Annotated in this window: 53 protein-coding genes (2 of these 53 only partly in view); 26 read left to right on the top strand and 27 right to left on the bottom strand. The window is 68.4% G+C overall.

All coding sequences use genetic code 11. The features are described 5' to 3' along the window. Positions 1-282 carry the 3' portion of a VOC family protein gene (locus tag E2493_RS10775; RefSeq protein ID WP_135086586.1) on the top strand. The gene continues 141 nt to the left of window position 1, outside the view, so only the last 282 of its 423 coding nucleotides appear in the window; its start codon lies off the left edge, out of view; its stop codon occupies positions 280-282. A gap of 68 nt (positions 283-350) precedes the next feature. On the opposite strand, the gene E2493_RS10770 is transcribed toward E2493_RS10775, so the two are convergent. The 7 genes from E2493_RS10770 to E2493_RS10740 form a co-directional block, all read right to left on the bottom strand. Next, positions 351-1,373, bottom strand: a complete 1,023-nt coding sequence (locus E2493_RS10770; RefSeq protein ID WP_404828313.1) for a UDP-glucuronic acid decarboxylase family protein — start codon at positions 1,371-1,373, stop codon at positions 351-353. 109 nt (positions 1,374-1,482) lie between these two features. Then, positions 1,483-2,574: a CgeB family protein gene (locus E2493_RS10765; RefSeq protein WP_135086581.1), complete on the bottom strand. Its 1,092-nt coding sequence runs from the start codon at positions 2,572-2,574 to the stop codon at positions 1,483-1,485. Beyond that, positions 2,574-3,662 carry a CgeB family protein gene (locus E2493_RS10760; RefSeq protein WP_135086579.1) on the bottom strand — a complete coding sequence of 363 codons (1,089 nt, stop codon included), beginning with the start codon at positions 3,660-3,662 and terminating at the stop codon, positions 2,574-2,576. The genes E2493_RS10765 and E2493_RS10760 overlap by 1 nt, the downstream gene beginning before the upstream one ends. Further along, complete coding sequence (locus tag E2493_RS10755) at positions 3,659-4,783, bottom strand: CgeB family protein (protein ID WP_135086577.1); 1,125 nt, start codon at positions 4,781-4,783, stop codon at positions 3,659-3,661. The genes E2493_RS10760 and E2493_RS10755 overlap by 4 nt, the downstream gene beginning before the upstream one ends. Continuing rightward, complete coding sequence (locus E2493_RS10750) at positions 4,780-5,901, bottom strand: glycosyltransferase family 4 protein (RefSeq protein WP_225421380.1); 1,122 nt, start codon at positions 5,899-5,901, stop codon at positions 4,780-4,782. The genes E2493_RS10755 and E2493_RS10750 overlap by 4 nt, the downstream gene beginning before the upstream one ends. Further along, positions 5,898-7,007 carry an SDR family NAD(P)-dependent oxidoreductase gene (locus E2493_RS10745; protein ID WP_225421378.1) on the bottom strand — a complete coding sequence of 370 codons (1,110 nt, stop codon included), beginning with the start codon at positions 7,005-7,007 and terminating at the stop codon, positions 5,898-5,900. Before E2493_RS10745 ends, E2493_RS10750 begins: the two co-directional genes overlap by 4 nt. Continuing rightward, positions 7,004-8,119: an NAD-dependent epimerase/dehydratase family protein gene (locus tag E2493_RS10740; protein WP_135086572.1), complete on the bottom strand. Its 1,116-nt coding sequence runs from the start codon at positions 8,117-8,119 to the stop codon at positions 7,004-7,006. The genes E2493_RS10745 and E2493_RS10740 overlap by 4 nt, the downstream gene beginning before the upstream one ends. Positions 8,120-8,421: 302 nt before the next feature. Between E2493_RS10740 and E2493_RS10735 the strand changes: the two genes are divergently transcribed. The 4 genes from E2493_RS10735 to E2493_RS10720 are packed head-to-tail and all read left to right on the top strand — an operon-like array spanning position 8,422 to position 11,827. After that, positions 8,422-9,021: a histidine phosphatase family protein gene (locus tag E2493_RS10735; protein ID WP_135086570.1), complete on the top strand. Its 600-nt coding sequence runs from the start codon at positions 8,422-8,424 to the stop codon at positions 9,019-9,021. Next, positions 9,018-9,800, top strand: a complete 783-nt coding sequence (locus tag E2493_RS10730) for a TIGR04290 family methyltransferase (protein WP_135086566.1) — start codon at positions 9,018-9,020, stop codon at positions 9,798-9,800. The genes E2493_RS10735 and E2493_RS10730 overlap by 4 nt, the downstream gene beginning before the upstream one ends. A 3-nt stretch (positions 9,801-9,803) precedes the next feature. Continuing rightward, positions 9,804-10,721 (top strand): beta-xylosidase, encoded by a 918-nt coding sequence (locus E2493_RS10725; protein WP_225421376.1) that lies wholly within the window; start codon positions 9,804-9,806, stop codon positions 10,719-10,721. Then, on the top strand, positions 10,721-11,827 hold the full coding sequence (locus E2493_RS10720; RefSeq protein WP_135086563.1) for an inositol-3-phosphate synthase: 1,107 nt from the start codon (positions 10,721-10,723) through the stop codon (positions 11,825-11,827). The genes E2493_RS10725 and E2493_RS10720 overlap by 1 nt, the downstream gene beginning before the upstream one ends. A 137-nt stretch (positions 11,828-11,964) precedes the next feature. On the opposite strand, the gene E2493_RS10715 is transcribed toward E2493_RS10720, so the two are convergent. Further along, positions 11,965-12,480, bottom strand: coding sequence for a hypothetical protein (locus E2493_RS10715; RefSeq protein WP_135086560.1), 516 nt, complete (start codon positions 12,478-12,480; stop codon positions 11,965-11,967). 278 nt (positions 12,481-12,758) lie between these two features. Between E2493_RS10715 and E2493_RS10710 the strand changes: the two genes are divergently transcribed. Both E2493_RS10710 and E2493_RS10705 read left to right on the top strand, forming a co-directional pair. Further along, positions 12,759-13,916: a S41 family peptidase gene (locus E2493_RS10710; RefSeq protein WP_135086558.1), complete on the top strand. Its 1,158-nt coding sequence runs from the start codon at positions 12,759-12,761 to the stop codon at positions 13,914-13,916. A gap of 135 nt (positions 13,917-14,051) precedes the next feature. Beyond that, on the top strand, positions 14,052-14,372 hold the full coding sequence (locus E2493_RS10705) for a hypothetical protein (protein WP_135086555.1): 321 nt from the start codon (positions 14,052-14,054) through the stop codon (positions 14,370-14,372). A gap of 56 nt (positions 14,373-14,428) precedes the next feature. Here the strand turns inward: E2493_RS10705 and E2493_RS10700 are convergent, their stop codons facing one another. Together E2493_RS10700 and E2493_RS10695 are read right to left on the bottom strand one after the other, a co-directional pair. Then, positions 14,429-16,333 carry a transglycosylase domain-containing protein gene (locus E2493_RS10700; protein ID WP_135086553.1) on the bottom strand — a complete coding sequence of 635 codons (1,905 nt, stop codon included), beginning with the start codon at positions 16,331-16,333 and terminating at the stop codon, positions 14,429-14,431. 217 nt (positions 16,334-16,550) lie between these two features. Next, complete coding sequence (locus E2493_RS10695; RefSeq protein ID WP_135086550.1) at positions 16,551-18,173, bottom strand: lysine--tRNA ligase; 1,623 nt, start codon at positions 18,171-18,173, stop codon at positions 16,551-16,553. 152 nt (positions 18,174-18,325) lie between these two features. Here E2493_RS10695 and E2493_RS10690 point away from each other — a divergent pair, with 152 nt between their 5' ends. Together E2493_RS10690 and E2493_RS10685 are read left to right on the top strand one after the other, a co-directional pair. Next, positions 18,326-21,040, top strand: coding sequence for an ATP-dependent DNA helicase (locus tag E2493_RS10690; RefSeq protein WP_135086548.1), 2,715 nt, complete (start codon positions 18,326-18,328; stop codon positions 21,038-21,040). Then, positions 21,037-21,570, top strand: coding sequence for a SixA phosphatase family protein (locus tag E2493_RS10685; protein ID WP_135086546.1), 534 nt, complete (start codon positions 21,037-21,039; stop codon positions 21,568-21,570). The genes E2493_RS10690 and E2493_RS10685 overlap by 4 nt, the downstream gene beginning before the upstream one ends. A gap of 168 nt (positions 21,571-21,738) precedes the next feature. Here the strand turns inward: E2493_RS10685 and E2493_RS10680 are convergent, their stop codons facing one another. The 5 genes from E2493_RS10680 to rpmF form a co-directional block, all read right to left on the bottom strand. Continuing rightward, positions 21,739-22,119, bottom strand: coding sequence for a MerR family transcriptional regulator (locus E2493_RS10680; RefSeq protein ID WP_135086543.1), 381 nt, complete (start codon positions 22,117-22,119; stop codon positions 21,739-21,741). 5 nt (positions 22,120-22,124) lie between these two features. After that, positions 22,125-22,448, bottom strand: coding sequence for an integration host factor subunit alpha (locus E2493_RS10675; RefSeq protein ID WP_135086541.1), 324 nt, complete (start codon positions 22,446-22,448; stop codon positions 22,125-22,127). An 88-nt stretch (positions 22,449-22,536) separates the two neighbouring features. After that, a complete protein-coding gene (locus E2493_RS10670) occupies positions 22,537-23,499 on the bottom strand; it encodes a beta-ketoacyl-ACP synthase III (RefSeq protein ID WP_135086539.1) in 963 nt (320 codons plus the stop codon). Then, positions 23,496-24,545: a phosphate acyltransferase PlsX gene (gene plsX / locus E2493_RS10665; RefSeq protein ID WP_135086536.1), complete on the bottom strand. Its 1,050-nt coding sequence runs from the start codon at positions 24,543-24,545 to the stop codon at positions 23,496-23,498. The genes E2493_RS10670 and plsX overlap by 4 nt, the downstream gene beginning before the upstream one ends. 34 nt (positions 24,546-24,579) lie before the next feature. Next, positions 24,580-24,759, bottom strand: coding sequence for a 50S ribosomal protein L32 (gene rpmF / locus E2493_RS10660; RefSeq protein WP_135086535.1), 180 nt, complete (start codon positions 24,757-24,759; stop codon positions 24,580-24,582). 193 nt (positions 24,760-24,952) lie between these two features. On the opposite strand from rpmF, the gene E2493_RS10655 reads away from it, so the two are divergent. Next, a complete protein-coding gene (locus E2493_RS10655; RefSeq protein WP_191992989.1) occupies positions 24,953-25,393 on the top strand; it encodes an MAPEG family protein in 441 nt (146 codons plus the stop codon). A gap of 16 nt (positions 25,394-25,409) precedes the next feature. Here E2493_RS10655 and E2493_RS10650 read toward each other — a convergent pair whose 3' ends face one another. Continuing rightward, positions 25,410-26,072: an MBL fold metallo-hydrolase gene (locus E2493_RS10650; protein WP_135086533.1), complete on the bottom strand. Its 663-nt coding sequence runs from the start codon at positions 26,070-26,072 to the stop codon at positions 25,410-25,412. Between the two features lie 67 nt (positions 26,073-26,139). Here E2493_RS10650 and cysD point away from each other — a divergent pair, with 67 nt between their 5' ends. Further along, positions 26,140-27,039: a sulfate adenylyltransferase subunit CysD gene (cysD, locus tag E2493_RS21570; protein ID WP_191992988.1), complete on the top strand. Its 900-nt coding sequence runs from the start codon at positions 26,140-26,142 to the stop codon at positions 27,037-27,039. Then, positions 27,040-28,821 carry an adenylyl-sulfate kinase gene (gene cysC, locus E2493_RS10645; RefSeq protein ID WP_191992987.1) on the top strand — a complete coding sequence of 594 codons (1,782 nt, stop codon included), beginning with the start codon at positions 27,040-27,042 and terminating at the stop codon, positions 28,819-28,821. 7 nt (positions 28,822-28,828) lie between these two features. Here the strand turns inward: cysC and E2493_RS10640 are convergent, their stop codons facing one another. After that, positions 28,829-30,634 carry an NUDIX hydrolase gene (locus tag E2493_RS10640; protein WP_135086531.1) on the bottom strand — a complete coding sequence of 602 codons (1,806 nt, stop codon included), beginning with the start codon at positions 30,632-30,634 and terminating at the stop codon, positions 28,829-28,831. Positions 30,635-30,745: 111 nt separating this feature from the next. On the opposite strand from E2493_RS10640, the gene E2493_RS10635 reads away from it, so the two are divergent. Then, entirely contained in the window at positions 30,746-31,969 is a 1,224-nt protein-coding gene (locus E2493_RS10635) for a serine hydrolase domain-containing protein (RefSeq protein WP_225421368.1), read from the top strand. A 244-nt stretch (positions 31,970-32,213) separates the two neighbouring features. Here the strand turns inward: E2493_RS10635 and E2493_RS10630 are convergent, their stop codons facing one another. Both E2493_RS10630 and E2493_RS10625 read right to left on the bottom strand, forming a co-directional pair. Beyond that, the gene (locus E2493_RS10630; protein WP_135086529.1) at positions 32,214-33,134 is read right to left on the bottom strand and encodes a cation diffusion facilitator family transporter; all 921 of its coding nucleotides are present in this window, start codon (positions 33,132-33,134) and stop codon (positions 32,214-32,216) included. A gap of 69 nt (positions 33,135-33,203) precedes the next feature. Next, positions 33,204-34,583 carry an L-serine ammonia-lyase gene (locus tag E2493_RS10625; protein ID WP_135086527.1) on the bottom strand — a complete coding sequence of 460 codons (1,380 nt, stop codon included), beginning with the start codon at positions 34,581-34,583 and terminating at the stop codon, positions 33,204-33,206. A gap of 55 nt (positions 34,584-34,638) precedes the next feature. On the opposite strand from E2493_RS10625, the gene pabB reads away from it, so the two are divergent. Next, positions 34,639-36,348, top strand: a complete 1,710-nt coding sequence (gene pabB, locus E2493_RS10620; RefSeq protein WP_135086697.1) for an aminodeoxychorismate synthase component I — start codon at positions 34,639-34,641, stop codon at positions 36,346-36,348. Next, entirely contained in the window at positions 36,345-36,839 is a 495-nt protein-coding gene (msrB, locus tag E2493_RS10615) for a peptide-methionine (R)-S-oxide reductase MsrB (RefSeq protein ID WP_135086525.1), read from the top strand. Before pabB ends, msrB begins: the two co-directional genes overlap by 4 nt. Positions 36,840-36,846: 7 nt before the next feature. On the opposite strand, the gene pdeM is transcribed toward msrB, so the two are convergent. The 4 genes from pdeM to E2493_RS10600 all read right to left on the bottom strand — a co-directional run bounded on the left by pdeM (position 36,847) and on the right by E2493_RS10600 (position 39,650). Then, complete coding sequence (gene pdeM / locus E2493_RS10610; RefSeq protein ID WP_135086523.1) at positions 36,847-37,509, bottom strand: ligase-associated DNA damage response endonuclease PdeM; 663 nt, start codon at positions 37,507-37,509, stop codon at positions 36,847-36,849. Positions 37,510-37,541: 32 nt separating this feature from the next. Next, positions 37,542-37,703 (bottom strand): hypothetical protein, encoded by a 162-nt coding sequence (locus E2493_RS21210; RefSeq protein WP_167737482.1) that lies wholly within the window; start codon positions 37,701-37,703, stop codon positions 37,542-37,544. A 157-nt stretch (positions 37,704-37,860) separates the two neighbouring features. Next, positions 37,861-38,343, bottom strand: a complete 483-nt coding sequence (locus tag E2493_RS10605) for an MgtC/SapB family protein (protein ID WP_135086521.1) — start codon at positions 38,341-38,343, stop codon at positions 37,861-37,863. Between the two features lie 101 nt (positions 38,344-38,444). Beyond that, positions 38,445-39,650 (bottom strand): dipeptidase, encoded by a 1,206-nt coding sequence (locus E2493_RS10600; RefSeq protein WP_135086519.1) that lies wholly within the window; start codon positions 39,648-39,650, stop codon positions 38,445-38,447. A 197-nt stretch (positions 39,651-39,847) separates the two neighbouring features. On the opposite strand from E2493_RS10600, the gene E2493_RS10595 reads away from it, so the two are divergent. From E2493_RS10595 to E2493_RS10580, 4 genes are all read left to right on the top strand, one after another. After that, positions 39,848-40,327, top strand: a complete 480-nt coding sequence (locus tag E2493_RS10595) for an Hsp20 family protein (RefSeq protein WP_135086517.1) — start codon at positions 39,848-39,850, stop codon at positions 40,325-40,327. Positions 40,328-40,436: 109 nt separating this feature from the next. After that, on the top strand, positions 40,437-41,339 hold the full coding sequence (locus E2493_RS10590) for a DMT family transporter (RefSeq protein WP_135086515.1): 903 nt from the start codon (positions 40,437-40,439) through the stop codon (positions 41,337-41,339). Continuing rightward, positions 41,336-41,665 carry a DMT family transporter gene (locus E2493_RS10585; protein ID WP_135086513.1) on the top strand — a complete coding sequence of 110 codons (330 nt, stop codon included), beginning with the start codon at positions 41,336-41,338 and terminating at the stop codon, positions 41,663-41,665. Before E2493_RS10590 ends, E2493_RS10585 begins: the two co-directional genes overlap by 4 nt. Beyond that, positions 41,662-42,030 carry a TfoX/Sxy family protein gene (locus E2493_RS10580; protein ID WP_135086511.1) on the top strand — a complete coding sequence of 123 codons (369 nt, stop codon included), beginning with the start codon at positions 41,662-41,664 and terminating at the stop codon, positions 42,028-42,030. The genes E2493_RS10585 and E2493_RS10580 overlap by 4 nt, the downstream gene beginning before the upstream one ends. Here the strand turns inward: E2493_RS10580 and E2493_RS10575 are convergent. From E2493_RS10575 to ppa, 4 genes are all read right to left on the bottom strand, one after another. Beyond that, positions 42,027-43,484 carry a B12-binding domain-containing radical SAM protein gene (locus E2493_RS10575; protein ID WP_135086509.1) on the bottom strand — a complete coding sequence of 486 codons (1,458 nt, stop codon included), beginning with the start codon at positions 43,482-43,484 and terminating at the stop codon, positions 42,027-42,029. The two genes, E2493_RS10580 and E2493_RS10575, sit on opposite strands and share 4 nt — an antisense overlap. Positions 43,485-43,592: 108 nt before the next feature. Continuing rightward, complete coding sequence (locus tag E2493_RS10570; protein ID WP_135086507.1) at positions 43,593-45,131, bottom strand: amidase; 1,539 nt, start codon at positions 45,129-45,131, stop codon at positions 43,593-43,595. A 17-nt stretch (positions 45,132-45,148) separates the two neighbouring features. Next, the gene (locus E2493_RS10565; RefSeq protein ID WP_135086505.1) at positions 45,149-47,080 is read right to left on the bottom strand and encodes a M61 family metallopeptidase; all 1,932 of its coding nucleotides are present in this window, start codon (positions 47,078-47,080) and stop codon (positions 45,149-45,151) included. Between the two features lie 59 nt (positions 47,081-47,139). Next, complete coding sequence (gene ppa, locus E2493_RS10560; RefSeq protein WP_135086503.1) at positions 47,140-47,691, bottom strand: inorganic diphosphatase; 552 nt, start codon at positions 47,689-47,691, stop codon at positions 47,140-47,142. 79 nt (positions 47,692-47,770) lie between these two features. Between ppa and hisS the strand changes: the two genes are divergently transcribed. The 7 genes from hisS to E2493_RS10525 all read left to right on the top strand — a co-directional run. Beyond that, a complete protein-coding gene (gene hisS, locus E2493_RS10555) occupies positions 47,771-49,015 on the top strand; it encodes a histidine--tRNA ligase (RefSeq protein WP_135086502.1) in 1,245 nt (414 codons plus the stop codon). Next, complete coding sequence (prfA, locus tag E2493_RS10550) at positions 49,012-50,085, top strand: peptide chain release factor 1 (RefSeq protein WP_135086500.1); 1,074 nt, start codon at positions 49,012-49,014, stop codon at positions 50,083-50,085. The genes hisS and prfA overlap by 4 nt, the downstream gene beginning before the upstream one ends. Then, entirely contained in the window at positions 50,075-50,905 is an 831-nt protein-coding gene (gene prmC, locus E2493_RS10545) for a peptide chain release factor N(5)-glutamine methyltransferase (protein ID WP_135086498.1), read from the top strand. Before prfA ends, prmC begins: the two co-directional genes overlap by 11 nt. 266 nt (positions 50,906-51,171) lie before the next feature. Further along, the gene (locus E2493_RS10540) at positions 51,172-51,903 is read left to right on the top strand and encodes a DUF4167 domain-containing protein (protein WP_225421367.1); all 732 of its coding nucleotides are present in this window, start codon (positions 51,172-51,174) and stop codon (positions 51,901-51,903) included. Positions 51,904-52,039: 136 nt separating this feature from the next. Then, positions 52,040-53,404 carry a DUF4139 domain-containing protein gene (locus E2493_RS10535; RefSeq protein WP_135086496.1) on the top strand — a complete coding sequence of 455 codons (1,365 nt, stop codon included), beginning with the start codon at positions 52,040-52,042 and terminating at the stop codon, positions 53,402-53,404. 8 nt (positions 53,405-53,412) lie between these two features. Continuing rightward, on the top strand, positions 53,413-54,960 hold the full coding sequence (locus E2493_RS10530; protein WP_135086494.1) for a DUF4139 domain-containing protein: 1,548 nt from the start codon (positions 53,413-53,415) through the stop codon (positions 54,958-54,960). Then, positions 54,957-56,186: the 5' portion of a DUF4139 domain-containing protein gene (locus tag E2493_RS10525; RefSeq protein ID WP_135086492.1), read on the top strand. Its footprint extends 324 nt past the window's final position; only the first 1,230 of its 1,554 coding nucleotides appear in the window; its start codon is at positions 54,957-54,959; its stop codon lies beyond the right edge, outside the window. The genes E2493_RS10530 and E2493_RS10525 overlap by 4 nt, the downstream gene beginning before the upstream one ends.

The raw sequence follows: 56,186 nt of genomic DNA, 5'->3' as shown, positions 1-56,186 counted from the left end.
ATCGTCGCCCACCTCTCGCCGGACGCACGGCCCCACGCCCACCACAATCCGGTCGACGGCCACGACGTGCCGGTGCCGCATTTCGGCGCGGTGCTGTCGATGGCGGACTGGCAGGCGCTCGCCGACCGTCTGACCGAGGCAGACATCGCCTTCGTCATCGCGCCCGCGATCCGCTTCCGCGGCCAGCCGGGCGAGCAGGCGACGATGTTCTTCCACGATCCGTCGGGCAACGCGCTCGAGTTCAAGGCGATGGCGAACCCAGGCAATCTGTTCGCGAAATAACGATCCGGGTCGACCGAAGCCGCCCCTCCCCGAGGGAAGGGGAGCCGGGCGTGGCCGGGCCCCAGCGCTTATTCCGCGGCGACCTCGACCATCAGCTCCTCGCGGGCCTCGCGCTCGGCGGGGCGGGCCTCGGCCTGCTCTTCGGCGAACCAGGCGGCGGTCGCCTCCAGTCCCTGCTGCAGCGCCACTCGCGGCTCCCAGCCGAGCAGCGCCTTGGCCCGCTCGATGTTCGGCTTGCGGCGGCGCGGGTCGTCGACGGGCAGCGGCCGGTTGACGATGCGCGAGGTCGATCCGGTCATCCGCACCACCCGCTCGACCAGATCGGAGACGGTGAGCTCGACCGGGTTGCCGAGATTGACCGGGCCGTCGGTCACGTCGCTGTCCATCAGCCGCATCAGCCCTGCGACGAGGTCGGAGACGTAGCAGAAGCTGCGGGTCTGCGATCCGTCGCCATAGACGGTGATGTCGTCGCCGGCGAGCGCCTGGCAGATCACGTTGGAAACGACGCGGCCGTCGTCGGGGCGCATCCGCGGTCCGTAGGTGTTGAAGATCCGCGCCACCCGCACGTCGGCGCGTCGCATGCGCTGATAGTCGAAGGTCAAAGTCTCGGCGGCGCGCTTGCCCTCGTCGTAACAGGCCCGCGGGCCGGTGCAGCTCACCCAGCCGCGGTAGCTCTCCGGCTGGGGATGGACCTCGGGATCGCCATAGACCTCGCTTGTCGAGGTCAGCAGGAAGCGCGCCTTCTTCTCCTCGGCCAGGCGCAGCAGGTTGCGGGTGCCGACGACATTGGTCAGCATCGTATGCTCGGGATCGGCCTGGTAATGCGGCGGCGAGGCCGCGCAGGCGAGATTGTAGACATGGGTGAAGGCGGTCCGCGCCACCGTTCGCGGCAGCGCGTCGATGATGTCCGCCTGAATCAAGTCGAACCGCGCCTCGCGCTGCAGATGGCGCAGATTCTTCTCGCGGCCGGTCAGCAGACTGTCGAGGCAGACCACGGTCGCGCCTTCCGCCAACAATGAATCGATCAAATGGGAGCCGATGAAGCCTGCGCCGCCGGTTACCAAAGCAGTCTTCTTGTTTGCAATTTTCACGAGGCTGCTCCCTTGTTCCATGGGTCGTTTTTCCGAAGCCGACAACAACTTACCTAAACACCGCGCCCCCCGGCTTGGTTCACCTCCCCAACGAAAGATTACGTCTTCATCAGCACGCCGCCTCCAGTCGGGGGCGCGGCCGCGCCGCCGCCGCCTCCTCGAGATGGGACTCGAGCTCCGCGGCGCGGTCGGCCGCGCGATGGCCGTGCATCACCCTCTCGCGCGCCGCCCGTCCGATGCCGGCGGCGGTCGCCGCGTCGCCCTGCTGGAGCCGGCGGACGACCTCGTCCGGTCCGTCGGCAAGGACGATCTCGCGTCCCGGCGCGAACAGGCTGTCGAGACCTTGCCAGCGATCGGAGATGACCGGCACCGCCGAGGCCGCCGCCTCGAACAGCCGCACCGAGGGCGACCAGCCGGCGGCGATCATGTCGGCGCGTGTTACGTTCAGCGTGAACAGGGAGGCCGAGTAGAAAGCGGGGTGGTCGGCGGGCGGCAGATGCTCGATCCGCTCGACATTCGCCGGCCAGTCGATGTCGGCCGGATATTGCGGGCCGGCGACGACGAAGCGGCGCTCCGGCATGCGCCGCGCCGGCTCGATCAGCAGCCGCTCGAGCGTCGGCTGGCGATCGGGGCTGTAGGTCCCGAGATAGGAGAGGTCCCAGCGCTTCTCGACGTCGAGCGGCGGATAGGCCTCCGGATCGACCGAGCAGTAGAGCGCCCGCGCCGCCGGCGATCCGTAGTGCCGCTCGATGTGGCGCAGGGTCGGCCCGCCGGTGAAGGAAAGATAGACGTCGTAGCCGGGGATCACCTCCGGCGAGAGATACTCGAAATCGCCCCTCTCCAGCTTGGCGAGCGTCACAGGCGTGTCGATGTCGTAGAAGGCGGTGACGCCCCGCGCATGGGCCTGGACGAACCGTGCGACGGCAACGCCTTCCGGAACGTAGGAGCCGACGATCACCGCATCGGCGCCGGCGATCTCGTCCCGCCACGCCTCGAGCCGCTCGAGGTCGGCATAATATTCGAGACGACAATAGTCCGGATCGGTGACGTCGCGGTTCGCCGCATACCAGGGGACCTCCCGCTCCAGGAACAGGATGTCATGACCGCGCGCCGCGAACGCCTTGAGCAGCGCGCGAAAGGTCGTGGCGTGGCCATTCCCCCAGCTCGAGGAGAGGCTGAGGCCGAGGACGACCAGCCGCATCAGGCCGCGCTCCGTTCCGGCTGCAGCGATTCCCGCCACAGGGCGTCCACCTGCTCGCCGCGATGGGTGTAGGTGTGCTCGGCCAGGATCCGCTCCAGCGCCCGGGCACCGATCGCCCGCGCCCGCTCCGGCGTCAGCGCGGCGACATGATCGGCGACGTCCTGCCCGTCGCGGGCGACGAGCACCTCCTCGTCGGGGGTGAGGAACATCTCGATCCCCTCCCAGGCGTCGGTGATCAGGCAGGCTGCGGCGCCAGCCGCCTCGAACACCCGGGTCGCCGGCGAGAAGCCGACGTCGGCCATCGAATCGCGGGCGACGTTGAGCACGGCCAGCGGCGTGCAATTGAAGGCATTGTGCTGATGGGTGTAGACGTGGCCGAGGTGGCGCACGTTGTCCGGCATCCCCTTCGTCTCCCAGCCGTTGCCGCCGATCAGGAAGCGCCGCTCGGGGAGCGCGGCCGCCGCCTTCCGGAAGAATTCCTCGACCCGCGCCTCACGGTCGGGGAGCCGGTTGCCGAGGAAGGCGAGGTCGGCGGAAAAGGCGGGGTCCGGCGCCACCGGATGGTGGGTGCTGGCGTCGAGCGCATTGTAGATCGGCACGCAGCGCCGCGCGCCGAAGCCGGAATAGGCGTCGACCACCGGCGGACCGCCGCCATAGGTCAGCACCATGTCGAGCCTGGGCAGAGTGCGGCGTACGACATGGCTCTCGTCGGCGCGCATTTCGTCGAGGGTCGCTGCGGCGTCGACGTCCCAGAAGATCCGGAGCGCGTCCTCCCGGCTGTGGGCGACGATGCCCTCGAGAAGCTCGGTGTCGAACACGCCGACGCCGTTCGCCTTGACGACGATGTCGGCCGCCTTGGCCTCGTCGAGCACGGCGCGCAGCCCCTCGGGCGTCGCCGCATAGACCACCGACCGGGCCCATTCGGGCGGATCGATGTCCTTGTGCTTCTGCCGGTCGAAAGCGTCGGGCTCGTAGAAGGTGATCTGGTAGCCGCGTGCGGCGAGGTCGCGCAGCAGCCCCCGATAATAGGTCGCGGCGCCGTTCCAGTAGGAAGAGAGCAGGCTGGAGCCGTAGAAGGCGATCTTCATGCGGTGAGTCTCACGTCGAGCGGCGCCGCGGCGCGCGTGTTGAGGGTGGCGAGGATGGCGAGCAGCTCGTCGGCGCGGTGGCCGCAGGTGTGGCGGGCGCGGATCGTCTCGAGCCCGCTGGCGACGAGCGAGGCGCGCAGCGCCGCATCCTCGCGCAGCGCCACGAGCGTCCGCGTCATTTCCGCCCCGGAGCGCGCGAACAGAAAGTCCTGCCCCGGCCGGAACAGCCCTTCGCTGTCGTCCCACGGGGCGGAGGCGAGCGGGATGCCGCAGGCGAGCGCCTCGAATACCCTTATGGTCGGGATGCCCGGCAGGATCGTGGTGTAGAAGCGCCGCGGCACGTGCACCGTCGCCAGATGGCGCGCGAACACCTGCGGGGCCCGCGCGTTGGCCAGCCAACCTCGATAATTGACGCCGTAGCGCTCGAGAAGGCTCTTCGCCTCGGCTGGGTAACGCACACCGTATATGTCCAGTGGCAGCCGCGCGGTGCGGGCGGGGGCAAGGAGGAAATCCTCGATCTCCCGGGTGCGCTCGCCGTCGCCCCAATTACCGATCCAGACCAGGCCCTCTCGCGGTCCCTCCTCCTCGGGCGGGTGGAACAAACGGAGGTCGGCGGCCTCGTGCCAGACGAACTCCCGGCCGCCCCATCCCCAGCCGCGATAGACCTCCGCCAGTGTCTCGCCGAAGGCGAGCACGCCGTCATAGCCGGAGAGGTCGAAGGCTTGGATCGCGTCGGGCTCGGAGACGGCGCGGTGGTGCGTGTCGTGGAACAGCAGGGTGAAGCGCCCCCCGGCGGCGCGCAGACGGCCGATTTGGGCCACCAGTGCGGGATCGTTCCACTCGTGGACGATCACCACGTCGGCCCCGTCGACCAGCTCCGCCGGATCCGTCTCGGCCGCGAAGGTTCGGGAGGAGAGCTCGGGATAAGCTTCCCGATAAGCGGCGAGCCCCGCCTCGCCATGGTCGGCGAGCAGATTCTCGAGGCTCCACGCGCCCTCCGGCTCCCACGCCGTTACCTCGTGCCCGCGGGCGATCAGCTCGCGCAGCACGCCGCGCAGAAAATGGGCGTTGCCGTGATTCCAGCAGGAAGCCAGTGAATGGGTGAAATAGGTGATCCTCACGCCGCCGCCCTCGACGCGAGCACCGGCCGGTTCACCGCCGGCAGCAGGCTGCGGTAGATCGAGGCCATTTGCGCGGCCATAGCCTCCGGGGTGAAGCGCGCGGCGCGGTCGCGGGCCGCCTTGCCCATGACCGCGCGCTCGAAATCGTCGCCGACCAGCTCGGCGATCGCGCGGGTGAATCCCGCTTCGTCGCGCGGGGCGACGAACCTGGCGACGCCGTCCCACAGCTCACGGAAGGTCGGTATGTCGGAGAGGATCAGCGGGCAGCCGGCGGCTGCTGCCTCGAGCACCGCCAGGCCGAACGGCTCGTAGAGCGCGGCGGAGACGAACACCGGTCGGGCGGTGAGCCAGCGGCCGAGCTCGCTCTCGTCGAGCGCGCCGAGGCAATGGATGTTGTCGAACACCACCTCCTCGCCGTGGGGCCCGCGCACCGGCCCCGCGGCATGCACAGGGACGCCGAGCCGCGCGGCGGCGGCGTCGATCGTGCCCAGGTTCTTGCCGCGGTCCCACAGCCGCCCGGCGGTGAAGACGAAATCGTGCGGCGCGCCGCGATCGATCCGCAGCGGCGTGCGGCCGTTGTGGACGGTGCGCGGCGCCTCCGGCAGGTCGTAGCGGCGCTGGACCGCGGCGCCGAACGCCGCTGTTGGCGTGACCACCGCATCGGCGGCGTGGAGACCCGTGCGGACCAGCTTCGTGCGCCAGGTGAAGTCCTGCGGCAGCGGCGTGCCCTGCACCGCCTCCCACCAGGTCGCCACGCAGCTGTGCTGAACGGCGACCACCGGCCGGTCGAACCGCACCGCGCCGGCCAGCGCCGGCGTGTTGAGCTGGATCACGTCGACCTCATGGTCCTCGGCAAGCTCGCGGATCGCCGAGCCGGCGCGGCGCAGGGCCGAGCGGTTCTCGGCCAGCCAGTCGAGCGCGAGGCCGGTATCGACCAGGGTGAGTCCCGGGATTCGCATCGCCGCATTGCGCTGCGCTTCGGATGGCGAGGGTCCCATGACCGCCAGCACCGTCTCGATGCCGAGCTGGGCCAGGCCGGCGGCGAGCTCGGTGCTGTATTGCCAGACCCCGCCGACTGCGTCGGCGGTGATCAGGATGCGGAGGTGGCCGCCGCTCACGAGGCCGCTCCCGCCGGCACGACGCCGGTCGTCGCGGCGATGAACTCGGCGCTCGGCGCGCGGCTTTCGCGCAGCCACTCGGCGAGGCGTGCGACCCCCTCCTTCCACGGCACCGCCGGCGAAAGGCCGAGCGCGCTGCGGATTCGGCGTGTGTCGGCGACGAAATAGCGCTGGTCGCCCGCGCGCCAGTCGGAGAATTCGACGTCCACCTCGCGGCCGGTCAGCTGGCCGATATGGGAGAGGAGCTCGCGCAGCGAGACCGAATTCTCCGGCCCGCCGCCGAGATTGAAGGCATGGCCCTGGATCGCATCGATCCGCTCCCACGCCTTGAGATAGGCCTCGACGGCATTCGAGACGTCGAGGATGTCGCGAACCTGACAGCCGTCGCCGTAAAGGGTGATCGTCTTGCCTTCGAGCGCGCGGATCAGGAAATGCGCGACCCAGCCCTGGTCCTCCGTGCCCATCTGCCGCATGCCGTAGATGCAGCTCATCCGCACCACGGCGGTGGCGAGGCCGAAGCTGCGGGCGTAATCGAGAACATATTGGTCGGCCGCGCCCTTGGAGCAGCCGTAGGGCGTGTGGAAATCGAGCGGGCGCTGCTCGCCGATACCGCGCGCCGCGATCTCGCCGTCCATCGGCACGTATTTGTCGCCGTCCAGACGAAAGTCGAGATCGCCGAGATCGCCGTAGACCTTGTTGGTCGAGGCGAAGATGACCGGTGTCCGGTCGCCTTTCAGTCGCACTGCGTCGAGCAGGTTCAGCGTGCCGCGGATGTTGATCTCGAAATCCTCGCGCGGGTCGATCATCGACGTGGTCACAGCAACCTGCGCGGCCATGTGGAACACCGCCTTGGCCTCGCGGGCGGCGCGGGCGAGCTCGTCCTCGTCGCGGATGTCGGCGATGATCGCCTGCACCTGCTCGCCGTGCCGCTCCTTCAGCCAGGCGAGATTGCGCTCCACGCCGGGGCGGGTGAGCGCGTCATAGACCAGCACCTCGTGGCCGAGCTCGGCCAGGCGGTTGGCGATGTTGCAGCCGATGAAGCCCGCCCCCCCGGTGACCAGGACGGGGCCGGTGTCGGCCTCGCTCCTCTCGTCGCCGCGGCTCACGCGACGAGTCCTCGCGCCTCGAGCTCGGCCCGCGCCTGCTCGACCCTGTCGTCGGCGGTCTGCACCGCCACCCATTCGGCGAGCTCGCCGAGGCCTTCCTGGAAGTCCTTCTGCGCGCGGAAGCCGAGCACGTCGGCGCTTTTGCTGCCGTCGCAGAAGCAATGGCGGATGTCGCCGATGCGGGTCTTGCCGGCGATCTGAGGCGAAATGTCGTTCTTGCCCATCGCGCGGGCGAGCTCCTGCGCCACCTCGGTGACCGAGCGGTCATGGCCGGAGCCGATGTTGAACGTCTGGCCCACCGCCTGGGGCAGTTCCAGCGCATCGGCGAAGGCCCGGGCCACGTCGCCGACATAGACGAAGTCGCGGCGTTGCTCGCCGTCCTCGAAAATCATCGGCTGCTGCCCGTTGAGCAGGCGCGAGGCGAAGATCGCGAGCACCCCGGTGTAAGGGTTGGAGAGCGCCTGGCCGGGGCCGTAGACGTTGAACAGCCTCAGGCACGCGCCCTCGATGCCGTAGGCCTCGGACATGATCAGGGTGGTGCGCTCCTGGACGTATTTGTTGAGCGCGTAGATCGAGGCGAGATCGGGGCGCTTCCACTCGGGGGTGGCGATCGGCTTTAGCGGTCGGCCCTGCGCATCGATGGGATCCCAGCTCTGCGCCTCGCTGGTGCGCACCTGGCGCTTCGCTTCCTGAACCTGATTACCGTCTCCGTCCACGTAGAGGCCTTCGCCGTAGATGCTCATCGACGAGGCGGTCACGACCCGGCGGACCGGATTGTCGATCAGCTTCTCGAAAAGCACCGCCGTGCCGACGTCGTTGACCGAGGTGTAGCGCTCGACCGCATACATCGACTGACCGACGCCGACCTCGGCGGCGAGGTGGATGACGCTGTCGATGCCCTTCAGTGCCTTGGTGACCGCATCGCCGTTGCGCACGTCGGCGCGGATCAGTTCGACGTCGTCGGAAAGGTCCTCCGGCCGCTCGCGGTCGCCGTGCACCTGCTCTATCAGGCTGTCGAGGATGCGGACTTCGTGTCCGCGCTGCTGAAGTTCCTTGGTGACCGCGCGCCCGATAAAGCCGGCGCCGCCGGTGATGAGGATCCGTTCCGGCAATTGTACCCCCGTTTCTTGTCGAGGTTTCCCTGGCGCGAAGCCCGGTTTTCCTCTTCGTTGCTGCTTCTTCTTCTTCCCCAAACACAGGACTCGGCAGCTTTGTTCCGTGCGCGCAAAGACTCGGCTCGAATCACAAGTCCCGCGGCGAAATCGAGGCAATTTCCGGCACTTGAGCTTAACTTGGATCAGTGCGGCGCGATGCCTGCCCGTGCCATGCCTGCGCTGGCTTCAGGCTGGCGGAACCCCGCACGCGGCGGTCGGTTTGCGCGGTACGAAGGGTTTCAGGACGGCATCGATCGAGCGTGACGGCGACCATCTTTTTGATCCGGCATGCCGCGCACGTCGAGCTCGGCCGAGTCCTCTCCGGCCGGCGCCGCGACGTCGCGCTGAGCCGCGAAGGGCTCGATCAGGCGCAGATCGTCGGCGATCTCCTCGGCGTCGAGCCGCTCGCCGCCGTCTACGCTTCGCCTCGCGAGCGAGCCTATTACACCGCACGCGCGATCGCCGAGCCGCACGAGCTGAAGGTGGTCGTCGATGATCGCCTCGACGAGCTCGATTTCGGCGACTGGACCGGCCGCGGCTTCAGCGAGCTCGAGGGCGATCCGCTCTGGACCGAGTGGAACGAGCGGCGCGGCAGCGCCCGCCCGCCGAACGGCGAGGGCATGGCCGAGGCGGTCGATCGGGTCACCGCCGCGCTCGCTGAGCTCGCCGTCGAGCACGAGGGTGCAACGATCGCCTGCGTCAGCCATTGCGACATCATCCGCGGCGTCATCGCGCATTATCTCGGCCTGCCGCTCGAGAACATGCTGCGCTTCGACGTCGATCCGGCTTCCGTGTCCCGCCTCGCACTGGGCGATTGGGGGGCGCGCATCATGACCGTCAACGAAAGGCTCTACCAATGAACGTTGCCGCACGAAGCATCGAGCCGGAAGCCAAGGAGCTTCGCGAGCGCATCGACGCGCTCGGCCCCTGGTTCCACAACATCGATCTCGGCGGAGTGTGGACCGCGCCCGATCATTTCCTCGGCGATTATCCCGGTTCGAAGTTCAAGCGCTTCGCGCCGCACCTTCCGAAGGATCTCAGCGGCAAGAGCGTCCTCGACATCGGCTGCAACGCCGGCTTCTACTCGATGGAAATGAAGCGGCGCGGCGCCGAGCGGGTCGTCGGCATCGACAGCGACGATCGTTATCTCGAGCAGGCGCGCTTCGCCGCGACCACGCTGGGCTACGACAATATCGAGTTCCGCAATCTCTCGGTCTACGACGTCGCGGCCCTGGGCGAGCGGTTCGACGTCGTGATCTTCATGGGCGTGCTCTATCACCTGCGCCACCCGCTGCTCGCACTCGATCTCATCCACGAGCACGTCGCCGGCGATCTCCTGATTTTCCAGTCGATGCAGCGCGGCTCCGGCTCGGTCCTCCCGCTCGAGGAGGACTATCCGTTCGAGGAGACCGGCATCTTCCACGAGAGCGGCTATCCCAGGCTCCATTTCGTCGAGCGCGAATATGCTCATGACTGGACGAATTGGTGGGTGCCGAACCGCGCCTGCGCCGAAGCGATGCTGCGCGCTTCCGGCTTCGCGATAGAAACGCGCGCCGAGGACGAGGTCTACATTTGCCGTCGCGCGGAAATGCCTTATGCAGCGTGGGGAACCGGGGCGGTCTACCCAAAGAAGAGGTGAAATTTGTCCATCGAAGCGGCCATGATCTGGAACGAGCCCAACAACAAGTCGCATTGGGACCCGGAGATTGACCCAGATTGGAGCCTGTTCGGGACGACCGTGATCGAGGCCGCCAAGGCCATCCAGGCGGTCAACCCGGACGTGAAGCGCGTGCTTGGCGGCATCTCGCCGATCGATCCGTTCTTCATCGAAAAGCTGCGCGGCCACGGTGTCCTCGATCATGTTGACGTGATTGCCGTTCACGGCTTCCCGCTCGACTGGAACCTCTGGCCGATCCAGGAATGGCCGCAGAAGATCGCCGAGATCGAGGCGGTTGCTCCCGATCACGAGATCTGGGCGACCGAAGTCGGCGTCGGCAGCTTCGGCGCCGAGGAGGTCCAGGTCTTCGGAGTCGACCGTACGGCCGAGCTGCTGGTCGGCCGCGTGCCCCGCATCTTCTGGTATTCGCTCTACGATCTTCCCCAGGCCTGGGGCGCCACGACCCGGCACAAGGAAGCCGAGGGGTCGAGCTATTATCGCCATTTCTACATGGGCTTAATCCGTGAGGACGGTACGCCCAAGCTTGCGCTCGATCACTTTCGGGCGCACACCCCGCACATGGGCATCATGCAGTGGTTCCACTTCGAGGATCCGCGGCTGGACGACGCTGTCGCCTGGCTGAAACGGCTTGGTGTCACGCATTTGCGGACCGGGCTCAGCTGGGCGGATAGCTACCGCCCCGGCTGGGAAGCCTGGTTCGATCGTCAGATGGAGGCGCTCGAGGAATTCGAGACCACCGTCACCTTCTGCTTCACGCCCGAGTCCGAGGGCATTCAGCCCCACCACACCAGCCCACCGAAGGATCCGATGTATTTCGCTGATTTCTGCGCCCGCATGATCGAGCGCTACGCCCCCGCCCAGCAGCGCAAGGCGGTCGCCTGATGAGCCTCCACGATCCCAAGGCGATCAACATCGCCATCGTCGGCGTGGGCAACTGCGCAAGCTCGCTCGTCCAGGGCATCGCTCATTATCAGAATGGCGGCGCCAACGAGCAGATCGGTCTCATGCACTGGGACATGGGCGGCTATCGTCCGAAGGACATCACTGTCGTCGCCGCCTGGGACATCGATCGGCGCAAGGTCGGCCGCGACGTCGCCGAGGCGATCTTCGAGAAGCCGAACTGCACCGCCGTGTTCTGCGATCACGTGCCGGCGTCCGGCGTGACGGTCGAAATGGGCCGGGTGCTCGACGGCTATTCGGACCACATGGCGGAGGCTCCGGCCGATCGCACCTTCCTGGTCGCCGACATTGCCCAGCCCGAGAAAGCCGACGTCGTCCGCCGCCTGAAGGAGACCGGCACCGACGTGCTGATGAACTACCTTCCGGTAGGCAGCCAGGAAGCGACGGAGTTCTACGCCGAGTGCGCACTCGAGGCGGGTGTCGCCTTCGTCAACAACATCCCGGTCTTCATCGCTTCGAACGAGGCTTGGGCGAAGCGCTTCCAGGATGCCGGCGTGCCGATCATCGGCGATGACATCAAGGCCCAGCTCGGCGCCACCATCGTCCACCGTGTTTTGACCGATCTGTTCCACAAGCGCGGTGTGAAGCTCGATCGGACCTACCAGCTCAACACCGGCGGCAACACCGACTTCCTCAACATGTCGAACCGCAAGCGGCTCGCGTCCAAGAAGGTTTCGAAGACCGAGGCGGTTCAGTCGGTCGCCGAGCACCGGCTCGACGACGAGAACATCCACGTCGGCCCGAGCGACTATGTCGCCTGGCAGAACGACAACAAGGTCTGCTTCCTGCGCATGGAAGGCCAGCTGTTCGGCGGCGTGCCGATGAACATCGAGCTTCGCCTCAGCGTCGAGGACAGCCCGAACTCGGCCGGCGTCGCGATCGACATGATTCGCTGCGCCAAGATCGCCAAGGACCGCGGGCTCGCCGGCCCGATCCACCCGGCGGCGGCCTATTTCTGCAAGCACCCCCCGATCCAGACCACCGACGACGAGGCCCACGCGGCGCTCGAGTCCTTCATCAAGGGCTGATCGCGGGCTCCTCTTCTCTCCCCTTCCTCCACCGAGCGGTGGTGGAAGGGGTTAAGAGACCGGAAGCAGGGCAGAAGGACGCGACGCAATCTGCGGAAGCTTGCCCCTCCGCGCCCGTCGATCCCTATTCACCTGCCTTAGTTCAGCGACACGCCGAGGCGCTGCGCCTCCTCGGCATAATAATGTTCGATGATCCGCCAGCCGTCGTCGGCGGCAGCCGCGCTCCGATCGACTTGGCCGAGCATGTCCAGCATCACGCGGCAGCTCAGCGCCTCGTCTTTCGGCGCGGCCGCCAGCGTGTCGACCGATCGCATCATCGCGTCGAGGATCGATGTCACTTCGGCGAGATGGGCCTTGAACTCGGGTCGTCCCAACATCGCCAGGCTGAACCGGGCGCGGTCCGTCTCGGTCCAGACGCCGCGCGCGATCAGCTGATCGCCGACGGCATGGGCCCGCGCTTCCATCCGGCGGGTGGCGTCCTCCATCAGCGGTTTGGCGGCTTCGAGGGCCGCTTCGCCCTCGCGAAGGAGCCGCTTGCGCTCGTCGGCGACCGCGCAGTTCGTCGCCCGCAACTCAGGGCCGATCGCCGGCCGGGGCAAGGAAGCCGCCGCGTCCGGCGACAGCGCCGCCAGCATCAGGATCGCGTTCATCATCTCCTGTCGTCTCCCCCTGCGCCGCCCCCTCGCGACTGCTCGCCGGTGCTTCCAGCCCGACGTGGGTGCCGTCCGATGATTGATATTTCGTGGCCGACACGCCTGCCGCCTCAAAACGGGGACACATATTTGGCGCGGCTGTCGCGGCGAGCGTATCGTCCGCCCCGCTGCCGTCCCCGCCGTTCGTCGAGCCCATCGCCGGCTTCGTAGATCCCCGCTCCACCTGCGGCCTCGATGCTGCCACCCCGTCCGCATTCGCCAATTGCGGGAGTGAGAGCATGAGATTCGCAGTCGGGGCGCTGGTCGGGGCAGCCCTTTCGGTCACCGCCCTCGCCCAAAGCGGGGCCCCCGCCCCGGCCGCCCCCGCGCCCGCCTCCGACGATCCCGCCTCCCCGATTGCCGCGGAGGAGGCCCGCGGCGCAGCGCTGGACCTCGCGCGCACTCTCGAGGAGAATTACGTCTTTCCCGAAATCGCCCGAAATTACGCCGCGACGCTGCGCGAGAAGACTGCGGCGGGCGCCTATGACGGCCTCGGCACCGCCGGCGCCTTCGCCGAGCGGGTGAGCGCCGATCTGCGCGCCGTCTCGCCGGACAACCACCTCCGCCTGCACGTCGCCCGCGTACCGGAAGGCGGCGGGCCGGTCTCGATCCGGCGCCCCGCGCTCGCCGGCGGCCCCGCCGGTGCGCCGGCGCCGCGTCGCCCGACCCAGGCGATCGAGGAGCAACGCTGGCTTGCACCCGGCATCGCCTACATCCGCTTCACCGGCTTCCCGCGCGACGAGGCGGTGACCAAGGCGGCGCAAGCCTTCATGGCCGACCATGCCGAGGCGGAGACCCTGATCTTCGACATCCGCACCCATGGCGGCGGAGGCCTCGATCAGATGGATGCGATCTTCCCCTATCTCTTCGCCAAGCCGACGCCGCTGGTGACGATGGACACCCGCGCGGCCGTCGAGGCGGGCCGCGGCGGCCCGCTCGACGACAGCCCGACGCTCACCCGCGAAGTCGCCGGCGACGACATCGTCCGCCGCGTCCACCGTGCCATTCCGCATCCGTCCGAGACGCGCCTGTTCGACGCCAGGGTGTTCGTCCTCACCTCCGGCTTCACCGCCTCCGCAGCCGAGCATTTCGCTCTGGCGATGAAGCGCAGCGGCCGCGCCACGCTGATCGGCACATCGACCGGCGGTGCCGGCCATTACGGCGGGCTGAGACCGATCGGCCGCCGCTTCGCCGCCTTCGTGCCCGTCGGCCGCACCTACGATCCCGACACCGGCAAGGGCTGGGAAGGCGACGGCGTCGCGCCGCACGTCGCGGTGCCGGCGGAGCGCGCGCTGGCCGAGGCGCTGCTGCGCAGCGGCCTTTCCGCCGCCGAAGCGGACCGGATCGCCGCCGAGGTAAAGGTCGAGGGATCGATGGAGCGCCGCCGCCGAGGGTGACGCGGGGCCATTCCGATCGAGAGCGTCGCTTGAGCGGCTCGCCAGGCGTTCCGCTCGGCAACCGCGGCGGCTCGAGCTTCTCCCGCGCTTTCCTGCCCGCTATGGACCTGCCTACACAACGCCAGGACCACGCCCGTGCGCATCTTGCTTGCCCTACCGCTCGTCCTCCTTGCCGGCTGCAACGATACGCTGCCGCTGGCGCTGCAGAACCAGTCGAAAGCGTCGATGACGGTCACCTTCACCAGCAAGGACGGAAAATGCGATTCGGCGAAGCCGGAGAGCCTCGCGCCGAGCGAGCGGCTGCTGGTGAAATGTGCCGCGGCCGATCTCACCGGCGTTGATATCACCATGGCGGACGGCCGCAATTGCGCCCTCACGCCGGCGGACATCTCCCGCCTGGTCCAGGAACGAAAGGGCATGAAGGGCTCATTCATGCTCCCGCTAGGAGGCTGCTGATCCCGGAGAGCACGATCGCGCGAGCTGGAGGCTTCCCCCTTTAAGTGCCCGCGGGATCAGCTGAACCAGTCGCGCATGCGGCCGCCGAACACGCGGTCGAGCCAGCCCGGCGCCCGCTCCTCCCGTTCCTCGCGCCACCTTTCCTCTTCCTCTTGCGCCTCCCGTGCGGCGCGTGCCGCTTCCTCCGCCTGGCGGGCGGCCTCGGCGGCGATCTCCTGGCCGAGCGCCTCGGTCATGAACGCGCGCCAGATCCGTGCCGGCGCGCCGCCGCCGGTCACGCCCTTCATCGGCGTCTCGTCGTCGTTGCCGACCCAGACGCCGACAATCAGGTCGCCGGCAAAGCCAATGAACCACGCATCGCGCGAATTCTGGGTCGTCCCGGTCTTGCCGAACGCCGGGATCGGCAGCCGCGCGGCCTTGCCCGTGCCGGTCTCCACAGCGGCGCTGAGCAGCTGCAGCAGCGCCGCGCGCTCGTGATAGGACAGCGCGGCCCGGGCCGGCGCCATCGACGCCGCGAAGCCGTCCGGCGCACTCGCCAGGCCGTGCGGCACGATCGGGTAAACGCCCGAGGCGACGCCTGCATAGGCCGAGGTCAGGTCGATCAGGGTCGTCGTCGAGGCGCCGAGCGCCAGGCTCGGCACCGCCTTCATCTCGCCTCTGAGGCCGAGATCGTGGGCCGCCTGGATGACGGCATCGCGGCCGACCTGCTCGGACAGGCGCACCGCCGCGACGTTGCTCGAATCGGCGAAGGCGCGGGTCAGCGTGATCGGGCCGTGGTAGCGGTTGCTGAAGTTCTTCGGCGACCAGCCGGCGACCTTCAGCGGCCGGTCCTCGACCAGCATCTCGGGCTCGGCGCCGGCGCGGAGTGCGGCAAGGTAGACGAACAATTTGAACGCGGAGCCGGGCTGCCGCTCGGCCTGGACCGCGCGGTTGAACTGGGATCGCCCATAGTCCCGGCCGCCGACCATCGCCGCGACCGAGCCGTCCGGCCGCATCGCGATCAATGCCGCCTGCCGCGTTTCGCTCTTGCCCGCCTTCAGCACGGCCGCGACGGCGGCTTCCGCCTGGCGCTGGAGCCGGCCGTCGAGCGTCGTCGGCACGTCAACGCGCCCGGTCCCCGCACCGAGCGAGCCGCGGACCTGCGGCTCCACCCAATCGGCGAACCAGCCGGCGCCGGAAACCGGGGCCAGGGCCGGGAGGGGCTGCGCAAGCGGGACGCTCGCGGCCTCGCCGGGCGCCAGCATGCCGGCCGATGCCATGGCCGCAAGTACGGTTCGCGTCCGCCGCTGCGCCGCCTCGAGGTGCAGCGTCGGCGCCAGCCGCGAGGGCGCGTTGACGATTCCGGCCAGCATCGCCGCCTCGCCGAGCTCGAGCGCGGCGGCATCCTTGCCGAAATAGTGCCGCGCGGCCGCGCCGATGCCGTAGACGCCGTCGCCGAAATAGGCGCGATTGAGATACGCGGCGAGGATCTCGTCCTTGCTGTAGTGCCGCTCGAGCCTCAGCGCGATCGTGGCTTCCTTCAGCTTGCGGGCGAAGCTGCGGTCACTGCCGACGAACGCCATCTTGGCGAGCTGCTGGGTGATCGTGCTGCCACCCTGCTCGACGCCGCCTGCCCGCACATTGGCCAGCGCGGCGCGCGCGGTGCCGCGCAGGTCGATGCCGCCATGCACGTAAAAGCGCCGATCCTCGATCGCCACGAACGGTGCCGTGACCCGGGCCGGGAGGCTTCCCGCAGCCACCGGCGCCTCGCGATAATCGCCGCGACGTGCGAAAGGCTCGCCCTGGGCGGTCAGAAGCACGAGGGACGGCCGCGCCACCGCGGGATCGTCCAGCTCCAGGACAGGACTGAAGGCGATCCAGGCGTAGGCGGAGAGGAGCAGGGCTGCGGCCAAGCCGGTCGTGCCGCCGAGCCAGCGCCGCACGGCGCGCTGGTTCAGGCGGGAAAGCAGGAAAAAATTCATCAGGGGAATGCGCCTGTGCTCGATGGACCCAGTCGCGAACCGCGCCCCCGCCGCCGCATGCCGAACCTGGCGTTTTTTTCGTGCTTTTACAAGGCGCGATGTCGGCCGGCCAGCTCCGGCGGAGACATCCGCGGCGCCCGCCCATCGATTTAGCCTATTCTCCGCCTATTCACGCAAAAAGGCAGCGGCCGGAGCGCCATCGGCTCCTGCGCCACCTTCATCGCGCCGCCAGCGCCTCACGGATCAGCCTGCGGCTGTTCTCGACGCCGTAGAGCGCGAAGAAGCTGCCCATGCGCGGTCCCTGCTCGCTGCCGAGCAGGGTCTCGTAGAGGACCTTGAACCAGTCGCGCAGGCCCTCCTTCCCATAATGCGCCTTGCCGATCTCGTAGACGTGGTTCTGCAGCACCACCGCCGGATCCTCCTCGCCTGCCGCGTCCTCGCGGCTCGCCGCCTCGTGCGCGGCGAGCAGCGCGTCGAGCTCCTGCAGCGCGGGCATCTCGGCCGCCGTCGGCGCGCGCCGCCGCAGCGATGGCGCCACGAACCTGCAGCCATATTCCACTGCATAGCCGACGAGCCGGTCGAGCGCCGGACTGGCCTCGGCGCTGAGGCCCGGATTGTAGCGGCTGAGGAAACTCCAGACCGTCTCGCGATCGCCGACGCCGGGCAGGCTGGCGATGTTCAGGAGCAAGGCGAAGCTGATCGGCAGCTTCTCCTCCGGCACGTTGCCGCCATGGACGTGGTGGACCGGATTGCCGAGCCGCTTGTCCCATTCCTGGGTCGGATAGGTGGCGAGGAACTGGTAATATTCGTCGACCGCGCGGGGGATCACGCCGAAACTCAGCTGCTTGGCCTTCTTGGGCTCGCGATAGATGTAGAAGGCGAGGCTTTCGGGCGGCGCATAGGTCAGCCATTCGTCGATGGTGACGCCATTGCCCTTCGTCTTCGAGATCTTCTCGCCATTCTCATCGAGGAACAATTCGTAGTTGAAGCCCTCGGGCGGACGGGCACCGAGGATCCGCACGATCTTTGAGCTCTGCACGACCGAATCGATCAGATCCTTGCCGGCCATCTCGTAATCGACGCCGAGCGCGTACCAGCGCATCGCCCAATCGACCTTCCACTGCAGCTTGGCGCCGCCGCCGAGGATCGACTGCTCCACGGTTTCTCCCGTCTCCGGCTCGACGTAGCGAACCAGGCCCGCCTCGGGATCGACCACCTCGATCGCCACCTGCAGCACCTTGCCCGAGACGGCGCTGACGGGGAGCACCGGCGAATAGGTCTTGCGCCGCTCTTCCCTCAGCGTCGGCAGCATCACGTCCATGATCTCGCCGTACTTGCGCAGCACCTGGCGCAGCGCCTCGTCGAACCGGCCCGAACCGTAGCAATCGGCCGAGGAGAGAAACTCATAATCGAAGCCGAAGCGGTCGAGGAATTGGCGCAGCAGAGTGTTGTTGTGCGCCGCATAGCTGTCGTGGCCGCAGCCGTACGGATCCGGCACGCGCGACAGCGGCTGGTCGAGATGGTCGTGCATCATGTCCTGGTGGGGCACGCCCGGCGGCACCTTGCGCATGCCGTCCATGTCGTCCGAAAAGGCGATCAGCCGGCTCGGCCAGTCGACCATCTCCGCCAGAGCGTGGCGGACCATCAAAGTCCGGGCAACCTCCTGAAAGGTGCCGAGGTGCGGCAGGCCCGACGGCCCATAACCCGTCTCGAACACGATCTCGCCCTTGTCCGGGCCGTTCGGGTAGCGCTTCAGCAGCTTGCGCGCTTCCTCATACGGCCAGGCCTTGGAGACGAGCGCGGCTTCGCGCAGCGCGGCAGGAATTTCATGGGTCGGCATGCGCCGCTCTTCGCCCCTTCACCGCCGCCGCGCAAGGTTCTTCCTCTGGCCCTTGGCCAGCCGCCGTTCAACCGCGCCTGCCTACGCTTGCCTCCCGCGAGTCGTCCGCCTTCCTCGTTGCCGTTTCGTTCCCATCTCGGCTAAGCAGACCCATGACCTCTCCCTTCCCTTATCCGGCGCTGCACGCCACCCACGGCGGGATCTGGCTGGCCACGCCCGACGGGGAGGTGCGCGCGCTCGGCCGGGGCGAGGCGATCGCCCGGGCGGCCGAGACGCCGATGATCATGCTGAACGCGCCGCTGATCGGCCAGCGTCTCGGCTATCCCGAGCTCTCCGGGCTCGATCTGCTCGAGCTCTTCGCCTTCGTCCATCCTGCGCGCTTCGCGGTGCCGACGGCGAAGGGCTTTGCCGACGCGCTCGGCCTCGCCGCACCGGAGAGCGACGCCGAGGCGGCACCGTTCCTGCAGGAGGCGGCCGGCGCCCTTGTCGCACGCATGGGTGGGGACTGGCCGGAGCGGGAAGGCGCCTGGGCCTCCGCCCAGTCGCTGTGGCGCCTGCACTGGCCCTGGGCGCCGGTCGTCGGCCAGGCCCTCGCCAGGCCGGAGCGGGATGAGCGCTGGCTGTTCTCGCGCCTTCCGGAATGGGAGGAGGGGGCCGGGCGCCCGCAGCCGCGCAGCGTGCGCGTCAGCGAGCTCGAGGCGGTCGAGCGGCTTGCCGAACTCGTCGGCAGCGCCGCCGAGGTCCGGCAGGGCCAGCGCGACTACGCCGCCGCCGCCGCCGCGGCCTTCGCGCCGCGCAAGATCGATGGCGCGCCCAACATGCTGCTCGCCGAGGCCGGCACCGGCATCGGCAAGACGCTCGGCTATCTCGCCCCCGCCTCGCTCTGGGCGGAGCAGGCGGACGGCGCGGTCTGGATCTCGACCTACACCAAGGCGCTGCAGCGCCAGCTCGACCGCGAGGGCGTCCGCCTCTTCCCGGATCCGCAGGAGCGGCGCCGCAGGATCGTCGTTCGCAAGGGCCGCGAGAACTATCTCTGCCTGCTCAATCTCGAGGACGCGCTGCAGGGCGGCTTCAGCGGGCGCGCGGCGATCCTCGCCCAGCTCGTGGCGCGCTGGGCGGCCTATACCAAGGACGGCGACATGGTCGGCGGGGATCTCCCGGGCTGGCTAACCTCGCTGTTCCGTCGCGCCGGCGCCACCGCCCTCACCGATCGCCGCGGCGAATGCGTCTACGCAGGCTGCCCCCATTATCGCAAATGCTTCATCGAGCGCGCCGCCCGGGCCAGCGCCGACGCCGACATCGTCATCGCCAACCATGCGCTGGTGATGGTCAACGCCGCCCGTGCCCGCGACAACCCGCCGACGCGCATGGTGTTCGACGAAGGCCATCATCTGTTCGACGCCGCCGATTCGACCTTCGCCGCCGCGCTGACCGGCCAGGAGACGATCGAGCTCCGCCGCTGGCTGATCGGCCCCGAGGGCAAGTCGCGCGGCCGGCGCCGCGGTCTCGCCGCCCGGCTTACCGACGTCGCGTCCTATGACGAGGCAGGCGCTCTGGCGCTCGAAGCGGCCGTCGATGCCGCCGGGCAGCTACCCGCCGACGGCTGGCTGCAGCGAATTGCCGAGGGGCTGCCGCTCGGCCCGCTGGAGAAATTGCTCGCCGCCGTCCGTGCCACCGCATACGCCCGCGCCACCGCCCAGGACGCGGGCTACGGCATCGAGACGGAGATCGCCGAGCTCGACGGCGATATCGTCAGCGCCGCCGCGCCCGCGGTCGAGGCGCTCGAGCGGTTGCTCCGGCCGTTGATCGCCCTCGGCAAGCGCCTGGAGGCGGTGCTCGAGGACGCGCCCGACTGGCTCGACGCCCAGGCGCGAGCGCGGATCGAGGGCGCGATCGGCGGCCTCACCTGGCGGGCCCAGACCCTGCAGTCGTGGATCGCCCTCGCCGCCCGGCTAGGGGGGCCGGCCGATCCCGATTTCGTCGACTGGCTCGCCGTCGACCGGGTCGACGGCCGCGAGTTCGACATCGGCCTCCATCGCCGCTGGCTCGATCCCACCCGTCCGCTCGCCCGCGCCGTGCTGGAGCCCGCCCACAGCGTCGTCGTCACCTCGGCGACCCTGCGCGGGGCGGAGGATTGGGGCGCTGCCGAGGCGCGGACCGGCGCCTGCCATCTGCCCGCGCCGGCGCATCGCTTCGTCGCCGACAGCCCGTTCGACTATGCGGTCAACAGCGAGGTCCTGATCGTCACCGATGTGAAGCGCGGCGATGTCGCCCAGCTCGCCGGCGCCTATGCCCGGCTGGTCGATGCCGCGGGCGGAGGGACGCTCGGCCTGTTCACCGCCATCCAGCGCCTCAAGGCGGTCCACGCCCGCATCGCCGACCGGCTCGCGCGCGGCGGCCTGCCGCTCTACGCCCAGCACGTCGATCCGATCGACACAGGCACCCTGGTAGACATCTTCCGCGACGATCCGCGCGCCTCCCTGCTCGGCACCGATGCGCTGCGCGATGGAGTCGACGTGCCCGGCCATTCGCTGCGCCTGGTTGTGATGGAGGGCGTCCCCTGGCCTCGACCGACCGTTCTCCACGCTGCGCGCCGCGCGGCCGGCGGCGGCACGGCCTATGACGATCGGGTCGTCCGCGCCCGTCTCGCCCAGGCATTCGGACGGCTCATCCGCCGCCGCGACGACAAAGGCGTTTTCGTCCTCCTCTCTTCCGCGACGCCTTCGCGCCTGCTTTCGGCTTTCCCGCCCGGCGTCGCGATCCGGCGGTTGCCGCTCAGCGAAGCGATCGAGCGGGTGCGGATGCTGCTTTCCAGCGAGAGCGCTTTCGGGCATCAGCCGCGGCTTCAGACCGAAGAGGCCGAATGAAGACGCTGACGCTGCTGCGCCACGCCAAGTCCACCTGGGACGATCCGGTCGCCCGGGATTTCGATCGTCCGCTCAATCCGCGCGGCCGCCGCGCCGCCCGCACCGTCGGCGCCGAGATGCGCAGCCTCGGCCTCGGCTTCGACCGCGTCCTTGCCTCACCGGCGCGCCGGGTGATGGAGACGCTTGGCGAGGTGGAGGGTGCCTTCGGCCGGCTCGGCGCCGATTATGACGAGCGCCTCTACCTCGCCAGCCCGACGACCCTGCTCGATCTCGTCCATGCCACCCCCGACGAGGTGGCCCGCCTGCTCCTCGTCGGCCACAATCCGGGGCTCGAGGAGCTCGCGCTGCTGCTTGCCGGCGACGGGGCGCTGCGCAGCGAGGTCGCGGTCAAATACCCGACCGCGACGCTCGCCGAGATCGCCTTCGACATCCCTTGGTCCGAGATCGCCCCCGGAACCGGGCGCCTCGCCCGCTTCATCCGTCCGCGCGACCTCGACCCCGAGCTCGGGCCCGACGAGGACACGCACTGAGGCTGGCCCCGGCCCAGATCCGTCATCCCGGCCAAGGCCGGGATCGCGGGTCAGTTGGCCTGTGCCTCAAGAGAGTGCTCCATCAGCGCTGGGGCTAATCTCGCTGGGACCCCGGCCTTCGCCGGGATGACGGGCACGGGAATCGACGGAATAGCGGCTGAAACGAGCCTAGACCGCGGCCTCGTCCAGCGCCTCGGCCAGCGTCTGGCGGATCGCGCGGAGCTCCTCGAGCGGGAGGCTCGCCTGCTGATTGGCCGGCGTCGGGCCGGTGGCTCCGACCAGATCCTCGCCGTCGCCCGCCTTGCCGGCCAAGAGCTGCTGGACTCCGCGGATGGTGTAGCCGTCCTGGTTCAGCAGCCGGTGGATACGATGCGCGAGCGCGACGTCGGACGGCCGGTAATAGCGGCGGTTGCCGGCGCGCTGCAGCGGCCGGAGCTGCGGAAAGCGCGTCTCCCAGTAGCGCAATATATGCTGCGGGACGCCGAGGTCGGACGCCAGCTCGCCGATCGTCCGGAAGGCCTGTTCGCTCTTGCGGGGCGCCTCGGCCATAGGCCTCAGCCGGCCTTGGCGATACGCTCGCGCATGATCTGGCTGGCGCGGAAGGTCAGCACCCGGCGCGGCGCGATCGGGACTTCGACGCCGGTCTTCGGATTGCGTCCGACGCGCTCGCCCTTGTCGCGCAGGATGAAGCTGCCGAAGCCGGAGATCTTGACGTTCTGCCCGTCGGACAGAGCGTGGCACATGTGGTGGAGGATGCGCTCGACGATGCCGGCCGATTCGGCGCGGGACAGGCCGATCTCGCGGTGAATCACGTCCGAGAGGTCCGCCCTCGTCAGCGTTCCCGCCTCCGTGCGCCTCAAGATTCCCGCGTCAGCCATCTGGCGTCCCCCTCCCCGGAAGAAAAATGAAGTAAAAGCATAGTGCAAATGCCCGACGTCTGCAAACCTGTGTTGCGACGAGGCGTCTCTAGAAGCGGGCGACTGCGGCGCCCCAGGTGAAGCCGCCGCCCATCGCTTCGAGCACGATCAGGTCGCCCTGTTTGATCCGGCCGTCGCGGACCGCCGTGTCGAGCGCCAGCGGCACCGAGGCCGCCGAGGTGTTGGCGTGCTGGTCGACGGTGACGATCACGCGCTCCGGCGGCAGGCCGAGCTTCTTGGCGGTCGCGTCGAGGATGCGCTTGTTGGCCTGGTGCGGCACCACCCAGTCGACCTCGTCCGCGCTGTGCCCGGCGACGCCGAGCACCTCGTTCAGCACGTCGGCGAGATTCACCACCGCGTGGCGGAAGACTTCCTTGCCCTTCATCCGGAGCTTGCCGACCGTACCGGTCGTGGAAACCCCGCCGTCGACGTACAGCAGGTCGTTGTGCCGCCCGTCGGCGTGGAGGCGGCTGGCGAGGATGCCGCGATCCTCTGTGTCCTGCGCCTGGAGGACGAGAGCGCCGGCGCCGTCGCCGAACAGGACGCAGGTCGCCCGGTCCTCCCAGTCGAGGATGCGGCTGAAGGTCTCCGATCCGATGACCAGGGCGTAATCGGCCATGCCGCCCTTCACCATGTTGTCGGCGACGGACAGTGCATAGAGGAAGCCGGTGCAGACCGCGGCGACATCGAAGGCGATGCAATCATTTATGCCGAGCGCCGTCTGGACGCGGGTGGCGCTGGCCGGGAAGGTCTGGTCGGGCGTCGCGGTGGCGAGGACGATCAGGCCGATCTGTTCGGGCGAGATGCCGGCCGCCGCGAGAGCCTTCCGCGCCGCCTCGGTGGCGAGCGTTGCGGTGGTCTCGCCGTCCCCGGCGATGTGGCGGGTGCGGATGCCGGTCCGCTCGACGATCCATTCGTCGCTGGTATCGACGCGCTCGGCGAGCTGGGCGTTGGTGACGCGGTTGGCGGGAAGCGCCGAGCCGGTGCCAACGATGACCGAGCGCCGGGTCACTTCGCCGCTTCCACGGCGGCGCGGTGCGCGGAAATGTTGTCGAGATCCTCGATGATCTTGCGGGTCAAATCTTCGCGTACCATGCGGGCGGCAACTCTTATGGCGTTGGCGACGCCTTTCTCGTTGGCGCTGCCGTGGCTCTTCACCACCAGACCGTTAAGGCCGAGGAAAACCGCGCCATTGTGGTTGTTCGGATCGAGATGGTGCTTGAGCAGCTCGGTCGCCGGCCGCGAGATCAGGAAGCCGATCTTGGAGCGCAGCGAGCTGGTGAACGCGCGGCGCAGCAGGTCGGTGACGAAGCGGGCCGTGCCTTCGAGCGACTTGAGGGCGATGTTGCCGGAGAAACCGTCGGTGACGACCACGTCGACGTCGCCCCGCGAAATCTTGTCTCCCTCGATGAAGCCTTCGAAGCGCATGCCGAGATAATCGGCCTCGCGCAGGATCGCGGCGGCTTCCTTCAGCTCGTCCGTGCCCTTCAGCTCCTCGGTGCCGATGTTGAGCAACTGCACGCGCGGACGCTCGAGATCGAGGACGACGCGGGAATAGGCCGCGCCCATCACGGCGAACTGGACGAGGTTGCGCGCGTCCGATTCGGTGTTGGCGCCGAGATCGAGCATGACGAGATCGTTCTCGCCGAGCGTCGGCAGCAGGGCGGCCAGCGCAGGGCGATCGATGCCCTTCATCGTGCGGAGCGCGAGCTTGGCCATCGCCATCAGCGCGCCGGTGTTGCCGCCGGAGACGGCGGCATGGGCCTCGCCGGCTTTCACTGCCGCGACGGCGCGGCCCATCGACGTGGTCTTGGCGCGGCGAATCGCCTGGCTCGGCTTGTCCTCGGCCGAGATCACGTCCGGCGTGTGCTCGATCTCACTGACCGCGGCGAGCTCCGGATGCGCGGCGAGCTCCGCCCGAATCGCGGATTCGTCGCCGATCAGCAGGAAGGACAGATCGGGACGACGGCGGTAGGCGAGGGCGGCGCCCGCGCACATTACCGCCGGGCCGACATCACCACCCATCGCGTCTATTGCGATCCGTGGCGAGCTGACCACCGACGTCGTCTCCTGAAACCGTCAGTCTAAAGCCTTAGGCCTCGACCGGCAGGACTTCACGCCCGTTGTAGTGACCGCAACCGGTGCACAGGTTGTGCGGGAGGTGCAGCTCACCGCAGTTCGAGCATTCCTGGAAGTTCACGGGCTTCAGCGCATGATGGCTGCGGCGCATGTTGCGCTTCGAGGGCGAGGTCTTTCTCTTAGGGACGGCCATCCTGGCACCTGTTCCAATCGATCGGGTTCGTTGATGTGGCGAGCGAGCGGCCAATGGTCAACGGCTGGTTCGGCCGCAGGCCATGGCGGCCGGGTGCTCGCGCCTGAGCGGTGTGCCCTATAGCGATTTCGGCCGCTGTTGCAAGCATCGCCTTGGCATGAGAAGCGGTGGATGAGCCAAGGAGCCCGAGCCGATGACCCTGACCCTGCCGATCACCCTCACCATCGCTGCCGGCGCGGCGCTGATCAACATCTGGCTGGGCACAAGGATCAGCCGCCTCAGGCTCCGCGACAAGGTCTCGGTGGGCGACGCCGGCAACGCCGCGATCCTGAACCGGATGCGGCCGGCGGAGGCGAACTTCACCGAATACACTCCCTTCTTCCTGATCCTGCTCGCCCTGATCGAGCTTGCCGCGGGATCGCCGACCTGGCTGTGGATCGTCGCGGTGGTCTTCATCGTCGGCCGGCTGCTCCATCCGTTCGGAATGGACCGTCCCGCTCCCAACAAGCTGCGGATGATCGGCATCCTCACCACCTGGCTGATCCTGGTCGGGCTCGCCGGCTATGCCCTGGTTCTTGCCTCGACATACCGGCCGCAGCCGGCGGTCACCTATGCGGAGCACACCGCCCTCTGACTCCGCACCCGCGCGCTCAGCCGCGGGCGAGCACCTGATCGCCGACGAACGGGTTGCTCCGCCGCTCGTGGCCGAAGGTGCTCATCGGCCCGTGGCCCGGCACGAAGGCGGTATCATCACCCAGCGGCCACAGGCGCTGGGTGATCGCATCGAGCAGGTCCTGGTGGTTGCCCATCGGGAAGTCGGTGCGACCGATCGAGCCGCGGAACAGCACGTCGCCGACGATCGCCAGCTTGGACGGGGCGTGGTGGAAGACGACATGGCCCGGCGTGTGGCCGGGGCAATGATAAACGTCGAAGGTCAGGTTGCCGACGGTGACCGTGTCCCCGTTCACCAGCCAACGGTCCGATTCGAAGACCTTTCCGGTGATGCCGTAGCTGCGGCCGTCGTCCTCGAGCCGCGCGATCCAGAAGCGGTCGTCCTCATGCGGGCCCTCGATCGGCACGCCCAGTTCGTCAGCCAGGATCTTGGCCGATCCGCAATGGTCGATATGGCCGTGGGTGAGCAGGATCTTCTCGATCGTCACGCCGTTCTGCGCCGCCGCCGTCTTTAGCCGGTCGAGGTCTCCGCCCGGATCGGTGAAGGCGCCGCGCATCGTCTCGGTGCACCACAGCAAGGTGCAGTTCTGCTGGAGCGGAGTCACCGGCACGATCGCGGCCTTCAAGGGAGGATTGGTCATGGCGCGGACATGGCCCGCGCCCCGGCACGTTGCAACAACCCCGGGGCTCGCGTTACCTTCCGCCGCGATGGTGCTCACCCATCTCCAGCGCCTCGAGGCGGAGGCGATCCACATTCTCCGCGAGGCCGCGGCGGAAGCCGATCGGCCGGTGATGCTCTATTCCGCCGGCAAGGACAGTTCGGTTCTGCTTCACCTGGCGCGCAAGGCCTTCGCGCCGGCGCCGCCGCCCTTCCCGCTTCTGCACGTCGATACCAGCTGGAAGTTTCGCGAGATGTACGCCTTGCGGGACAGGGTGGCCGCCGCCGCCGGCATGGAGCTGATCGTCCATCGCAACCCGGAAGCGCAGGCGAGGGGCATCAACCCGTTCGAGCACGGCTCGGCGCTGCATACGCGCCTGTGGAAGACCGATGGCCTGAAGCAGGCGCTCGATACGCATCGGTTCGACGTCGCCATTGCGGGCGCGCGCCGGGACGAGGAGGGCGTGCGGGCGAAGGAGCGGATCTTCTCATTGCGCAGCCGCGGCCATCGCTGGGATCCGAGGCAGCAGCGCCCGGAGCTCTGGCGGGTCTACAATCTGCGCAAGGGGGAGGGGGAGAGCATCCGGGCCTTTCCTTTGTCCAACTGGACCGAGCTCGATGTCTGGCGCTACGTCGAGGCGGAGGGGGTGGAGGTCTGCTCCCTCTATTTCGCGGCTCCGCGCCCCACGGTCGAGCGCAACGGGACGATCCTCGTCGCCGATGACGATCGGCTGCCGCTCTTCCCGGGGGAATCGCTGCGGCAGCGCTTCGTCCGCTTTCGCACCCTGGGCTGCTACCCGCTGTCCGGCGCGATCGAGAGCCGGGCACGATCAGTGCCGGAGATCCTGGCGGAGATGGGAGCAACGCGATTGCCCGAGCGGCACGGACGGCTGATCGATCGTGACGGGACTGCCGCAATGGAGCGGAAGAAGCGCGAGGGCTATTTCTAGATGCCGGCCGCTGCCCGATCGAGCCTGCGCTTCATCACCTGCGGATCGGTCGACGACGGCAAGTCGACGCTTCTCGGACGCCTGCTCGTCGAGACCGGCTCCGCGTCGCAGGCGGAGCTGGCCCGGTGTGGCGGCGATCTCGCGAGGCTGCTCGATGCGCTGGAGGCCGAGCGCGAGCAGGGCATCACGATCGACCTCGCTCATCGCTTCTTCGCTTCGCCGCGGCGCAGCTTCATCGTCGCCGACGCGCCCGGCCACGAGCAATATACCCGCAATCTCGTTACCGGCGCGAGCAATGCAGAGCTCGCGCTCGTTCTGGTCGACGCGCGGCACGGGATCCTCCCGCAGACGCGGCGGCACAGCTTCCTCTGCCGCCTGCTCGGCGTCCGCGCCTTCGTTTTGGTCGTCAGCAAGATGGATCTCGTCGGCTGGGACCAATCGGCGTTCGACCGGATCGTCGCGGATTATCGCGAGGTGGTTCCGGAGTTCACCGCCATCCCGGTCTCGGGTCGGTCCGGGGACAATGTCGCCCGCCCGTCGGATCAGATGCCCTGGTATCGAGGCCCCACCGTGCTCGATCACCTCGACGCGGCCGACCCGGCTACCGCCGAGGCAGATTCGGCGCCATTCCGGCTTCCCGTTCAGAGCGTGACGCGTGGCGGCGTCCGCGGCCTTTGCGGGCTCGTCGCCAGCGGTGCCGTCCGCCCGGGCGACTCCCTGCGGGTGATGCCGGCGGGAACCAGTGCCCGCGTCGCGCGCATCCTGCTTGGCGATGCGACGCTCGAACAGGCCGAGGCCGGTCAATCGGTGTCGATCGAGCTGACCGAGCCGGTCGATTGCGCGCGCGGCGACGTCCTCGTCGCCGCCGAGGGCGCCCAGGTGGCGGACCAGTTCGAAGGGACGATCATCTGGCTCTCGGGCGAGGAGCTGACCCCCGGCCGGCAATATGAGCTGAAGCTGGCCGGTCAGTCGGCTCTGGTCACCATCCTGCCGCCCAAGCACGAGATCGACGTCAACACGTTCGACCGGCTGCCGGCGAAGACGCTGAGGATGAACGGCATCGGAGTCGCGCATTTCTGGACCGATCACCCGATCGTCTTCGCGCCCTACCGGGACTGCCGGGAGCTCGGCGGCTTCATCGTGATCGACCGGATCAGCAACGAGACCGTCGGCGCCGGGCTGATCCATTTCGCGCTCCGCCGGTCGGAGAATCTCTCGCCGCAGCCGCCCCGGCTGAGCCGGGAAGCCCGGGCGGCGCTGAAGGGCCAGAGGCCCCGTCTGGTCTGGTTCACCGGCCTCAGCGGCGCCGGGAAGTCGACCATCGCGAACCTGGTCGAAGCGAAGCTCTATGCCAGGGGCTGCCACAGCTTCCTGCTCGATGGCGAGAACATCCGTCTCGGGCTCAGCCGGGATCTCGGCTTCACCGACGCCGATCGGGCGGAGAACATTCGCAGGGTCGGCGAGACGGCCAAATTGATGCTCGATGCCGGTCTGATCGTGCTCGCGGCCTTCATCTCGCCGTTCCGCGCCGAGCGACGGATGGTGCGCGCGCTGGTGGGCGAGGAAGCGTTCGTCGAGGTCTTCGTCCACGCGCCGCTCGAGGAAGCCGCCCGCCGCGATCCGAAGGGCCTCTATGCCAAGGCGCGCGCGGGGCGCCTGCCGAACTTCACCGGGATCGATTCGCCCTACGAGCCGCCGGAGCATCCGGAGCTCGTCATCGACACTCTGGAGATCAGCGCCGAGGACGCGGCCGAGGAGATCGTGCGCTTCCTCGGCCTGTAGTCACGCCTCAGCGGCCCTGCATCACCGCATAGTCGAACAGGCGGTAGCGATAGCGCTGCTGGGCCCGCACGTTGGCGGCGATCCGGCCGTGCAGCGCCTCGTCCCATTGCCCCCAGCGCGCGATGAAGGCCTCCGCTGCGGCGCGGTCGCCATTCTCCTGCAGCGCCAGCACCTGCTGGAGAAGATCGCGCACCGCCTCGTGATATCGGTCGTAGTCGATCGACATCTTAGCCGTCGTCGCATCGAACTTCAGCACGCCGCGGTCGAGGAACCAGTTCCACTGCATCAGCTGCATCATGTTGTAAGGCTGCTCGCGCCGCGGCTTGTTGTTCTGGAGCGTCCTCAGGATGCCGCTGGCGTAGAGCGCGCGCAGCTGATCGGCCGTATAATAATCGCGCCGCCGCAGCTCCCTGGCGACGAACAGCGAGACGAGATCCGCCTTCATCTCCTCGAGCAGGCTGGCGTCGGGTCCGAGCGCGACGTCGAGCGCCTGTCCGCTGCGGGTCACGTCCGGGCCGAGATAATGGCCGACCTCGTGCCACAGGGTGCGGTAGAAGTTCGCATCCGAGGTGAGGTGCGCGGCGTCCTGCGGCACCATCGCCGCCGCGAAAACGTCGCCGCTGCCGCGGAAGATGTTCGGATCGCGCATGATGTTGGCGCGCAGCAGGATGATGCTGCCGTAGCGCGCGGCCAGATAGGCTTCGTTCGGCAGGTTGGTGGCGGTGTTGGCGCCGCGCGCCTGACCGAAATCAGCGACCACATCGTAGACGCCGACAGGAATGTCCTCCTGCACCTTCTTGTGGCGCTCGGTCGGCAGTGAATCCTCGAGTGCCTGGATGCCTTGCATCGCCTTGCGCAGCGCGGCGCCTTCCTCGTTTCGCGCAGCGAGAAGGCTCAGGCTGTAGAAGGCGCGGGTGCCGTAGAGCTCGTCGTCATAGGTCTCATAGGCGCCGATCTGCGCGTTGAGGTTCTTGAAGCGGCCCTTGATCCACGCGGCGTCGCCCGATTCGTAATCGTCGGAAAGGAGGTCGCGGGCGCGATTGCGCAGATATTTGGCGAACTCCCAGTCGCTCGGCTCGACTGCGGCCGCCGCCTCGTTGAGCAGGCGGTGCGCCTCGATCATCTCGTCGGCATAAGCAAGGGAGTAGGGAACGGCGTAGAGGGTCGCGCGGTCGGGCGCCTTGGCGAGCCGCTCGATGCGGGCGCGAAGGCCGGGGTGGAGCGTGTCGAGCACAGGATACTGGCGCAGCTTGCCGAGATCGCGGCGCAGTACCGCCATCTCGGCGCGGCGCACGATCGAACGAAGGTCGGTGAGGCTGGCGCGCTCGCCCGGGTGTGCGGCGAGATAGGCGTCGATCTCCGCCTTGGTCAGGCCCCATGGGTAGACGTTCTTCCCCGGAGGCGCTTCCTCGGCCGCCACGAACGGCACTCTCTTGTTGTCGAGCGTGGTGGCGATCGGCCCCTGGAACAGATTGTACAAGGTGCCGAGATTGCGGCCGTGCGGATCGGTGCGGCGGGCGAGGGCGTCGCGGATCTGCAGCGCGCTTCGGTGGCGCTGGAGCTCGTAGACGTTCTGGAAGATCCGCCCCACCTCGACGAGCTTGCCGACCGCGGTCTGCTCGCCGGGGCTGAGATGAGTGAGGCTGGGCGCGAGCCGCGTCGTCTGTGTCCTCTCGAGGATCTCCTGGACCTGGGCGGGGGTCCACTCGCGGGCGGCGGATGGCTGCTGCGCGGCGAGCGGCGGCGCCGGCACGAACACGAGCGCGGTCAGGGACAAAGCGGCGGCAAGGCGACGGTGCGGGCGATCGGCCATGGGAACTCCGGGCGTGACTGTCGCGCGACCATGGCAGGCGCAGCGGGGCGCGGAAAGCCTAGCCGCTGGTCCGCGCTTGCGAACTTGCCTGCCCCCGCTAGGCTCCCGCCGATGAAGTGGTTCGCCCTTCTCGCCCTCCTCGCCCTCGCCGGCTGTGCCGCGGCGCCGTACCGGCCCGCCGCGGATATGGCGCCCGCCCATGGCGCGCACGCCTTCGTCATCTTCGACCGGGCCGGCGTCCTCGAAACCGGTGCGCAGGGTCTCGCCGATCGGGCGGCCGGCCGTGCGCTGTCGGTCGAGGATCCGGTGCGGATCGCCTCGATCAGCAAATTGCTGGTGGCCCTAGGCGTCATGCGAATGGTGGAGGGCGGCCAGCTCGATCTCGACCGAGACGTCTCCGATTGGCTGGGCTGGCCGCTCCGCAACCCGGCCTTCCCGGCCCAGCCGATCACGTTGCGCCTGCTGCTGTCGCACCGCTCGAGCCTGCGTGACGAGGTCGATTACGCGTTGCCGCTCGATGCGATCGTCGAGCGGGCCGTTGCCGACCCCGAGGCCTTCGATCCCGAGCACCCGCCGGGCACCTTCTTCCGCTATTCGAACCTCAACTTCCCGGTCGTCGCCACAGTGATGGAAAAGGCATCGGGTGAGCGCTTCGATCTGCTGATGCAGCGGCTGGTGCTCGAGCCGCTCGGTATCGACGGCTGCTACAATTGGGCGAGCTGCTCCGATGGCGCGATCGCCCGGGCGGTGGTGCTCTACACGCCGGACGGCGAGGTGCTGCGCGATGACCTGAAGGGCGCACGGCCTGCATGCCCGGTAACGCCCGCTTACGACGGCAGCTGCGACTGGACTGCCTATCGACCAGGAATCAACGGCGCGGTCTTTTCGCCGCAGGGCGGGCTGAGGATCTCGGCCGCGGACCTGGCCAAGGTGGGGCAGCTGCTGCTCCGCGAGGGGCGCCTGCCCGACGGCACGACCTTTCTCTCACCCGGCAGCCTCGCGACCATGACGAAGGAGCATTGGCGCTTCGACGGCGCCAACGGGGTAACGGAGGAAGGCTTCTATTGCGGCTACGGCCTCGCCGTGCAGCGTCTCGCGTCCTGCGTCCCCAGCGACGATCCATTCGGTGACGGGCGGATCCGCTTCGGCCATGCCGGCGACGCCTATCGTGTCCGCTCGGGCCTGTGGATCGACCCGCGCAGCGGCCGCGGCATCGCCTATTTCGCGACCGGCGTGGACGAGGATGCGCCGCGCGGCCGCTCCTCCTATCGCGCCATCGAGGAGTGGCTGGCGGCGAGGCTCCATGGCGCCGCCCGTCGCAGTGGGCGGCGATGAGCACCAGGGCCAGCGGGATCCTTGCGCCGATCCTGCGCCACAAGCCGGAGGCGGGCGGACTGGCCCTCGACCCGCACGGCTGGATGCGGTCGAGCACGTGCTCGCGGCGCTCTTGAGCCGATTCGGCGCTTTCGCGCGGCACGACCTGGAGGCGCTCGTCCAAAGCTCCGATGGGGTGTGGCTTACCGATAGAGTGCCGCCGGCCTTCCTCGTCGCCGCTGCTGAGGGCTGGGGCCCCGGTCGGTCAGGCGGGGGCGGCCGCTCCCAGTGAAACCGGCGCCAGATAGACCCGCTTCACGTCGGACTGGGCGGCGGTGACCGCCGCGGTGATCGCCGCGATGCTCCGCTCGACGTCGCCGGCGGTCAGGCGATCGTCGAAATCGACCGCGGCGGTCACGACGATGTCGTGCGGTCCGAGATGCACCGAATTGATGTCGCGCACCGTCTCGACGCCTTCGCCGGCTCGGATCAGCCGCTCGACGTCAGCCAGGACGGCCGGCATCGCCGATTCGCCGATGATCAGTCCCATGGTCTCGCGCGCAAGCAGCAGCGAGGCGACGATCAGGATCGCACCGATTACGATCGAGGCGACGCCGTCGAGCGCCGGCTGGTCGAGCAGATGGGCGAGGGCGAGGCCGATCAGCGCCACGACCAGGCCGAGCAGGGCGGCGCTGTCTTCGAACAAGACCGTGTAGAGCACCGGATCCTTGGCCTCGCGGATCGCCGTCCACCAGTTTCGGCCGCCAGTGACGGTCCGGAATTCCTTCAGCGCCACGACGAACGAGCCCGCCTCCAGCGCAACGGCGACGAGCAGGATGACGTAATTGACCACAGGGTTCTCGATCGGTTCGGGCGCGTGCAGCTTGTGGATGCCCTCGTAAATCGCCACGGCGCCGCCGGCGGCGAACAGCAGGACGGCGACGACGAAGCTCCAGAAGTAGATTTCGCGGCTGTAGCCGAACGGATGGCGGGCATCGGCGGGCTTCTGGGACCGCTTCATGCCGAGAAGGAGGAGGCCCTGATTCGACGTGTCGACCAGGCTGTGGACGCCTTCGGCGAACATCGCCGACGAGCCGGTGAGCGCCGCCCCGACGAACTTCGCGGCGGCGATGCCGAGATTGGCCGCACCTGCGGCGAACACCACCTTCTTCGAACCGCCGGCCATGCATCCTCCTCCAGTGTGAGGCGGGTGAACGCCGGGCGGGCGTCGAGTTTCCCGATCAGCCTGGCCGGCTCAGCACTCGACGACGTTGACGGCGAGACCGCCCTGGGCGGTCTCCTTGTAGCGCTCGTTCATGTCGAGGCCGGTCTTGCGCATCGTCTCGATCACCTGGTCGAGGCTGACGCGGTGCGAGCCATCTCCGACGAGCGCGAGTCGGGAGGCCTCAATCGCTTTGATAGCACCGACGGCGTTGCGCTCGATGCAAGGCACCTGGACGAGCCCGCCGACCGGATCGCAGGTGAGGCCGAGATTGTGCTCCATGCCGATCTCGGCGGCGTTCTCGATCTGGCGATTGCTGCCACCGAGCGCTGCGGTCAGCCCCGCCGCGGCCATCGAGCAGGCGACCCCGACCTCTCCCTGGCAGCCGACCTCGGCGCCCGAGATCGACGCATTCTCCTTGAACAGCGAACCGATCGCCGCCGCGGTCAGCAGGAAGGTGCGAACCCCCTCTTCGTTCGAGCGCGGCGTGAACCTCTGATAATAGCGCAGGATCGCCGGCACGATGCCCGCTGCGCCGTTGGTGGGGGCGGTGACCACGCGGCCGCCGGCGGCATTCTCCTCGTTCACCGCCAGCGCCCAGAGGTTCACCCAGTCGATCACGGTCAGCGGATCGGAGAGCGTCCGCTCGGCCCGGTCGAGCAGCAGTTTGTAGAGGCCGGGCGCGCGCCTCTTCACCTTCAGGCCGCCCGGCAGGATCCCATCCTGGCCGATGCCGCGATCGATGCAGCGCGACATCGCGTCCTCGATTGCCCCGAGCCGCGTGTCGATCTCCTCGTCCGACAGGGCCGCGCGCTCGTTGGCGCGGGCGACATCGGCGATGGTGAGGCCCTCCCGCTCCGCCACGTCGAGCAGCTCCTCGGCGGAGAGATAGTTGAACGGGACGTCCCACGCGCCTTCGGGCGGAGCATTGCGGGCGATCGCCGCCTCGTCGACAACGGCGCCGCCGCCCGTCGAGTAATAGACCGCAGTCTCGATCGCGGCGCCGGTTGCGTCGTGGGCGGTGAAGCGCATGCCGTTCGAATGATGGGGCAGCCGTTCGCGCTGAAGGAAGCGCAGGTCGGCGGCCTCGTCGAAAGCGATCTCGTGCCCGCCGCCGAGCCGGAGCCGCTTGCTCTCGCGGATCCGCGCGACGATTGCCTCGGCCTCGTCGGGATCGACCCGGTCGGGCTGCTCGCCGGAGAGGCCGAGCAGCACCGCCCGATCGGTCGCATGGCCTTTGCCGGTCAGCGCCAGCGAACCGTAAAGGTCGACGCCGATTCGTGCGGTGCGGTCGAGCAGTCCCTTGCGCTGCAGAGTCTCGACAAAGCGGCACGCGGCGGTCATCGGGCCCATCGTGTGCGAGCTCGACGGGCCGACCCCGATCTTGAAGAGATCAAATACGCTGGTGACCAAGACATTCTCTCCCCGGGCGGCAGATGCGCCCGCCGCGCCCTTCTGGCAAGCCGGCGTGCCGTTCGTGCTCCTCGAGTTCGAGGGCAGAGCGCGGCTCTACCGTCACCCAAAGCAGATCATCGAGACGCGCAGCCCGGACGCGGTGCAGGCCTGTCTCGGCCGGCTGCGCGGCGAGCATGCCGCCGGCTTCATCGCCTATGAGGCCGGGGCGACGCTCGAACGCACGCTGGCCGCCTCCGCCCTCAATGCCGAGGAGGGTGCGCCCCCGCTGGTCTGGTTCGGCCTGTTCGAGGAGAGCGAGGAGGTAGACGCCGGCGCGCTCCTTCCGGACCCGGCGGGCGCCTGGGCCGGGGCGCCGCGGCCGCTGATCGCCCGCCATGTCTATGAGAGCCAGGTCGCGGCGCTCCGCGAGCGGATCTTCGCTGGCGACGTCTATCAGGTGAACCTCACCTTCCCGGCGGAGGTGCCGACCGCCGGCCATCCGCTCGCCATCTATGCCGCACTCCGGCAGCGGGCGCGGGCCGGATGGGGCGGCGTGGTGTTCACCGGCGCGCACTGGCTGCTCTCGTTGTCGCCGGAGCTGTTTTTCACCGCGCGTAACGGCCGGGTGACCACCCGCCCGATGAAGGGCACCGCCCCACGCTCCGCCGACCCGGAGACCCTCCGCGCCGACCCCAAGCAGAGGGCCGAGAATCTGATGATCGTCGATCTGCTGAGGAATGATCTCTCCCGCGTCGCGATCCCGGGGACGGTCGAGGTGCCCGAGCTCTTCGCCGTCGAAACCTATCCGACGCTCCACCAGATGACCTCGACCGTCACCGCCGAGCTCGCGGCCGGCGTGGACCCGGTCGCCCTTCTCGAGACGATCTTTCCCTGCGGCTCGGTGACCGGGGCGCCGAAGATCCGGGCGATGGAGCTGATCCGCGGGGCCGAAGTGGGGCCGCGGGGCGTTTATACCGGCTCGATCGGAAGGGTTGCGCCCGACGGGGAAGCCGCGTTCAATGTCGCCATCCGGACGTTGACGCTCGCCGCTGGCGAAAGCATTGCGCGCATCGGTCTTGGATCGGGCATCGTCGCCGACAGCGAGCCGGCCGACGAATGGCGCGAGTGCCTGGCGAAGGGAGCGTTTGTGGAGACCGGCCGGAGCTTCGACCTGATCGAGACGATGCGCTTCGAGCCGGAGGACGGCGTGGTCGGTCTCGAGCGGCACCTCAACCGGATCAAGAACAGCGCGGAGGTTCTGGGCTTCGCCTTCGATCGCCACGCCGCCCGCAACGAGCTGCAGGCGGCGACTTTCCCGCTCCGCAAGGCGCGCAAGGTGCGGCTGCTCCTCTCGCGCAGCGGCGCGATCGCCATCGAGGTGCGGGCGCTTCCGGCGGAGCCGGACGAGCCTGTCGCCGTGGCGCTTCTGCCCCTGCCGGTCGACCGCGACGATTTCCGTCTCAGGCACAAGACCAGCGATCGGGCCTTTTACGACGAGGCGCGCGCGACGACCGGCCGGTTCGAGTGCCTGTTCGTCGATCCGGACGGCTTCGTCACCGAAGGGAGCTTCACCAGCGTCTTCGTCGAGCGCGACGGCCGGCTGGTGACGCCTCCGGCCGCACGCGGGCTGCTCCCCGGAATTCTTCGCGAGACGCTGATCGAGGAAGGCGAGGCGGTTGAAGGCGAGCTCACGCATCACGATCTCAGCCATGGTTTCTACATCGGGAACTCCGTCCGCGGGCTGATCGCCGCGCGGCTGCTGGATGCGGAGGTGACGCCATGAAGATCGGCAGGCGAAGCGTGCTGGGCAGCACAAGCGTGCTCGTGGTCGGCGGGCTGGGGCTCTGGTGGGTTGGGCGCAGGGGCGATGCGGCGCCGCGCGGTACCTATGAGGTGGCGTTCTCCGACGCCGAGTGGCGCAGGCGCCTCGCCCCGGAGCGCTACCGCGTGCTTCGCCAAGGCGACACGGAGCGCTCCGGATCGAGCCCGCTGAACCACGAGAAGCGCACCGGCACCTTTCTCTGCGCCGGCTGCGCCCTGCCGCTCTACGCCTCGCGCGACAAGTTCGAGAGCGGCACCGGCTGGCCCAGCTTCACGCGGCCGCTGCCGAACGCCGTGGGCACGCGGCCGGACGATAGCCTGTTCATGCGCCGCACGGAGGTGCATTGCCGGCGCTGCGGCAGCCACCTCGGCCATGTCTTCGACGACGGCCCGCAGCCGACCGGAAAGCGCTATTGCATGAATGGCGCGGCGCTGACCTTCAGGCCGGCCTGAGCAGCGCCTAGGCCGCCAGCGGGAAGCGCAGGAGCCGGTCGGCGACCGGGACCAGCGCTTCCGCACGTGTCCCGACGGCGCGGACAATCTCCGGATGCGCGGCGTCGAGGCCGCCTGTCAGGGAGCCGAAAGCGGGGAGGATCAGCTTGCGGTCCGCCGCGACGAAGCAGCGGCGCGACACCTGGCGCCCGCGCAGGTTGATCCGCAGCTTGGGGTGAAAGTGTCCGGAGAGCTCGGGCCGCGTCTCGGCGGGATCGGCCTCGTGGCGAAGGAGCAAACCGTCGACCTCAGCCTCTTCGACGATGTCGCCGCCGCAATGGTCGGCGATTCCGGGATCGTGGTTGCCGGTGATCCATGTCCACCGGGTCGCGCTGGTCAGCGCCGCGAGCATCTCCCGCGCGCGGACGGGCAGGCGGTCGCAGCCATTGCGGTCGTGAAAGCTGTCCCCCAGGCACCAGATCTCCTCGGCGCCGGTGGAGACGGTGAGCGCGGTCAGATCGGAGAGTGTCGCCAACGAATCATAAGGCGGCAGCATCTGGCCGAGCCGGGCGAACCAGCTCGCTTTCTCGAGATGCAGATCGGCAACGAGCAGGGCCCGGCGCGCGGGCCAGTAGAGCGCTCCCTGCGGAAGCGGCATCAATTCGGTGCCTGAGAACGAAAAGCGAACCATGCCGGCCAGCTATAGCCCCGCAGGCGGGCGGTTCAAGCGGCTTGGCGCGCCTGCTGCTGCGTCGCCGGCGACGCATCGCGGTCGACGATCGAATCCGCGGCGCCGGGGTGGGTGGCGAAGAACAGCAATGCCCCGGCGACGAAGCCCTGGAGCCCGAGAAGGAACGGATTGTTGAGCTTCTTCAGCCACTTCATGATTGCACCGGTAATGTCGTTGGTTCCAGGTCGCGCATGCTCCCCCCGGAGAGGCGGCGATCGGTCGCGCGCCATTACGTCTCCGGAAGAAAGAACACCAGCGCGAAATCCTCGCGCCGCGCTCGAGATGGGGATCAAGTCTTGAAATGCAACCAGATCAGTCCGGTTTGTCGGAGATCCGCTCCGAGGGTAGGAAGCGCTCGAACAGCCTGAGGCCGGTGACGAGGACCAGGGCGAGGCCGCCGCCGACCAATACGACGCCATATTGGCCGCAGCCGCAGGCGATCCCGACGGACGCCGCGATCCAGATGTTCGCCGCCGTTGTCATGTTCCGCACCGCGCCGCCGCGCACGAAGATCAACCCTGCGGCAATGAAGCCGATCGACTGGGCGAGCCCCTGCACAGCACGCAGCGGGTCGGGACCGTCGCCGCCTTCGGTGCGCATCTCGGTATAGAGCAGCAGCGAGGAGACCATGATCATCGCCGAGGAGAGGGCGACCAGCGCGTGGGTGCGGATGCCGGCGTCATGGCCGCGCACCTCGCGATCGAGGCCGAGCAGCAGGCCGATCAAGGCGGCGAGTCCGAGGCGAAGTGTCAGCTCGCCGAACGAGGTCACTTCCAGCGGATGGGAACGGAGCATGCTTCTGCCTTCGATGTCGAGCCGGTTCCGGAACGAGCCGGCTCAGACCCAACGGCGCAGGGGCCCGACGGTTTCGTCCGGCGCCTGCGCCGAAGCCCGGCTCAGCGGCGGGCGGGGGCTTTCTCGGCCTGCGCCTGCACGGCCCGCATCACGCGCAGCAGGTTCCCGCCCATGATCTTGGCGATGTCTGCATCCTTGAAGCCCTCCTTGCGGAGTCGCGCGGTGATCAGCGGCAAGGCGGAGACATCCTCCATGCCGAGGACGCCGCCGCCGCCGTCCCAGTCCGCGCCCAGGCCGACATGATCGACGCCCATGACGGCGATCGTGTGGAGCAGGCTCTTCATGTAGAGCTCGAAATTCGCGGTCGTATAGGGATGGGTCGCGTCCAGCGCGGTCTTCTCCGCCACGAGCCGGCGGCGATCGGCAGGCGACAGCGTCTCCCAGCTCTCCTGCCGGTCGGTGATCGCGCCGCGCTCCTCGGAATTGTCGAAGGGGACGAGGAACACCGAGTTGACGAACATCACGCCGCCGGCTTTCGCAAGCTTGCGCATCCTCTCGTCGTCGATGTTGCGCTTGTGATCGAACATCGCCTTGGGCCCGGAATGGCTGAGGATGATCGGGGCCTTGGACAGCGCGAGCATCTGATCGAAGACAGCGTCGGACGAGTGGCTGCCGTCAATGATCATGCCGAGCCGGTTCATCTCTGCGACCCACTGCCGACCGAGCGGGCTGAGCCCGTTCCAGCGCGGCGTATCGGTGGCGGAATCGCCGAACTGGTTGTTCTTCGAATGCACCGGCCCCGCCATGCGGACGCCGAGCCGGTAGTAGGTGCCGAGCAGGGAGAGGTCATCGCCGAGCGGATAGCTGTTCTCGATGCTCTGGAAGACGATGTGCTTGCCCTCCTTGTGGAGCCGCTCCGCATCGTCGGCCGTCGTCGCGAAGGCGAGCTTGTCGGGATGTGAGGCGACCACGCGCTGGATGGCGGTCGCGCGCATCAGCGCGTCCGCCTTGGCCTTGGCCATCGCGGCGGGATCGAGGCTGCCCTGCGAGGTGTAGATGACGAAGAAGCCGCCATCGAGGCCGCCGGCCTCCATCCGGGGGATGTCCACCTGGCTGTTGTCCCAGGCATATTCGTGCCAGCGGCTGAAATCCCACCCTTGCCGCTCGAACAGCACCGGCGTGTCGAGATGGGTATCGAGGACGAGCATCTCCTCATGGGCAAGACGGTCCGCGGGGGAGACCTGCGGATGGGCGGGGGCCGGCGCGGCGAGAGCAAGGCCGAAGGTCACGAACGGGGCGATACGCATGCAATTCCTCCTGTCGCGCGGGAGGATGGAAGGGTGGGCGGAGGAACGCAAGGCAGCTGCATCCGAAATGAGCGCGAGCTCTTGATACGAACCTCTTTGGTTCTATATTACCGTTGCCGGACGCCAGAAGGGTCCGGTGCCGCGGGCGCCCCGCGCCCCGGCCTCGTAACCAACGTTGCTCAAGGAGGACTTTGGAGATGAGGACCAATTTCGACTTTTCGCCTTACCGGCGGTCCACGATCGGTTTCGACCGGCTGTTCGATCTGCTCGAGAACGCCGGCCAGGCTGCGGAAAATTATCCGCCTTTCGATCTCGAGCGGCTCGACGAGGACAGCTATCGCATCACCATCGCGGTGGCCGGCTTCCGCCGCGACGAGATCGAGATCACGGCGCAGCAGAACCAGCTGATCGTCGCCGGCCGCAGGAACGGCAATGACGAAGGCCAGTACATCCACCGCGGCATCGCGACCCGCGCGTTCGAGCGCCGCTTCGCCCTCGGCGACTATGTGCAGGTGCGCAGCGCGGATCTGCAGGACGGCCTGCTCTCGATCCAGCTCGTCCGCGAGATCCCGGAAGCGATGAAGCCGCGCAAGATCGACATCACCGGCGCGTCGCCGGCGCAGATCGACCTGCAGCAGTCTCATAACGACAACAAGGATCAGGCGAGCGCCGCCTGATCCGGCACGTGACGGCGGCCCCGGGGCGTTCTCCGGGGCCGTCCTCTTATCGATGAGAGCACGGTCCGGCAGCGGGTGACGCAGGGCGCCGCCGACGCTATCGGGCGGCATGGCTTCCAAGGCGCAGCACCCTGCGATCCTGATCCCCTTCTCCGTGGCAACGCTGGGCATTGCCCTGTTCTCGACCATGGACGCGGTGATGAAGGGTCTCTCCCTTGCGATCGGCGCGTACAATGCCGTGTTCTGGCGGATGCTCCTCGGGCTCCTCCTGTCGTCGATCCTCTACGCCCTCGCGCGGCCGTCCCGCCCGAGCCGCAAAGCGATGCGCTACCACATCATCCGCGGCCTGGTCGGGTCCGTCATGGCGCTGACCTTCTTCTGGGGAATCGCCCGGCTGCCGCTCGCCGAGGCGGTGGCGCTGACCTTCGTCGCGCCGCTGATCTCGCTCTACCTCGCCGCCGCGATCCTGCGCGAGCCGGTCGGTCCGCGCGCGGTGCTCGCCTCCGCGATCGGCTTTGCCGGCGTGCTGGTCATCGTCGGGGCGCGCGTCGGCACGCCTGGAAGTGCCGACCTCTGGGGCGCGGCCTCGGTGCTGATCTCGGCGATGCTCTACGCCTACAATATCGTGGTGATGCGCCAGCAGGCCCTGGTCGCCGGTCCGATCGAGATCGCGTTTTACCAATATCTGATCATCGGTGGCCTTCTGGCGCTCGCAGCACCGTTCGTCGCCGTCGTCCCCGCGGCATTGCATTGGCCGAACCTGCTTCTCGCCGCCCTGCTCGCCCTCGTATCGCTGATGCTGCTCGCCTGGTCCTATGCTCGCGCCGAGGCGCACCGGCTGGCGCCCGTCGAATATACTGCGCTGGTATGGGCGGCGCTCTACGGCTTCGTCGTATTCGGCGAGGAAGTGGGCCTCACCACCCTGATCGGCGCGGCGCTGATCGTCACCGGCTGCGTGCTTGCCGCCCGCACCAAGACCCACCCCGAACCTGCGATCGAGACGATGCCATGAACCCTGTACACGCCTGGATCCTGCTTTGCGTCGGCGGCCTGTTCGAAGTGGGCTTCACCACCTGCCTCCGCCATGTCGACGGCTTCCGCAACATACCCTGGACGATCGGCTTCCTCGTCTCGGTGACGCTGTCGATGGGCCTGCTGGAGGTCGCGTCGCGAGTCATTCCGATGGGAACGGCCTATGCCGTGTGGGGAGGGATCGGCGCGGCTGGGACGGTGCTGGTCGGCATCTGGTTCTTTGGGGAGCCGGTCAACTCGATCCGTATCCTCCTGCTCCTCGCGCTGATCGGCTGCATCGTCGGCCTTCGGCTGACGGCGGCATGAGCGTGGACGAGGGGCTCTACGCCTGGATCCAGGAGGCCCTGGAACCGCTCGGCAGCGTCTCCAGGCGCGCTATGATGGGCGGGGCGACGCTCTACCTCGACGGAGTGATTTTCGCGATCCTCGACGATGGCGAGCTCTGGCTGAAAGCCGATGTTGAAACCGATGCGATCTGGGACGCGGAAGGCTGCGAGAAGTTCAGCGTCAAGTTCAAGGATGGCCGGGTGGACGTGATGAACTACAGGCGACCGCCGAGTGATGTCTACGACGATCCCGAGGCGCTGCGGCGCTGGGCCCGCCTGGCGACCGAAGCGGGCGCGCGCGGCACCGCGAAAAGGGAGCCAAGCAAGAAGCCGAACAATCCCTAGAGCCGGAGGGCGCCGGGCCGAGCGGAGCCGGTTTCCAGCAACACATCCGTCTCGCGGCGGCTGACCTTAGAAAGCACCGCCTCCAGCACCGGCGTCATCTGTCGCAGGCGCCGCGTCTTGATCGCAATGTCCCAGAGCGGCTCGAGCTTCTTCCATCCGGCGGCATAGGCAAGATGCTTGGCCTTGTGCTTGGCGGACGGGTGCGAGAGCGCAGCGCGGCCGATGTTGGTCCAGGAGTAGAAGTCTCGATAGGCGCGATCGTAGCCCGCCTTCAGCGTATCGGCAGACAGCTTTACCGGCCGATAGACGACGTGCCGGGTATCGTAGGCATTCCAATTCCGGCTGGTGATCCGGCCTTCCTGCTCGATCCGGGCGAACAGCCGCGTGCCGGGATAGGGGGTCATGATGTGGAAGGTGGCGGTGGTGACGCCGTGGCGAACTGCCCATTCGACGGTTCGGTCGAACACGTCCCCGTCGTCGTCGTCCATGCCGAATACGAACGAGCCGTTGATCATGATCCCGAGGTCGCTGAGCCGCCGCGTCACTTCGCCATAGTCCCGGGCGAGGTTCTGCTTCTTGTTGCTGGCCCGCAAATTTTCAGCGCTGAAGCTCTCGAAACCCACGAACAGGCTGCGCAGCCCGGCTTTGGCTGCCTGCTCGATCAGGTCTCCCCGAAGCACCGAATCGACCGTCGCGGCGCCCTGGAACAGGCGGTTCATGCCGGCCATGCCGTCGAACAGGTTAGATGCGAAGCGGCGGTTGCCGAGCAGGTGATCGTCGAGGAAGTAGAGGTGGCGGCCGGGCAGGCGTTCGATCTCGGCCAGCGCCTCGTCGACCCGCTGCGTGTAGAAACCGGCGCCTCCGGAGAAGAAGGCGTCCTTGTAGCAGAAGTCGCAATGCTGAGGGCAGCCGCGCGTGACGACAATCGAGTTCGGCACGAGGTAACGGCTACGGTCGATCAGGTCTCGCCGCACCGGCGGCAGGCCCTCGATCGTCCGGCCCCCGCTCGAGACGTAGCGGGCTCGTGCTTCGCCGGCGCGGAAATGGGCGAGGAATTCCGGGAAGGTTTCGTCGCCCGGGCCGAGGAAGAGTACGTCCGCATGGACGGCGGCTTCCTCCGGCAATGCGGTGACGTGGAGGCCGCCCAAGGCGACGAAGCAGCCCTTGGAACGATAATGGTCGGCCAGCGCGTAGGCGCGATAGGCGTTGGTGATGTAGACTTGGATCACCACAAGATCGGGCGCGTCATCTATGTTTAGCGCCTGGACGTGATCGTCGACGATCTCCGCTTCGTCATCCGGCCTCAGGTGCGAGGCGAGCGAGGCGAGACCGAGCGGGGGAAAGAGCGAATATTTGATCGGGCGCCAGAAGGGGCTCTTTGCCTCAGTCAGGGCGGGAAGAATGAATTTGACCCTGAGGGGCCCCGCCGCACGCCGCCCACCGATGCTCGCCATGATCGCCTCCGTTCCGAACCTCCAGCCTTGTGGAGCCGGCGCGTGCCGCGGCGATCCGCACCCCGTCCGCTTTCGGACGAGGTGGGGTCAATAAACCGTGCAGAAAGTTCAGCGCGCCGCGGGTCTCAGGTGCGGTGCGATCTCCGGACTCTCCTCGATCGACGGGAGGACGCGCGGTTCGACCAGCTTCTTCGAGGCCTGCTCGAAATCGTAGCCGAGCGAAAGGATCATCGCGTCCGACCATTTCGGCCCCATGAAGCTGAGCCCCACCGGCAATCCTTTCACGCTTCCCATCGGCACGGTGAGGTGCGGATAGCCGGCGACGGCGGCGAGGCTGCCGGCGCCGCCGCCGGAAATCTGATCGCCGTGGACCGCGTCGATCGGCCAGGAGGCCGGCATGGTCGGTCCGATCAGAGCGACGACGTTGTTCTCGCGAAGCAGGCGGTCGATGCCCTCGGGACCGGCGAGGCGGAAGGACGTTGCCCGCGCCTTCTTGTAGTCCGGATCGTCGAGGCCCTTGGTGGCCTCGGCCTGCTCGAACGTCTCCTGCCCGAACAGGGCGAGCTCGGTCGCGGCATTGGCCTTGTTGAAGGCGATCACGTCGGCAAGCGTGCGCGTGCGCACGGACGCGGGCGTGGTGGCGAGATAGGCGTTGAGGTCCGCCTTCAGCTCGGCGAGCAAGACCTTGAACTCGTTCTCGCCCATCTCCTGCCGTCCATCGAGCTTGTCGATGTCGACCAGGATGGCGCCTTCCCTGCGGAGCGTCTCAAGCGCCGCGTCGAACGCCGCGTTGGTGCCGAAGCCGGTGGCGAAGCGGAGCACCCCGATCCTCTTGCCGCGCAGCGAAGTATCGGAGAGCGTCGCCGCGAAGTCGCCGACGTGCTTGTCCGCTTCCGCCGTCGCCGGGTCGGCCGGGTCGCTGCCGGCGATGGCCGAAAGGACGAGCGCGGTCTCGCGCACGGTCCGCGTCATCGGGCCGGCGGTATCCTGGCTGTGGCTGATCGGCACGATATGCGTGCGGCTGACCAGGCCCACCGTCGGCTTGAACCCGACGATGCCGTTGATCGCTGCGGGGCAGGTGATCGACCCGTCCGTCTCGGTGCCGATCGCCGCCGGCACCATACCGGCGGCGACGGCGGCGCCGCTGCCGCTGCTCGATCCGCACGGGTTGCGGTTCAGCGCGTGCGGGTTGCGAGTCTGGCCGCCCACCGCGCTCCAGCCAGAGATGGAGCTGTTCGAGCGGATGTTCGCCCATTCCGAGAGGTTGGCCTTGCCGACGATCACCGCGCCGGCCTGGCGCAGGCGCGAAACCAGCGGCGCGTCGCGATTGGTAATGTTCTGGGAGAGGGCGAGGCTGCCCGCGGTTGTCGGCAGCGGCCCGATCGATTCGATATTGTCCTTGATCAGCACCGGCATGCCGAACAGCGCGCCGCGCCGGTCGCCACGGTCCAGCGCGCGGGCCTGCTGGAGCGCGGTCGGATCGGTCGCGATTACCGCGTTGACCTTGGGGTTGAGCTTCTTGATCCGCTGCAGCGCAGCCTTGGTGTTGCTTTCGGCCTTGGCCGACGAGCTGAAGGCCGGCGCGGCGAGGCCCGGGCCTGCCGTCGCGACGGCGAGCAGGGCGGTGGAGAACAGCACAAGGCGCATGGGAGACCTCCGGACGATCAGCGAAGTGGTGCGAGGAGCGAGTCGAGCGTGCCCTTGCCGCCCGCGGTCGGCTCGAGCCGGGGATAGCGAAGTCCCTGGTGCCAGGCGAGATCGACGGTGCGGAAGGCGTCGCCGCTCTGGACGAGGAGTCGCACCGGCTCCCTTGTGCCCTTCGCGGCCGAGATCGCCGCCTTCAATCCATCCGCGGAAAAGGCGCGGCCGTTCACGGCGAGCACCTGCGAGCCGACGCTGAGGCCGGCGTCGAATGCCGGGCTGTCCCAGAGCACGCTGGTAACCTTGCCGTCGCCCGAAGCCACGACGAAGCCGCCGGAATAGGTCAGGTCGACCGCCTTGCGGTTGGTCTCGCCGGTCTTGAACCAGTCGGTCGGCGTGCCGGTGTAGACAAGGCGGTAGCCGCCCTGCTCGATGCCCTCGAGAGGAGCGCGCTCGGTGTAGGCGTTGAGACGCCGGTCGAGATAGCCGGCCCAGTCATAGGGCTGGAGCCGGTTGAGGATGCCGACGATGTCCGCCTGGGTGTAGGTCAGCTCGCCGTAATCGCGATCGTTGACGCCGAAGAAGGCCTTGGCGAAATCGTCGAGCGACTTCTTGCCGCGCGACTGCTGGCGGAGGATCCGGTCGACGTCGAGCCAGATCAGCAGCCCCTCGTTGTAATAATCCTCCGAGCGCTGCCAGGCGCGCCACGGCTGCGGCGCGCGCTGGGCGATGATCGGATCGTTGGTGGTGTCGATCAGCGGCCGCCAGCGGCGCCCGGGGGTCGCGTCGTAGGTCGCGGCGATCGAGGCGATCGCATCGAGCGTCTCCTGCTTCGAGAGCATGCCCGAGCGCGCGTCCAGCACATATCCCCAGAACTGGGTTTGCCCCTCGTAGACCCAGAGCAGGCTGTTCTGCATCGGGGTCCGGTAATCCGGCGTCCAGAGATCGGCGCCACGGCGATATTTGCCGTTCCAGCTGTGGGTATATTCGTGGGGCAGGAGATTGCGGTCGCTCTGCGCCTTTTTCCACTCGGTGAAATAGCCCGTGTCGACCCCGTTCTCGGAGGAGCGATGATGCTCCAGGCCGATGCCCCCGAGATTGTCAGAGATCGAGAGCAGGAAGTCGTAATGGTCATAATGCTGCGCACCGAACGTCTTGACCGCCTGATCGACCAGCTTGCGATGCAGGCCGATCAGCTCGTCGCTGGCCTCCAGCTCGGTCGCCGTGTCCGCCACGACGTTGAGGGTGACGTCAGGGCTGAGTTCCCACTTGCGGAAGTGCGCGCCGGCGATGGCCGGCGAATCGACGAAGATGTCGTAAGGCACGGTGCGGTACGTGATCGTCGAGCCGGCGGCCGAGCCGGCCTCCGGGCGCAGCGAGGTCGCTACGGACCAACCGTCCGGCACGGTGAGAGTGGCCTGGATCGGGATGTTCCGCACGTAATAGCCGGCCGGATAGAGCGAGGTCGCGATCCACTGGATGCTCGCCATGTCCGGCGTGATCACCGTCCGACCCTGGTTGTCGGCGGTCGGCGAGACGAACTGGAACTCGACGTCGATCGCCTCGACGCCGGCCGGGACATCGACATGGAAGGCGTAGACGTCGAGCGTGTCGCGAACCCATTCGAGGCGCTTGCCCCCGGCGCTGACCTGGAGGCCGGCGACCTTGTTGATCGCGCCGCGCGGCGAGTGGGCGCCCGGCAGCCACTCGGGATAGAGGAGGGTCATTCGCCCGGCCGCCGGCACGGGGATCGTCTCTTTCACCCGGATGATGCGCCGGGCGAGATCGGTGACGTCGACGTTGAGGCGGATGGTGCCCGGAAAGGGAATGTCGCGGGCCGCAGGAACCGTGTCCTGCTTTGCCGCCGGGACGGCGCGCGTGAAGTTCGAGGGCGTGAGCTGGGCGGAGAGGGGTGCGGAGGAAAGAAGGAGGACGGCGAGGAGGGCGGATCGCATAAGGCAACAATCTCCTGATTTTGTTGCCGAATGGCGTCTCCCCGCCCTCCTGTCCAGTGTCAGCCGATGGCGCCCGCTTCCTTGGCCTTCTTGGCGCGCTCGATTGATTCCGAAATGATGCGGAACGCCTCGTCGCGGTCGCCCCAGGTGCCGACCCGGACCCACTTCTGCTCTTCCAGGTCCTTGTAGTGGGTGAAGAAGTGCTCGACCTGCTGCCGGACGATCGCCGGCAGATCGTCGTGCGAGGCGACGTTCTCGTAATAAGGAAAGGTCGAGTCGACCGGAACGGTGAGCAGCTTCTCGTCGCCGCCGGCTTCGTCCTCGAGGAACAGAATCGCGATCGGACGCACGCGGACGACCGAGCCGGGGATGAAGGGCGAACGCGCAACCACCAGCGCGTCGAGCGGATCGCCGTCCTCGGAGAGGGTGTGCGGAACGAAGCCGTAATTGGCGGGGTAGCGCATCGGCGTGTGCAGGATGCGATCCACCCAGATGGCGCCGGAGACCTTGTCGAACTCGTATTTGACCGGCTCGCCGCCGACCGGGACTTCGATGATCACGTTGAGCGAATGCGGCGGGTTGTCGCCGACGGGGATGAGGTCGATGTTCATGGGGCGCCGCCCATAACGGCTTCGGGGGCCCCCGTCACCCCGCACTTCCCCCGCGCCGCAAAAATGCTAAGGCGCCGCGATGAGCAAGGGGCCGCAAAGGATCCGAGGCACCCAGGACATCTGGGGCGAAGAGGCTGACCGCTTTCAGGCGGTGGTGGCGGCGTTCGAGCGCGTGCGGCGGCTGTACGGCTTCCAGCGTATCGAGATGCCGGCGTTCGAGGCGACGGCCGTCTTCAGCCGCTCGATCGGCGAGACCACGGATGTGGTCTCCAAGGAAATGTACACGTTCGAGGATCGCGGCGGAGATTCGTTGACCCTGCGGCCCGAATTCACGGCCGGCATTTGCCGCGCCTTCCTCTCGGAAGGATGGCAGCAGCTCGCGCCGCTGAAGGTCGCGACCCACGGCTCGGTCTTCCGCTACGAGCGTCCGCAGAAGGGCCGCTATCGGCAATTCCACCAGCTCGACGCCGAGATCCTGGGCGCGGACTCGCCCGCCGCCGATGTCGAGCTCCTCGTGTTCGCCGACCAGCTCCTGAACGAGCTCGGCATCACGGACGGAGTGACGCTCCAGCTCAACACGCTGGGCGACGCCGAGACGCGCGACGCGTGGCGATCCGCTCTCGTCGCCCATTTCGAAAGCCACCGCGACGATCTCTCCGAAGACAGCCTCGCGCGGCTCGACAAGAACCCGCTGCGGATCCTCGACAGCAAGGATCCCCGCGATCGTCCCGCGGCGGACAGCGCGCCGGACATCGACGCCTATCTGACCGATCAGGCGCGCGCCTTCTTCGACAAGGTCACCGCGGGCCTCGACGCCGCCGGGGTCGCCTGGACGCGCAATGCCCGGCTGGTCCGCGGTCTCGATTATTATCGCCATACCGCCTTCGAGTTCGTCACCGATCGATTGGGCGCGCAGGGCACCGTGCTTGCCGGCGGCCGCTATGACGGCCTCGTCGAGGCGCTGGGCGGCCCGCACACGCCGGCGGTCGGCTGGGCGGCGGGGATCGAGCGGCTGGCGATGCTGGCGGGGGCGCCGGCCCCGAACACGATCGACGTTGCGCTGGTGCCGATGGGCGATGCGGCCGAGATGGCGGCCATCGGGCTCCTCGCGCAGCTGCGCCGCGCCGGCATCGCGGCCGACATGGGCTACAAGGGCAATATGAAGAAGCGGATGCAACGCGCGAATGCGAGCGGCGCCCGCCAGGCCATCATCCTCGGCGACGACGAGCTTGCGCGCGGCGAGGCCGCCCTGAAGGACCTCGAGAGCGGCGCGCAGCAAAGCGTTCCCCTTTCCGGCCTCGTCGAGGCGGTACGCCGGCAATGACGCGCATCTCCGACGATCGGATCGCTGCGATCGAGGCGCGGCGCGACGAGCTGCAGAATGCGATGGCCTCGCCGGCGCTCGCGCCGGACGAGTTCGTCCGGCTGTCCAAGGATTATGCGGAGATCGAGCCGGTGGCGGCGGCGGCGCGCGAGGTGCGGCGGATCCGCGCCGAGCTCGCCGTCCTGCGCGAGATGATCGCCGACCCCGAGATGAAGGAGATGGCGGAGGACGAGATCGCGGCGCTCGAGCGGCAGTTGCCGGACGCGGAGCGCGCTCTGGCGGTGCGTCTGCTGCCGCGTGATGCCGCCGACGAGCGGCCGGCGATGCTCGAGATCCGCGCCGGCACCGGCGGCGACGAAGCCGCGCTTTTCGCCGGCGACCTGTTCCGCATGTACCAGCGCTACGCGGAGGCGCAGGGCTGGCGCGTCGAGACGATGTCGGCGAGCGCGTCGGACGTCGGCGGGTTCAAGGAGGTCGTGGCCAGCGTCACCGGCCAGGGCGTGTTCGCGAAGATGAAGTTCGAGAGCGGCGTGCACCGCGTCCAGCGCGTTCCGGCGACGGAGAGCGGCGGCCGCATCCACACCTCGGCCGCCACCGTCGCGGTGCTGCCGGAGGCGGAGGACGTCGACGTCCAGATCGACGACAAGGATCTGCGCATCGACGTCTATCGCTCGTCGGGTCCCGGCGGCCAATCGGTCAACACCACCGACAGTGCGGTGCGGATCACGCACTTGCCGAGCGGCCTCGTCGTCATCCAGCAGGACGAGAAGTCGCAGCACAAGAACAAGGCGAAGGCGCTGAAGGTGCTGCGCACGCGGCTCTACGAGATGGAGCGCGAGCGCCTCGCCTCCGAGCGGGCGGGCGCCCGCAAGTCGATGGTCGGATCGGGCGACCGTTCGGAGCGCATCCGCACCTACAATTTCCCGCAAGGCCGGGTGACCGATCACCGGATCAACCTCACGCTCCATCGGTTGCCCGAGATCCTCGAGGGGCCGGGGCTCGACGAGCTCGTCTCGGCGCTCGTCGCCGAAGACCAGGCGCAGCGTCTCGCCAGCCTGGATGACGCCTGAGCTCAGCATCCGCGAGGCGCTCGCCGCCGCCGCGCGGCGGCTCACCTCGGCAAGCGCGACACCGCGGCTCGACGCCGAATTGCTGATGGCGCATGCGCTTGGGATCGATCGGGACCGGCTGCTGCTCGGCTGTCCCGACGCGGCCGAGCCGCCGGCCTTCGCGCCGCTGGTCGCGCGCCGGGAGGCCGGCGAGCCGATCGCCTATATCGTCGGCCGCCGGGCGTTCTGGACGATCGAGCTCGAGGTCGGCCCCGGCGTTCTGATCCCGCGTCCGGACAGCGAGACGCTGATCGAGGCAGCGCTCCTCCACTTCGGCAAGCGCGCGCCCGAGACGATCCTCGATCTCGGCACCGGGCCGGGCACCTTGCTCCTCGCCGCGCTGGACCAATGGCCCGGCGCGCGGGGGCTGGGTGTCGACGCTTCCGAGGAGGCGCTCGCTTACGCGCGGCGCAACGCCGAACGCCTCGGGCTCGCCGCATGCGCCGACTTCCGGCTTGGCGACTGGGCCGATGGACTGGCCGGGCCGTACGATCTCATCCTCTGCAATCCACCCTATATCGAGGCCGATGCAGAGCTGCCGCGGGACGTGCGCGAATGGGAGCCGCACGGCGCCCTGTTCGCCGGCCGGGACGGCCTCGACGATTATCGTCGGCTCGCAACGATGATCGCGCCGCTGCTGCGACCGGGCGGCGTCGCCTGCATCGAGCTTGGGGCCGGACAGGCCGGGGCTGTCGCCCCGCTTTTCACCGCCCGCGGGCTCAATGCGGCGACGCGCGCCGACCTCGCCGGACACCGGCGCTGCCTCGTCCTGACCCTTTGATCCAAATAACAATCTTTCCCCTTGGATTTCCGTTTCGTACTGTTTACATAGGGTCCCGAGGGACGGGGCTTTTCACAGCTACAGACAAGCGTGAGGCTGACCGTCGCCGACCCCCGATTGCTTGGACGTCCTCGGACGGTCGTAGCGTGAGGTGGCGGGAGCCGCGCTGAGCGGCCGCCTGCCTTCGGAGTCGTGCAACAGATTGCGGCCGGGAGGGGCCTGGCCGTCGACAGTGGCTGATAGGACCACAAGACGAGGACCAACTTTTGATCAACAATCGTCAAAACGGCCGCCGTCGCGGCCGCGGCGGTGGCGGGCCGCGCCCGAACCAGTCCCCGCAGGGTAATCGCCAGGATAACCGCTCGCGCGGCAACGCGGCGCAGCTGCTGGAAAAGTACAAGTCCCTGGCGCGCGACGCGCAGCTGCAGGGCGATCGCGTCCAGTCGGAATATTATCTGCAGTTCGCGGATCACTATTTCCGCGTGCTCAACGAGAATCGTGCTCGCTTCGAGGAGCAGCGTCCCCGTCGTGACGATTTCTACTCCGACGAGGACGAGGATCAGGACGAGGTGAGCGCGCTCGACGGCGACGAGGGCGAGGATGTCCCCACCGAGCGTCCCGAGCGGTCTCCGCGCGGCGAGCGTCAGGAGCGTGTTTCCCGCGAGGATCGCGGCGAGCGCCAGGAGCGTACCCCCCGGGAGGATCGCGGCGAGCGCCAGGAGCGTGCGCCTCGCGAGGACCGCGGCGAGCGCCAGGAGCGCCCGCGGCGTGAAGAGCGCGCCGAGCGTCCGGAGCGCAAGTTCGAGCGGCGTCCGCGCCGCGAGGAGCGCAACGACGAGGGGGGCGCTGGCGAGGGCGAGGCCGAGAGCCAGATCTCGCTCGACGTCCTTCCGCCCGCGATCTCGGTGGTCGAGGGCGACGGCCCGGCCAAGCCGCGCCGCCGCACGCGCCGGCCGCGGACCGAGGCCGACGATACGGACATCGCGCCGGCGGCCTGAACGCGACGCCAGTGCGACACTGAAGGGGCGGCGGTCTTCGGATCGCCGCCTTTTTCGTGCCCACGCGCCGCGGCCGTTGACAGCAGAGGTGACAATGTAACATCCTTGCCCCGAAACGATGTGGGGGATCGATGTGATGCGTCATCTGCTTCTGCTGTCCGTCTTCGCGGTCGCGGCGCCCGCCGCCGCCCAGCAGCCTCCCGGCCAAGGCAACGTCTCGGTCACCATCTACAACCAGAATTTGGCGCTGGTGCAGGACACGCGCGAGATCGACATTCCGAGCGGGCGCTCGCGGCAGGAATTCCCGAACGTTTCCGGGCAGATCAGCCCCGAGACGGTGACTCTTTCGGCGCGCGACGTCGCCATCGTCGAGCAGAATTTCGACTTCGACCTCCTCTCCCCGTCCAAGTTGATGGAGAAAGCGGTGGGCGAGGAGATCACCCTCGTTCGCACCAATCCGGCGACCGGCGCCGAGGAGCGGGAGCGCGCCCGCGTGCTCGCGGTCAACGGCGGCGTCGTGCTGCAGATCGGCAGCCGCATCGAGGTGCTGCGCGACGACGGCCTGCCGGTCCGCGTGATCTTCGACAAGGTGCCCGAGAATCTTCGGGCGCGCCCGACCCTCTCGGTCACTCTGGAAAGCAGCCGTGGCGGAAGCCGCCCGGTCACCCTGAGCTATCTCACGCCGGGGATGAGCTGGAAGGCCGATTACGTCACCCTGTTCGACGAGCAGGCCGGCCGGATCGACGTTCAGGGCTGGGTGACCCTGACCAACACCACCGGCACGACCTTCACGAACGCCGACACCTTGCTGGTCGCCGGAGAGGTGGGCGGCAACGGCGGTTACTCGGGCGGCCGCCGCAGAAACTTCAATCCCGGCATGGAGACGCCCGATCGCGAGAGCCTTGGCGACTTCTATCTCTATCCGCTGAAGGAGCGGACGACGATTGCAAATCAGCAGACCAAGCAGGTCAGCTTCCTCGATGTGGCCGGCGCCGCGGCCCGCCGCGCCTATGTCTTCCGCAACGAATGGCTCGGCAAGACAGACCAGGCGGAGAGCGCCGACACGGTGCTGCAATTCTCCAGCGCCCGCGACACCGGGCTTGGCGATGCGCTGCCGGCCGGCACGGTGCGGGTCTATCAAAAGGATTCGCGCGGCAATGCCCAGTTCGTCGGGGAAAGCCAGATCGGCCACACGCCGATGGGCTCGGACATCGGGCTCACCACCGGCCAGGCGTTCGACGTCAAGGTCCAGCCGGTGGTGGAGCGGCGCGAGAAGATGTCGGACAGCCGCTGGCGCACCGCGATGCGCTACCGCCTGACCAATGCCCGTCCGCAGGCGGTCACGGTGGACCTCATCCAGGGAGGACTCTGGGGCGACGTGCGAATCGTGAACGAGAGCCAGAAGAGCACCCGCCGGTCGGCTGACGAGACCCTGTGGCGGGTCACCGTGCCGGCGAACGGCGAGGCGACCGTCACCGCCACCTTCGACAGCCGCTACTGAGGCCGAGGATGGCGAGACGAGGGATCCTCGTCGGCGCGCTGCTCGTCACGAGCGCCGCCGTCGCGTCCGCCGAGGTCGTACGCTCGCCGGGTCCAGCGGCGGTGGATGTCACCGTCTATCGTGCGCCCGGTCGAAGCGCGGGCGAGCCGATCAACCTGCGCTGGCTGAACGGCTATGCGCTGATCAGCGAGACCCGCAGGATCAGGATTCCGGCCGGGGAAAGCGACGTGCGATTCGAATCGGTCGCCGGCGGCATCCTCCCGGAGAGCGCGATCGTCACGGGCTTGCCCGCCGGCGTGGTCGAGAAGAACCAGGACGCGATGCTGCTCTCCCCCGGCAGCCTGCTGGACGCGGCGCTCGGGCGCCGCGTCCATCTCCGCCGAACCTCGCGGGCAACCGGTCGGGTGCGCGAGACGGAGGCGGTGATCCGGTCGGCCGAGAACGGAGCGGTGGTGCTGGAGACGGAAGGCGGCGTGGAATCGCTGCGCTGCACTGGGTTGGCGGAGACGATCCTCTACGATCGCGTGCCGCCCGGCCTCTCCGCCAAGCCGACGCTTTCGGTAAAGGTTCGCGCGACCCGCTCCACGACGGCGAACGTCATGCTTTCCTACCTCGCGAGCGATTTCGACTGGGATGCGAGCTACATCGCCGAGCTTTCGCCGGACGGCACCAGCGTCGATCTGTTCGCCTGGCTGACGCTCGCCAATGGCGACGAGACCGGCTTTCGCAATGCCGACGCCCAGGCCGTGGCCGGCCGGCTCAACCGCCGCTCGATCCGTGCTCCCAAACCGAGGGCGCAGCCGCTCACGCTCGAATGCTGGCCGCAGGGGACCACGACCAGCGACCTCAGGGAAATCCAGTTCGAGCGCGAGGAGATCGTGGTCACCGGATCGCGGATCGCGGCGGACGCGATGTATGCGCCGCCGCCGCCCCCGCCGCCACCGCCGCCCCCTCCCGCCCCACCGGCGGTCATGGCGCAGCAGGAGGATCTCGGCGATCTCAAGCTTTATCGCATTCCCGAGCCGGTGACCGTCGCTGCGAAGAGCCAGAAGCAGGTCGCGCTGCTCGAGCGCAAGCGCGTGAAGATCGACACCGTCTATCGCCAGACCTTCTACCAGCTGGAGGGCGCCGGCAATTACATCACCCGCACTCTGGTCACGCGCAACACGCCCGAAGCGGGCCTCGGCCTGCCGCTGCCGGCCGGGCGCATCACCTTTCAGGCCGATCGCCAGGGTAAGCCGATCCTGATCGGGCGCGGCGCGATGCGCGATCATGCCGTCGGCGAGAAGCTCGAGCTGGCGGTCTCCCGCGCGACCGGGATCAACGTCGAGGTGCGCCCCCTCTCCGCCAGCAGCGCGGCGCAGCGCGAATGGGAGGTCAGCGTCAGCAACGGCTATCCGACGCCCGTTCGCTACGAGGCCGAGTTCGGCCAGTTCGCCGATGCGCTGGATTGGGAGACGCCGCTCGTCAGCCGCGACGGCTGGCGGGTCTGGGCGGTCACCGTTCCGGCGAACGGACGCGCCACGATGCACGTGCGCGGGAAGCCTGCGCGGTGAGAAGCGCCCGGCGGCTGTCGCAGCTTGCCCGGGCGATCGTCTCTGTCATCGTCCTCCTCGCAAACGGCGCGGCCGGCGCACAAGCGGTCGCCACTTCCGCCGGTCCGGACGCCGTGTCGGTCACCGTCTATCGCGATCCCAAGCGCGCCTTGGACCAGGCCTTCGATCTCCGATGGCTGAACGGCTATGCGCTGGTCACCGAGAGGCGGAGGATGGTGATCCCCGCCGGCGAAGGCGAGCTGCGCTTCGAAGGCGTGGCGGCAGGCATCATTCCGCAGAGCGCGGTGATCGCCGGCATCCCGCAGGAGATCGTCGAGAGAAACCGGGATGCCATGCTCCTGTCGCCCGGCAGCCTGCTCGATGCGTCGCTCGGTCGCCGGGTGCGGATCCGGCGGACCTCGCCTGCGACGGGGGAGGTGACACGCATCGATGCGGTCATCCGGTCGGGCGACGATGGCGCCGTCATCCTCGAGACGCGCCAGGGCGTGGAGAGCCTGCGGTGCACCGGCCTGCCGGAGACGCTCCTCTATCGCTCAGTTCCGCCCGGCCTTTCCGCCAGGCCGACTTTGTCGGTGCGCACACGCAGCACCAGACGGATCGCGGCCGACGTCACCCTGTCCTATCTCGCGACCGGCTTCGACTGGCGAGCCGATTACATCCTCGAGCTCGCGCCCGACGGACGGAGCATGGATCTTTTTGCGTGGCTGACGCTGGCGAACGGCGACGAGACCGGCTTCAAGCAGGCGCAGGCGCAGGCCGTCGCGGGCCGGCTGAACCGCGCCGAAGAGGATGTCGAGGAGCCCGATGCTCCGCCGCTCCGCCTGCAGTGCTGGCCGCAGGGCAGCACCACCAGTGACCTCCGTGAGATCGAGGTAATTCGTCCCGCCTCGCCGCCCAGCCTGCGGCGCCGCTACTCCACCGTGTCCGAATCCGTGTCCGCAATGTCGGTGGCCCCGCTGACGATGATCGCGGCGCGGCTCGAGGATCTCGGCGACGCCAAGCTCTACCGCATCCCGGAGCCGGTGACGATCGCCGCGCGCAGCCAGAAGCAGGTCGCGCTGCTCCATCGGCCGCGGGTGTCGCTCGAGACCGTCTACCGCTTCACCGCGCGCCGGAACGCCGGCGAAGAAGGTGCGGTGCCGGTGCTGAAAACCCGTAACCGCTCGGAGACCGGCCTCGGCATCCCGCTTCCCGGGGGGCCTGTGGACGTTTACGAACGCACCGGC

It is taken from the genome of Sphingomonas parva (ex Maeng et al. 2020) (assembly GCF_004564275.1).
Lineage (GTDB): Bacteria > Pseudomonadota > Alphaproteobacteria > Sphingomonadales > Sphingomonadaceae > Allosphingosinicella > Allosphingosinicella parva.
Note: the sequence above shows the minus strand (reverse complement) of the source record. Positions and strands in the feature narration are given on the sequence as shown.

What these genes read in the sequence shown, in the direction of transcription:
- pdeM (WP_135086523.1), bottom strand. Translation starts at nt 37,509, where the DNA reads ATGGTTCGCTTTTCGTTCTCAGGCACCGAATTGATGCCGCTTCCGCAG.
- prfA (WP_135086500.1), top strand. Translation starts at nt 49,012, where the DNA reads ATGACGCGCATCTCCGACGATCGGATCGCTGCGATCGAGGCGCGGCGC.
- rpmF (WP_135086535.1), bottom strand. Translation starts at nt 24,759, where the DNA reads ATGGCCGTCCCTAAGAGAAAGACCTCGCCCTCGAAGCGCAACATGCGC.
- ppa (WP_135086503.1), bottom strand. Translation starts at nt 47,691, where the DNA reads ATGAACATCGACCTCATCCCCGTCGGCGACAACCCGCCGCATTCGCTC.
- E2493_RS10595 (WP_135086517.1), top strand. Translation starts at nt 39,848, where the DNA reads ATGAGGACCAATTTCGACTTTTCGCCTTACCGGCGGTCCACGATCGGT.
- E2493_RS10655 (WP_191992989.1), top strand. Translation starts at nt 24,953, where the DNA reads ATGACCCTGACCCTGCCGATCACCCTCACCATCGCTGCCGGCGCGGCG.
- E2493_RS10765 (WP_135086581.1), bottom strand. Translation starts at nt 2,574, where the DNA reads ATGCGGCTGGTCGTCCTCGGCCTCAGCCTCTCCTCGAGCTGGGGGAAT.
- E2493_RS10530 (WP_135086494.1), top strand. Translation starts at nt 53,413, where the DNA reads ATGGCGAGACGAGGGATCCTCGTCGGCGCGCTGCTCGTCACGAGCGCC.
- cysC (WP_191992987.1), top strand. Translation starts at nt 27,040, where the DNA reads ATGCCGGCCGCTGCCCGATCGAGCCTGCGCTTCATCACCTGCGGATCG.
- E2493_RS10565 (WP_135086505.1), bottom strand. Translation starts at nt 47,080, where the DNA reads ATGCGATCCGCCCTCCTCGCCGTCCTCCTTCTTTCCTCCGCACCCCTC.
- E2493_RS10575 (WP_135086509.1), bottom strand. Translation starts at nt 43,484, where the DNA reads ATGGCGAGCATCGGTGGGCGGCGTGCGGCGGGGCCCCTCAGGGTCAAA.
- E2493_RS10585 (WP_135086513.1), top strand. Translation starts at nt 41,336, where the DNA reads ATGAACCCTGTACACGCCTGGATCCTGCTTTGCGTCGGCGGCCTGTTC.
- E2493_RS10580 (WP_135086511.1), top strand. Translation starts at nt 41,662, where the DNA reads ATGAGCGTGGACGAGGGGCTCTACGCCTGGATCCAGGAGGCCCTGGAA.
- E2493_RS10710 (WP_135086558.1), top strand. Translation starts at nt 12,759, where the DNA reads ATGAGATTCGCAGTCGGGGCGCTGGTCGGGGCAGCCCTTTCGGTCACC.
- E2493_RS10570 (WP_135086507.1), bottom strand. Translation starts at nt 45,131, where the DNA reads ATGCGCCTTGTGCTGTTCTCCACCGCCCTGCTCGCCGTCGCGACGGCA.
- E2493_RS10695 (WP_135086550.1), bottom strand. Translation starts at nt 18,173, where the DNA reads ATGCCGACCCATGAAATTCCTGCCGCGCTGCGCGAAGCCGCGCTCGTC.
- E2493_RS10680 (WP_135086543.1), bottom strand. Translation starts at nt 22,119, where the DNA reads ATGGCCGAGGCGCCCCGCAAGAGCGAACAGGCCTTCCGGACGATCGGC.
- E2493_RS10650 (WP_135086533.1), bottom strand. Translation starts at nt 26,072, where the DNA reads ATGACCAATCCTCCCTTGAAGGCCGCGATCGTGCCGGTGACTCCGCTC.
- E2493_RS10640 (WP_135086531.1), bottom strand. Translation starts at nt 30,634, where the DNA reads ATGGCCGATCGCCCGCACCGTCGCCTTGCCGCCGCTTTGTCCCTGACC.
- E2493_RS10700 (WP_135086553.1), bottom strand. Translation starts at nt 16,333, where the DNA reads ATGAATTTTTTCCTGCTTTCCCGCCTGAACCAGCGCGCCGTGCGGCGC.
- E2493_RS10685 (WP_135086546.1), top strand. Translation starts at nt 21,037, where the DNA reads ATGAAGACGCTGACGCTGCTGCGCCACGCCAAGTCCACCTGGGACGAT.
- E2493_RS10720 (WP_135086563.1), top strand. Translation starts at nt 10,721, where the DNA reads ATGAGCCTCCACGATCCCAAGGCGATCAACATCGCCATCGTCGGCGTG.
- hisS (WP_135086502.1), top strand. Translation starts at nt 47,771, where the DNA reads ATGAGCAAGGGGCCGCAAAGGATCCGAGGCACCCAGGACATCTGGGGC.
- msrB (WP_135086525.1), top strand. Translation starts at nt 36,345, where the DNA reads ATGAAGATCGGCAGGCGAAGCGTGCTGGGCAGCACAAGCGTGCTCGTG.
- E2493_RS10630 (WP_135086529.1), bottom strand. Translation starts at nt 33,134, where the DNA reads ATGGCCGGCGGTTCGAAGAAGGTGGTGTTCGCCGCAGGTGCGGCCAAT.
- E2493_RS10600 (WP_135086519.1), bottom strand. Translation starts at nt 39,650, where the DNA reads ATGCGTATCGCCCCGTTCGTGACCTTCGGCCTTGCTCTCGCCGCGCCG.
- E2493_RS21210 (WP_167737482.1), bottom strand. Translation starts at nt 37,703, where the DNA reads ATGAAGTGGCTGAAGAAGCTCAACAATCCGTTCCTTCTCGGGCTCCAG.
- E2493_RS10605 (WP_135086521.1), bottom strand. Translation starts at nt 38,343, where the DNA reads ATGCTCCGTTCCCATCCGCTGGAAGTGACCTCGTTCGGCGAGCTGACA.
- E2493_RS10590 (WP_135086515.1), top strand. Translation starts at nt 40,437, where the DNA reads ATGGCTTCCAAGGCGCAGCACCCTGCGATCCTGATCCCCTTCTCCGTG.
- E2493_RS10730 (WP_135086566.1), top strand. Translation starts at nt 9,018, where the DNA reads ATGAACGTTGCCGCACGAAGCATCGAGCCGGAAGCCAAGGAGCTTCGC.
- prmC (WP_135086498.1), top strand. Translation starts at nt 50,075, where the DNA reads ATGACGCCTGAGCTCAGCATCCGCGAGGCGCTCGCCGCCGCCGCGCGG.
- E2493_RS10690 (WP_135086548.1), top strand. Translation starts at nt 18,326, where the DNA reads ATGACCTCTCCCTTCCCTTATCCGGCGCTGCACGCCACCCACGGCGGG.
- E2493_RS10760 (WP_135086579.1), bottom strand. Translation starts at nt 3,662, where the DNA reads ATGAAGATCGCCTTCTACGGCTCCAGCCTGCTCTCTTCCTACTGGAAC.
- E2493_RS10715 (WP_135086560.1), bottom strand. Translation starts at nt 12,480, where the DNA reads ATGATGAACGCGATCCTGATGCTGGCGGCGCTGTCGCCGGACGCGGCG.
- E2493_RS10635 (WP_225421368.1), top strand. Translation starts at nt 30,746, where the DNA reads ATGAAGTGGTTCGCCCTTCTCGCCCTCCTCGCCCTCGCCGGCTGTGCC.
- cysD (WP_191992988.1), top strand. Translation starts at nt 26,140, where the DNA reads ATGGTGCTCACCCATCTCCAGCGCCTCGAGGCGGAGGCGATCCACATT.
- E2493_RS10535 (WP_135086496.1), top strand. Translation starts at nt 52,040, where the DNA reads ATGCGTCATCTGCTTCTGCTGTCCGTCTTCGCGGTCGCGGCGCCCGCC.
- E2493_RS10675 (WP_135086541.1), bottom strand. Translation starts at nt 22,448, where the DNA reads ATGGCTGACGCGGGAATCTTGAGGCGCACGGAGGCGGGAACGCTGACG.